Here is a 57,671-nt window from a genome sequence, read left to right as displayed (position 1 = left end):
TCCAGAGTCCCTGAATACAGCCTTTGCCACTCATCTCAATGGCATTGGTTGTTCTGGCGGACACACCTGCAAGGCGCTTCCCTGGCAGCGTGACATACCGAATGGGCTCTGTGGAAAGCCGATTGTCGTGAGTTCCTTGATTAAATTCAACGGACTCATCCGAATGTTCTACCCCAAATGCCACGTTCCGTTCTGAGCCGGATGCATTCCATCTTTTCAAAAAAGGAAGTTGGTTGCGCAGCATTGCCCTTGCTGATTCCTCGTCCATACCTTCCTGATTCAAGATGGCGGTGCACATTTCAATCATGCCCTCCAGCGTAATATCGGGCTGCTCGAACTGGCCTTCTTTATAACAATAGATACAGTATTCGCGGGTTGTAGTACCATCCGTTTCTGTTCCGAATTGAGCAGGGGTAGTAAGTGGCATTCCGCAGCTCTGGCATACTGTGACGTTCATCAGCAATTCCTCCTCGTTATGTACAGCTTGAATATAGTAGAAGTATAACGGGAGGAACTGGACACCTGTCTGTCAGGTTATGGGCGGAGCTTTATAATTTTGCACAATTTGTTCAGCAATTCTATGAATCTCTTCCCGAATATGTAGAGGCTCCAGCACTTCAACATCCGCGCCAAATCCAAGAATGAACCCATACAACCAGTTGTCCTCCGGGAATGCGACTTGGCTGATATAATACCCCTCACCATCCGAAACGACGTTCTCTATGCCAAACCATTCCTCTGCGATGTGACGGATACGAGCATGGAATCTCAGGCTCAGGGCCACTTTATTATCCGGAGTTGCCCACTCTTGCTGCCAGGGCCTGTCCTGCAGGTTGATCGGCTTGCGTTCGAAGCTTCCTTGGGCAAGGACGACATCTCGCATGCGGACCAGCTTGAACATGCGGAAATCGTTTCGTTCGTGACAGAACGCATAGAGGTACCAGGAATGCTTTTTGAGCACAAGAGTATGCGGGTCGGTCGTTCTATGAGTTTGAGTACCTTCTGCACTACAATAGGTAAATGTAATGGGCCGTAGTTGATCCATGCCCTGTTCAATAAGCTGAAGTTTGATTTGCAGCTCTTCGGGATGCGTCCACATCGAATAATCCACAATGAAGCGGCTGGTATTGGCCTGGAAGTCCTCATTTTTGGCTTCAGGTACGATGCTGCTGAGTTTCTCCATCAACAGATCCCGTGCTACATTCGTATGGGAGGTGGAGACACTGCGCAGCGCAGTGACAATGGAGGCCAGATCCTTGTCGGTCAGTACATTTCGGTCAAGACGATAGCCCTCTGCCAGGCCAATACCACCGCTTGCACCCTGATAGGTGACGACAGGAATACCCGCCTGACCCAGGGTGTCTATATCCCTGTAGATGGTGCGGATGGATACTTCAAACGTATCCGCCAGATCCTTGGCCTGCACCCGGCCACGATTGATTAACAGCACAACAATGGCTAATAAACGGTCCAGTTTCATATATTGGATTCCCTTCAATCATTTATAAGTTGGATTCAGATATGTTATATTGTTGAGCATCACATATAGGAGTGGAATAAGCAATGAAGCGTATTACGATTTTGATCGCAGATGATGAAGTTGAGATCGCTGATCTGGTTGCATTGCACTTGCAAAAAGAAGGATATCACATCATCAAGGCATTCGATGGGAAAGCGGCGGTTCAAGCCGTTCAGACACAAGCAATAGATTTGGCCATTTTGGATATTATGATGCCGGGTATGGACGGATATGAGGTGACCCGCAAAATTCGGGAGCAGTATCACCTGCCTATCATTTTTCTGAGTGCCAAAACCTCGGATATGGATAAAATCACCGGGCTCGTGATGGGCGCGGACGATTACATGACAAAACCATTTAACCCGATGGAACTGGTCGCCCGGGTCAATTCCCAACTGCGCCGTTCCCTTCAATTTAGCCAGTCTGTACCGGTCCAGCGCTCCATTCTGGAGAAAGGCGGGCTCATTATCTCGCCAGATCAACATAGCGTTACCCTATACGGCAAGCCAGTAGAGTTAACACCGAAGGAGTTTGACATCCTGTATCTGCTCGCAAGTCATCCCAAACAGGTGTTCAGTGCGGAAAGCATCTTTGAACAAGTGTGGGGAGAGGCTTATTATGAGAGCGGCAATACCGTGATGGTTCATATTCGGACCCTGCGCAAAAAGCTGGGCGAAGATGTGGACAAGAACAAGTTTATCAAAACGATATGGGGTGTGGGGTACACGTTCAATGAATAAACGCAGAAGTTTTCGAACGACCATGATTCTGTTGCTTGGTTTAAGCATGCTGGCATCTGGCGCGATTACCTTTGGGGTATATAAAGTGATGCAATACTATTACACTGGTGTGCGTGCGGAGGATCAGTTAGCAGAATATCGTCATTTTATGAGAAGTATAGGGGATATTTACTTTTTCCTCATCTTGTTCATACCGCTTGCGATCCTGTTTTTCTTCTGGTTTACCAAGCCGTATGTTACCTACTTCAAAAATATTTCCACAGGTATCCGGCAACTCGCGAGTGGTGATTTCCAGCACCGTGTGCAAATTTCGACGAAGGACGAGTTGGGCGCGATTGCAGAGGATATCAATCTGGCGAGTCTTAAACTGAGGGAGGCGGTAGAACGGGGAGATTTTGCGGAGAGCAGCAGGGACCAGCTGGTTGTAAACTTGGCGCATGATTTGCGTACCCCTTTAACATCAGTATTGGGTTATCTGGATCTGTTGATGAAGGATGATCAGCTGACGGAGGAGCAGGTCAGGCACTTTACAGCGATTGCTTTTACCAAGTCTCAACGTCTTGAGAAACTGATCGATGATTTGTTCGAGATTACACGAATGAACTATGGCATGTTGCCGATTGAGAAAAAGAGGCTTGATCTTAGTGAACTGCTAAGGCAGATGAACGAAGAGCTCTACCCTGTTTTTGAAAAGAACCGCCTGGTCACCCGACTGCATATCGATTCCGAGTTAACCATTTCTGGCGATGGTGAGGTGCTTGCACGCGTGTTTGAGAACCTGTTGATTAATGCAGCGCGACACGGTACAGATGGTCTTTATGTGGATATCAACGGACACCGTGATGCAGGACAGGTTATTATTCAGATCATGAATTACGGGGGACATATTCATCCGGATGATCTGCCTCATATTTTCGATATGTACTATACCGGAGATCGTGCGCGGACACCTCAGGAAGGTGGAACAGGTCTGGGCCTGTTTATCGCCAAAAATATTGTGGAGCAGCATGATGGGTCCATTTCGGCCCAAAGTGATATCGTACGGACCGTATTTGAAGTGCGATTGCCTGCATTAGAATGAAGTAAAAGGCTGAATTTAAGAAAAACTTTAGAATTGCCCTGCTTTTTTTTAACTAGTTTTCTCTATCCTTGAATTACGAGGTAAAGGAGGAGCATGGAATGAAAAAGTGGGGATTTTTGATATGTATCATTGTACTGGGATATATCTTTTCCAAGTCACCTGCACTGTTTGAGCAGAAGGAAGAGGCGAATCTGGAAGTTCAGGATACGGGTGAAATTCGTGCAGGATATACCAAAATAATTAACGTGGATATGCAGAATCAAGTACATAAAGGGAATTTATTGCTGGTCAATTCGGAGTATCCCGTGCATGCGGAGGGGATTAGAACCGATATTGTTAATCTGGCTGAACAACAAGAACTGATCCGTGGATACGGATTGCTGGATAATAACATTATGTTGTCAAAGTACGTAGCGCAAGCATTCCAGAAGATGGTTGAAGCTGCTGGGAAAGATGACGTACGATATTTCATCATCAGCAGTGGCTATCGGGACTTTACGAAGCAAGAACAGCTTTATGAGCAAAAGGGATCGGACTATGCGCTTCCCGCAGGTCATAGTGAACATAACCTGGGCTTGTCTATGGATATCGGCTCTACGCTGGCTGCTATGAGTGAAGCACCGGAAGGAGCCTGGCTGGAAAAGAATGCATGGAAATTCGGATTCATCTTGCGTTATCCGAAGGATAAAGTGGACATCACCGGCATCCAATTCGAACCATGGCATTTCCGGTATGTGGGATTGCCGCACAGCGCCATCATGTATCATAATCATCTGGTGCTGGAGCAATATTTGGAGCTGCTACAGCAGAAAAAGAGTATTTCCGCTGAAGTCGGGGACGAGCAGTATCTTATACGTTATTACGATGCATCCAAAGATGAAACCATTAATATACCTGAGCATGGTCAATATGAGATATCGGGAGACAACATGAAGGGAGTTGTCGTGACGGTGGAGGAATAAACAACTAGAAATACATGGAGGTTCATATATGAAACCAAAGGAGTTCAACATGAAGTTGATATGGGTCGCGGCATTGATCGTCTATCTCTATCTGCTAACCAAGCTGATATTATTCAAAGGGCATACGGTGGATTGGGACATTGTGAGGGTTCAACTTATGGCGATCGCGCAACAGCCGGATCTGATTCATACGCGAACCGTTAACCTGACGCCATTTCAGGAAATCTCAAGAGACTGGCATAGCCTGTCGTTACATCGTCCGGGTACCGCAATACATCTGCTGGGCAATGTTATGGCCTTTATCCCACTGGGTATTTTCATTCCAGTGCTGATGGGGAACAAGCTGTTGTCAGGGGCCAAGGTACTCGTACTTTCCTTGCTCTTAAGTTTTGCTTTTGAAGCGACACAGCTATTGACGGGCATGGGCATATTCGACGTGGATGATCTTATGTTGAACACCTTTGGTGGAATGGTTGGTTATGTTCTGTACAGCCTGCTTATCGGTCTGAAACGGATAATCATAGGTGGAGCAGCTCGCACTACCAGAAAAGAGTATAATTCCAATCAGAGTCGCGTGTAAGGAGGGGGAGCATTTGATGATTTTCTTGGCTGCTTTAATGATTGGCACAGGAATTGTATTTATCGTTAGTCCACGTTATGTTACTCATTCTTCGTCGGAGGATGGAACCAACAACAATCAAATTACCTCCAGATGGATTGGGTACTCACTGGTCATAATGTCCTTTCTGTTTGTGGTCATGGCCATACTGCAATCCCTGGATCAAGCATCTCATTACATTGGACATTAAAAGGAAGTGTAGAGGCGTTACATAGCCTTTGGTATATTAATAAGAGAAGCTCCCCATCGCGTGCTGAGTACGTGGTGGGGAGCTTTTATATCTGCCAGATAGGGTGGGTGGAGTAAGTTTGTATAAATGATGACGCAGTTTGCGAGCTGAATCGCTAATGAGGTAGAGTAGAGATGATACATTTTATTAACCCACATCCTTACAAGGAGGACATATATTGTATTCATTGGCTAAACAACTCGCAGGAAGAATGAAAGCGATCATGGACATTGAAAGTGAAATTGCTGAAGCTGAGCGTAATCAGCAAGGTGAAGAATTTGTGCGTGATTTAGAACAGAAAAGATCAGACTTGATAAAAACCTTTACACGCGATGAGTTATTGGTCATAAAAACGGTAATGAATGTTGGACGATCGGAGAGAGGCTATCGGTACCATTTTAACTCTAATGAAATTGAAATCATTCACTTACCGATTGAGTTAACTGGGCCTGAACTGATGCAAAAATACTCATATTACCTCGTACATAAGACCAAACAGGAACTTGCCAATGGCATCGAATATTATACGGCTGTATCGGAACAGCTGAAAGAAGGTATGGAAATATTGAAGCTTTAAACTACTATTCATAGATGAAAGGAGGTATGTAAATTGATAATGAAGATTTCACACTATACGCCAGATGGTTTCTATTATTATGTTCCCGATCAATATGCAGAGCAGATAGAAGAGTGGAGAATTGAATTTTCTGATTTTTTGCAGAGTATAGAGGGGAAACATCCGTTCACAGAATATATTGAATCTATTAATTATGAGGGCAATTTAGAATATGCTGTTTTTGGCCGTAGTTACGGAGGGGATGATTTCATGGACTGGATAAACATGGAAAAATTAAACTGCAGAGGTGTATATCGCATTCCTGCGCCACCTGATGATTCGGAAGTTGGATTGAAGATTGATTTTTAAACATATATCGATTATTAAAAATGGGAAAATCAAAAAAAGCTCCCCGTCACCGTGCAGAGCGCACGTGGCGGGGAGCTTTTTGTACAACTTAACTGCATTAATTATAAATGCGATTAAGATTTTTTCATCATTTGACGCAATACGGTTTGCAGGATACCGCCGTTATGGTAGTAGTCCACGTCCACCATGCTGTCCAGACGAGCGATGACAGGGAAGTCGAACTTGGTGCCGTCCTCACGAGTTACGGTAACCGTCAGTTCTTGTCCTGGTTTCACATCATTGCTCAGACCTGTGATGTCATACGTTTCACGACCGTTCAGACCGAGGCTGGACCAGCCGTGACCTTCCTGGAATTGCAATGGCATTACGCCCATGCCCACCAGGTTACTGCGGTGAATACGCTCGAAGCTTTCTGCGATAACGGCTTTGACGCCAAGCAGGAATGTTCCTTTTGCCGCCCAGTCACGCGAGCTTCCTGTACCATACTCTTTACCTGCGATAACGATCAGGTTCTGTCCTTCGTCCTGATACTTCATGGAAGCATCGTAGATGGACATTTCTTCGTCCGTTGGCAGGTATTTCGTAATACCACCCTCAGTACCTGGAGCTACTTGGTTACGGATACGAATGTTGGCAAACGTACCACGCATCATAACTTCATGGTTACCACGACGGGAGCCGTATGAGTTGAAGTCTTTGCGTTCTACGCCATGTTCTTTCAGGTACAGTCCAGCCGGACTGGATGGTGCGATATTACCCGCTGGCGAGATGTGATCCGTTGTTACGGAGTCAGCAAGCAATGCCATAACACGTGCGGAACGAATATCTGCGATATCAGTCAACTTGTCGCCAAGCTCCTGGAAGAATGGTGGATTCTGAATGTACGTGGAGTTTGGATCCCACTCATACAATTCGCCTTCCGGTACAGGGATCGTATTCCAACGTTCGTTAGCTGTAAATACGTTCTCGTATTTGTTGCGGAACATCTGTGCGTTCAGCGAGCTAGCGATGGTATCCTTGATTTCCTCGGAGCTAGGCCAGAGGTCTTTCAGGAATACAGGCTCGTTGTTGGTATCATAACCGATGGGATCGGTTGCAAAATCAATATTAACGGTACCCGCGAGAGCATACGCCACAACGAGTGGCGGAGAAGCCAGATAGTTGGCTTTGACTTGCGCGTGCACACGACCTTCAAAGTTACGGTTACCGGACAATACAGCCGCTACCGTCAAATCGTTCTCGGAGATTGCTTCGCTTACTTCGTCTGGCAGTGGGCCAGAGTTACCGATGCAAGTTGCGCAACCATAGCCGGCAACGTTGAATCCGAGTTTGTCGAGATATTCGATCAGACCTGCTTTTTCCAGATACTCGGTAACAACGAGGGAACCCGGAGTCAAGCTGCTTTTCACGTAGCCAGGCTTAGTCAGACCACGTTCAACGGCTTTTTTCGCAAGTAGACCCGCTCCGACCATAACGCTAGGGTTGGATGTGTTGGTGCAGCTTGTGATTGCCGCGATAACGACAGCACCAGCAGACAGTTCGCTAGTGGAACCGTTCGGGTGTTTCACAGGTACTTTTTCTGCAATTTTTTCGTCGCTCAGTCCGTAACCGCCTTTGTCGATCGGCGTACGGATGATACTGTTGAAGCTATCCTTCATTTGAGTCAACTCGATGCGATCTTGTGGACGCTTAGGTCCCGCGAGACTTGGTACAACGGATGCCAGGTCAAGTTCGATCACATCTGTAAATTCAGGATCAACCGTATCAGCAGTACGGAACATGTTCTGAGCTTTATAATAAGCTTCAACCAGATCCACCTGTTCGTCGGTACGGCCGGTATTACGCATATAGTTCAGTGTTTCGCTATCAACAGGGAAGAAACCAATTGTTGCGCCGTACTCTGGTGCCATGTTGGCTACCGTTGCACGGTCAGCCAGGCTGATGTTGCTAAGACCCGGTCCGTAGAACTCGACAAATTTACCGACAACGCCTTTTTTACGCAGCATTTGAGTAACTGTGAGTGCCAGATCCGTTGCCGTTGAGCCTTCGCTCAGGCTACCTGTCAATTTGAAACCGATAACGTCCGGTGTTACAAAATAAAGCGGTTGGCCCAGCATACCTGCTTCAGCCTCGATCCCGCCAACACCCCAACCAACAACGCCGAGTCCGTTGATCATGGTGGTGTGGGAGTCCGTTCCTACGAGGGAATCCGGGAATACAACAGTTTCGCCATCAATGGTTTTGGTTGCAGCCACGGAAGCCAAGTACTCCAAGTTAACTTGGTGAACAATCCCTGTGGATGGTGGAACTGCACGGAAGTTGTTGAATGCCGTTTGTGCCCAGCGCAAGAAGCGGTAACGCTCTTCGTTACGCTCGAATTCAACCTTGATGTTGTAGTCGAGTGCATCGTTCGTTCCGAACGCATCAACCATAACGGAGTGGTCGATAACGAGATCGACGGGAACGAGTGGATTGATCTGTTTTGGATCGCCGCCTGCTTTTTTCACGGTATCGCGCATTGCTGCAAGGTCAACGACCACGGGTACACCAGTGAAATCCTGCAGAACGATACGTGCAGGGATAAATGGAATTTCTTTGTTATTGTCACGGCCTTCTGCCCAGCCGGTCAGTTGTTTTACATGTTCTTCGGTAATAGCACGTCCGTCGAATTGACGAATAGCTGCTTCGAGCAGCACTTTAATGGAGAAAGGGAGCTTGGAAAGGTCGCCGTAGCCGCCTTCCTGAAGAGCATCTAAACTGTAGTAGCGATAAGACTTGCCTCCGACCTCAAGACTGCGGGCCGCGGAGAAATGATTCTTGGCTGACATACATGTACCTCCTTAAAATGTGTCGGTGAGATGAAGAAAACGTTCATTTAGGTGAAGAACAGGCCTTCATCGTTCCGTGTCCTTGTTCGTTAGTTTCATTAGGTGAAACGTAATTTCATAATCGTAACTTTAGTTTTAAGTATACCGTTTTCAACTCCGTACGTAAAGGGCTTTTTGCCTGTCCAGCCAAGCCATTGAGAGATTGAATGCGTTCTCAAGTAAAGGGAATGGACGCGATCTCTTCCGTACGCATTATCCCCGATAATAAGTCTTCAAAACAGAACCAGACACATACAACCGAAATTCTCTCATATAAATAAAAAAGAGTTTTCATGCAATGGATCATTCCGGACAGAACTCATGCCAAAGGGGGACACAGGCTTGGAACGCGAATGGAAGAGTGCCTTATATACCTACGTGAACCAGTATAATCGCTGTGAGATCGACTACCGTCCACAGACAAGCGAACGGATTGTCACCGATCCGGAATTTGTGCTGGAACGGGGAGAGCGGATGGCCAGACTGGACCAATGGTACCGCAAGCGGCGGGCGGTGCCTCTTCGCAGTGAGACCAGCGCCAAGCTTGTGCGGACACTTATGGATGGGTCCGATGAATCGGTCGTCGATGTGCAATTGTACAGCAGGCTGTTCTATGAGAAGAATGGTTTGACCCATCGGGAAGACCGGATTGAACGGGAACGCCTGACCTTTCTTAGGCAAGGTGGAGTTTGGACCATTGCACGTGTAGAACGTGAAGTGCCGGAGCGTCGCCCGGTAGGAGAGGGCCGTCCTTTTCAACAAGCTGATTTTGTACAGGCGATGAATCGGCCGCTGCTTAACCGAGAAGTACTGGGACAGGGTAGGAGATCGAAGCAGCAGCTGTATCGCAGGGATCTGGCTGTCGCCTATGCGGACCGGTGGTGGAATGCGGGAAACCCGGCATTTGAGGAATTCGAAGTAGATTGCACCAATTATGTGTCCCAATGTCTCTTTGCAGGGGGAGCACCCATCCACTATACTGGTAAAAGAGAAGCAGGATGGTGGTACAAAGGCTATGTAAATGGCTCTGAAATGTGGAGTTACAGCTGGGCCGTGTCCAATAGTCTGGAGCGTTATTTATCTGGCAGCAGCTGGGGATTGTCAGCAACCGAAGTGGATCGTCCAGAGCAGCTAATGCTTGGAGATGTAGTCCTCTATGACTGGGACGGGGACGGCAGGTTTCAGCACAGTACGGTTGTGACCGCTTTTGATGCGGGGGGCATGCCACTTGTGAACGCACATACAGTCAGCAGCCGCCACCGTTTTTGGGATTACCGGGATTCTTACGCTTGGAACGAGCGGACGGTGTACCGGCTTTTTCACATTGCAGATGAGTTTTGATGGTCAAAGATTTTACGGGATTCGGTGACGTGGACATCCGGTTCCGTGTAAAATAAGTCTAGATAACAGAATAAAAGTGGTGCTGAACATGCAGACATGGCAGCATCATTGCACAGATAATCGGAGGTTACACATGAGTATGGATAAATTAACAGTAGGCGTCGTTTACGGCGGAAAGTCAGGCGAGCATGAGGTGTCGCTGCAAACGGCGTTTGCTGTAACGAACGCATTTGATTATGAGAAGTATGAACTGGTTCCTTTTTATATCTCCAAGCAAGGTACGTGGAAAAAAGGATCCGTCATGCATGCGCCATTCGCGCAGATTGAAGATTTGAAGCTGGAGCAGGCGGCGGGCGGAACACAGGAAGCGCTGAACGCGCTGTTCGGCCGTTTATATGGCGGAGAAGAGGCGATGGACGTCATGTTCCCGCTGCTGCACGGTACGTTTGGTGAGGATGGCACGATTCAAGGGATGTTCGAGATGGCGGATATGCCTTATGTTGGCGCAGGTGTACTCGCTTCGGCAGGCGGCATGGACAAAGTGGTCATGAAGAAACTGTTCGCGCAGGCCGGAATCGACCAATGTGCCTTTACGTATTTTAACGCTACTCAATGGAAACAGACCGAACATGAAATGATCTTGCAGGTGGAAGATCAACTGGGCTATCCGTGTTTCATTAAGCCGGCCAATCTCGGTTCCAGCGTAGGAATCTCGAAGGCGCGTAACCGGGATGAATTGAAGAAAGCAGTGGAGTTCGCTCTCCGTTACGATACCAAGGTAGTCATTGAGGAGTTTGTAGAGGCTCGAGAAGTTGAAGTGAGTGTACTTGGAAATGACGAACCGATGGCTTCTGTACCAGGAGAAATCGTATCTTCCGGTGAATATTATGACTATGCAGCCAAATACATCGATGGACAGTCTCAGATGCTGATCCCTGCTCCGCTCGACCCGGAAGCCGCAGATCGCATTCGTGAGGCCGCATTGCAGGCATTCCGTGCGATTGAAGGCAATGGCATTTCCCGTGCAGACTTCTTCATTCGCAAATCGGATGGGGCATTGCTTATTAATGAAGTAAACACCATGCCTGGTTTCACACCATACAGCATGTACCCGCTCTTGTGGCGTGAAACGGGCGTATCGTATGCCGAACTGCTGGATCGCATGATTGAGCTGGCTTTGGAACGCTACAACCGCAAGCAGGCGCTGAACTATGAGAATGGCGTACAGGCATAGCCTAAGGACGACATTATAAGGAGGGGTATGAATGGGATTTCAGACCGAATTCAATTCCGTGTGCAAGTTCAAGAATGAACAAGAGCTGTTTGAATTGCTTGAATACGGCCGTGGCAAAATGGTCAAACAAGGCTTTCGTGTATTTCCTACCGGACAGAAAGTCATTGCTTACACACCGGATAACGTGGCCGTAGCCATCGTAAAAATCGTAGTCTCCATTGCTGAGATTAACTTCCAGGGTCAAGAAGTGACCGAAGTGGAGATGCAATTGATCCGTAAACTGAACGAGGAAGAATCACGCATTCAGACTGCTCTCGCGGACGAGATGTTCTTTGGTGAACAGGCACAGGGGTAGTTTGTTACATGTGGACCGGGATTGAATGGACGGATTTGTCCAAATCACGATTATGGTCACTCTTTTAGGGTAAAACTTGGTTATATAAAGTGAAGGGAAGACTGCCGGCTTCATATACCGGGAAGGAATCCCGCCCTAATAGAGAGGAAGAAATTCATGCTCGTACGTTTTGGTTATGTGGCGATGTCCGTGCTTGTGGAGAATGCTTCACCTTCCCGGACGATGACTATGTCCAGCTTTAAGAAAATTGATGATAGGGAAGCAGCAATTCGCAAGCTTGAACGGATTGCAGCCGAGAATTTGCATAATACATTACGTTTGCTCAGACACAACAAAGGAAGCCATATTCATGTATATCGTTTCTCTTCCAAATTAATTCCGCTAGCAACGCATGAGGATCTCAGTGATTGGGACCCGTTTCCCGCGCTTAAGCAGGATTTTGCCGCGATTGGCGATTTTGTGAAGGAGAACGAGATGCGTGTGTCTTTCCACCCGGATCATTTTACGGTACTCAGCACACCTCGGGAGGAAGTGCTGCGCAACTCCATGCGCGACCTTCGCCATCATGTACGGATGCTGGATGCCATGGGGCTGAATGCCACTGCCAAGAACAATATACATATTGGTGGTGCATACGGGGACAAGCCTAGTGCAGCGCTGCGTTTTGAAGAAAATTTTCTGAAGCTGGATCGGGATATTCAGGAACGGATGACGCTCGAAAATGATGACAAAACGTTCAATGCTCCCGAGACCCTCTCGGTATGTCAACGTATGGGGCTGCCCATGGTGCTGGATATCCACCATCAATGGGTGAACAATGAAGGCGAACAGCCATGGGATCTCTGGCCGGATATATTGAAGACTTGGGAGTCTTCGCTTGCTCAAGCGGATTCTCCGGCAGACAAGCCGTTGCCGCCCAAAATTCACGTCTCCAGTCCAAAGAGTGAGAAGGACCTGCGTGGTCATGCTGATGGTGTTGAGGTGGAGCCGATGCTCGCTTTTTTACGTCATATTGCAGCAGATACGCCCGCTCTTGATGTGATGATTGAGGCCAAACGCAAGGATGAAGCTCTGGTGCAGTTGATGCAGAAACTAGCATTCTATCACGAAGAGGGTGTGGAATGGGTGGACGAGTCGACGGTAATCATTCATCCGTAGCGCCAAAAGGGGCCTGGGCAACGAGAAACTTTACGACCCTCGGGGCGTATACTTTTAACAAGTATTTTAATTTTTCGTAGATTGATATAGAAAGTAGAGTGAACGCTTTGAATGAGAAGGAAAAAACACCTTATGTCGTGACAAGCAAAAGCTATACTGCCGTCGCCATTAATGCAGCTTCTAAAGCTGGAGAGTGGATCAAGAGCCGTCTCGGAACTGTGGGAGAGCCCGGAACCAAGTATTCGCCGCAGGATCTCGTTACTGAAGTCGATAAAGGTGCGGAACAGATGATCCGACGCCTGATTCTGACGCATTTTCCCCATCATGCCATTCTGGGTGAAGAAGGCGTGGAACCGGGACCGGAAGCATCAGCGAAGGCACTGAAAGAAGCTGAGGAAGAAGAGTTTCTCTGGATTGTGGATCCGGTGGACGGAACGACTAATTTCGTACATGGTTTTCCGTTCTACTCCGTATCCATTGCCTTGGCTCATAACGGTGAGGTGATTGTGGGGGTAATCTACGATCCTTCCCGTGACGAGATGTTTGTTGCGGAAAAAGGAAAAGGCGCTTATGTCCATGGAAACCGGATGCTTGTATCTGGTGAACAGGAACTGGCCCAGAGCCTGATCGCAGTTGGCTTCCCGGCGGATACGACCTACGCGTTGCCGATCAATATGGCCGCTGTTCAAGCACTGGCACCGCAAGTACGCAGTCTGCGTGCAGGTGGTTCTGCTGCCCTGCATTTGGCATATGTTGCAGCGGGGCGCCTCAGCGCTTATACCGAAGTCGGTTTGAAGCCTTGGGATATCGCCGCAGGTGCACTGCTAGTTGAGGAATCCGGCGGCAAGGTTACCGATACCGTGGGGACGCCTTACCAACTGTCGGTGAGCCATGTGGTTGCCAGCAATGGCAAGATTCATGATGCACTGACAGGTGTGCTGAAGGAAGCAAACGCAACCGGTTTGGAGTAAAAATTTACTGAAGGAGCGAACAACAATGGATGAATCCAAAGAACTGGAACGACGTTTGAGTGATATGCTGACTGAAGGGGAGATGGAGGAGTCCGGCGATGCTGACAAACGTGAACGTCAGCTGATTCCTCCCAAGTACGAGGTGCGCATTCAGACAGAACGAGACCCAATTGTTGAAGAAACGTTGAAGTACCGGGACATGGCACGTGAGGTGGACGATCGCTACGATCGATATCTAGATCGGTCTGCCGGGAACAAAACGGAAATGGACACGAATGGTTCTGATTCTGGAGACACGAATAAATCAAAGTCTTAACGAGTGAACATCGTGACTATACTCAACGGATAACAGACTTCCCTAATTAGGGGAGTCTGTTTTTCGTGCGGATATGGGGTGGAGACGACAGCGCCCCTTTAATAATGTTAGAATAGAGTTACACGAACTTCTGTCACCGGAGTGAACAGTGTAATATGTAATTATTTTTTTATTTTATAGATACGGGAAAAAGGAGTGTTCTAAGAATGAAGCGTAAACGCATATGGAGAAGTACCGCCGCGGGATTAACGGCAAGTATGCTAGCAGGGATGCTGATTTTGGCATCATCCGCACAGTCCGCTCATGCTGCGGATAGCAATGCGTTACCCGCAGGAAGCGTAACATCATCATTGCCTGTACAGAAAGATGCGATATCGGTAACCAAGGAATTCCGCCTCGTCACATTGGGGGACTCCATCACCGTAGGATATGAGCCGAACCTGAAAGAACTGCCCTATGGTTATGTAGAACGGTTGCAGGAACAAGGTCTACTTCACGGACGTACTCAGGTGGACAACTATGGTATTGCCGGATTGAAGAGCAGTGGTTTGAAAAACTTTGCAGATGCGATTAAAGAAGGGAAAGCGCTCACTTCCGAAGCCATTCAACCGAGCCTCCCTGATCCAAGAGCGGCACAAGTTGGAGCCAATATTGCTGCCATTCGGGAGAGTGTAGCTGGGGCTAATCTGGTTGCCATCACAATCGGAGGGAACGATGTGTCCGAGTTGCTCGGTTCAGCAGATAAGCTAAGTGATGCGGAACTGGAAGCAAAAGTGAAGGAATTGCTATCTTCCTATACAGCCAATGTTAGCGCTGTTATCAATGATATTCATGAGATTAATCCTAATGCCAAAATCGTAATCGCTGACCAGTACCAACCCATGCCTGAAGTAGCTGGTAAAGCGCTCTATGCGAAACTGATGGAGGCTTCCCAAGGGTTTACTGCGACCATTGATGGAATTGCGACTGAATTTTCCGCTAAAGGAATTGATGTAAAAGTGGCTCATGTCGCCAAGGAGTTTATTGGCGGTGAAGGCACGATGACTCACATGATTAAGGACCGCGATTTCCACCCGAATCAGTTCGGATATGAAGCGATTGCCAAAGTATTCGCAGAAACGATCTGGGGCGATTACACCAAGCTGACGGCTCCTGCTGCAGGCCAACCGATGAATATCATTGTCAGTGGTAAAACGCTGGACACGCCGTACAAACCAATCAACCGCAATGGTAAAAACTTTGTGGCGATCCAGGATATCGTGAATGCCGTTGGCGCAACTACGGTATGGGATAACAAAACCTCAACCGCAACGATTACATACGGAGATCGGAAGGTTGCCGTGAAGATTGGTGCAACGGCCGTTCAGGTGAATGGTGCATCCGTAGCCGTGGATACACCTGCATTCTTGAACAAGGTGGGCACAGAGTCCAAAACATATGTGCCGGTTGCTATGGTAGCCGAGGGTCTTGGCTTTGATGTGCAGTATGTCGCCAAGTTAAAAACCGTTTTTGTAAATCCGTAACGAAATAATTAGCACTCTTATACACTATCGACAAGATATTGAGCAGCCAGATTTCCTTGATCTTTTCAGGGAATCTGGCTGTTTTTGCGTCTATGTTCATACCAGACCAAGGATACACACCTTCGGAAATGACCTAAAATGTTGCATAAATATGACTTGTCATCTGACCATGGATGTGTAAATATGAAAATAACTTACAGTAGATCGAAAACAGTTTCGAATGACAGCACCCTTCGCAAGCCAAAGGAGCGCTTTGGATGAGTAGAATTAAAAACGCTTTCACGACATTGCCGATTCATCACAAAACCATTCTTCTCATCGGATTACTGATGGTGATCAGCTTCACGTTCTATGTATCTGTCCTGGGCTATGTGTTCGGCATTTATGATCGACAAATCTATGAGAAATCCTCACAGGTGCTTAATATGTCTTCGGTGGGCATCGAGAACCAACTGCGTGAGATCTCCAATCTATCCTTCAAGGTCATGTCCGACGAGCCTCTTCAGCAATATCTTCTTCAGTTGGATAAGGCTGAATCGGGGTATGAGAAAAATGGCCTGCGCAAAAAAATTACCAACAGACTGGTGGCATATGCAGGTTCAGAGAAATACGTCTATTCCATGATCTTTATCGATAATGATAATAATATTATGGCAGCTGGAAACCGGGAGGGAATCTCGGAGAAGAAGCAAAGAGAATTGGTTGCTTTGGGACAGCAATATTCGGGCTCTAATGCTTGGTACACAGGCGGGGACCAACAAGCCAGATTACTGTCGGTTAGACAGGTAAAGTCTTTTACCGGTGGAGCATTTACGCTGGAGAAGCTGGGCACCCTGGTTATTCGTGTACGATTGGATCGGATTGTCCAAGACCAGATGCAACACCCGGCAGAGGATTCACAGCTATTAATTACAGATGGCCGGGAAGTAATCTACCCAACAGAGTCGACTGTCAGTAAATCTGAAATCGAGTCTGAACTGAAGCGCACTCAGCCCTATGGGATAGCCATGTTTGAGCAGGGAAGGAATTTTGTCGCTCGTGCGAATTCCCCATATACAGATTGGGTGTATCTGTATATGACGCCCTTTGACCAGATGTTTAAGCAGATCCAGTTTGTTAAACAGCTGGTGACTGTCATTTTTATCATGATATTCCTAGCGGCGCTTATATTCGGAGCCAAGTTTTCCCGCAGTATTACACAGCCTATCGCCCAGTTGATCAAGAAAATGCGCAATATTGAAAAAGGCGATCTGGATAAGCTGGAGGAAGTAGCGTTGGGCAATGTCCCGGTATCTTCACAAAATGAGGTCGGATTGCTGCATCGCACGTTCAAGATGATGGTACAGCGTATACGTGAACTCATTGACGAGAATTATGCGAAGCAACTCGTGATCCGAGAGACTGAATTGAAAGCGCTTCAGGCACAGATTAATCCACATTTTCTATATAACACACTGGAATCGATCAACTGGCTTGCCAAAGTGCAGAAGCAGCATCAAATCTCCGAAATGGTCGAAGCCCTCGGATTTCTGCTGCGAAGCTCAGTGAACATGTCCGAGAAGTGGATTACTTTGGAAAGGGAACTGGACATCGTCCGCAGTTATGTGACGATCCAGCACACGCGATTCGAGGAAAGACTTGATTTTGACATGGACATTGCGCCTGAAGTGGGAACTGCACGCATTCCGAAGTTAACTCTGCAGCCATTGGTGGAGAACGCCATTCATTATGCATTGGAGCCAAGCATAGAACCTTGCCGTATTCGGATTAGGGCGAGAGCAGACGGAGACAACGTTGTAATTGATGTGGAGGACGATGGTCCGGGTATGACTCCCGAATTTCTGGAGCAATTGCAAGAGGGACGCGTACAGACGAGGGGACAGGGGATCGGACTGTCGAACATCAAAGAACGGATCAGGTTGACCTTCGGCGACGAAGGCGAAATGATCATGAGCAGCAATCCCGGATCAGGGACCGTAGTATCGATCAGAATACCTTGGATCAGAGAGGACGATGACGATGTACAAAGTGATGCTCGTAGATGATGAACGTGTCATTCTGGAGGGGATTTCGCAAGTCGTGGATTGGGCTGCAGCGGGAACGGAACTGGTGGATACCGCGAGAAACGGGATTGAAGCGCTGGATAAAATCGGTCATTCCAGACCGGATATTATCATTACGGATATTTCGATGCCGGGCCTGGATGGTCTTGGACTCATTGAAAAAGCATCTGAGGCTTACCCTGGACTCCGCTTTATCATGTTGTCTGGCTACAAAGAGTTCGAATACGCTCGCCGGGCGATGCAATATGGAGTGAAACATTATCTGCTCAAACCGTGTAACGAGAACCAGATTCACGATGCCTTGTCCGAGTTGCTTCAGGAACACCAGGATGCCCAGGTAAAGGAACATGTGGCCGGAGAGATGAAACAGCGTCTGCAGCGGGTGCTGCCACATGTGAAGGAGCAGTTCCTGCTGGAATTTATGACGAACCAAACCTATGGTCCAGTCGATCTGGAGTATTATCAGGAGCTGTTTGACTTGGAGCTGGAGGATAACGAAGTTCGGCTGCTGCTGTTCCGGATTGCAGATGAACATGATTATAGTCATCTATTTGCAATCAAAAACATTGCCAGTGATTTGCTGCCCCATGTTCTATTAAGCACTACCATTGAAGGCAAACTGTTAATTCTGTTGGGGGACTCTGCCGATTCGGTCGGTCTAAAGGAGAGCATCGAGGAAGTGCGGACTGCTTTCACCAGACTATATAAACTGGAAGTTACGGCTGCCCTCAGTGAAGCAGATCGAATGATCCAGTCCCGGCGTTTGTTCCGTGAGGCGCTGCAATGCCTGAACCATCGCTTTTTTATCGGCGAAGGCAAGCTGATTACCAAAAGTGATCTGGAGCTGGCCGGGGAATGTGATGGTGTACATGTTGAACATGATGCAGAGCAGTTATGTCAGTTGATTAAGTCAGGCAATACGGAAGAAGCGGGCGCTGAAGTGGATCGCCTGTTCGAGCTTTTGTCTGGTCAGCAGCTTGAAATCGGGATTACTCGTTCGTATGTGGTGCAGTTGTACTCCGCAATGATTCATGTTTGTCCTCCTGAGGAGGCAACGGAATTTACTCAGCGTATGGCAGAGCTGCCCCATATCGACACATTATCTGGCTTAAAATCCTTTGTTGCCAGCAGCGCAGCCCGGTTAACCTCCGGTTATTACAAAAACCATATTAGCCGTCAGTCATCTGCTGTGGAGAAGATGATGAATATTGTGGATCGCCATTATGGCGAGGCTGATCTCTCGCTTAACGGGGTTGCCCATCAGATGTTATATATGAATCCGGATTATCTCGGCAAAATTTTCAAAAAAGTGACGGGTGAAAACTTCTCCAACTATGTGAATCGTTTGCGCATTGAGCGTGCCTGCGACCATATTCGCAGAGGTGGAGATGTGAAGGTCTTTGAGCTTGCCGAATTGTTTGGCTTCGGAGGGAACTCACAATATTTCAGTCAGGTGTTCAAAAAGTGGACCGGCATGACACCTACTGAATTCCGCAGAACTGGCTTATAACAATTGACTGACGATCATGGAATCGAAATATGAGGGGGACGAACAGCGCCGATAGAGGTGCAGTTGTCCTCCTCTGTTTTTTGAACCAACTAGACGGTTTTGTGTATTCAACTATGGTCCCACATTTGCGAAAATGACAATATAAAGTTCGTGAAAGCGTTATCAGAAAGTGGGAGATAACTCGTTCACACAACCATTTCAACATAAAAGGGGAGATTGGCATGGTGAAAAAGGCAATATTCCTGATGATGGCGGCATTGCTGGTATTAACAACGGCATGCAGCAGCAGCGGAGAATCGGGCGGAACATCTGGGGATGGTTCGGTAACACTTCGTATCGCATGGTGGGGATCAGATGCACGTCATGAATACACACAGAAGGTCATTGACCTGTACAAAACGAAAAACCCGAATGTCAAAATTGACGTGGAATACGCCTCATTTGATGACTACTGGAAAAAGCTCGCTCCACAAGCGGCAGCAAATCAACTGCCGGACATTGTTCAGATGGATATTTCCTACATCAGCCAATATGCAAAGAACGGACAGCTCGAAGATCTGTCCCCGTATCTCGGAAACCAGATTAAAGTAGACGACGTATCCGAGAACGTAATCAGCACAGGCGTTATCAACGACAAACAATATGGAGTACCTGCTGGTGTTAACGTACTGGGTTTCCAATATGATCCGGCTTTGCTCAAAAAAGCGGGTGTGGATGCCATTCCCGAAAATATGACTTGGGAATCGTATGAAGAGCTTGGCAAGCAAACGGCTGCCAAAGGACTCTTTTTGGATGGGGGCGTAGCGCCGGATATCTTCTTCCACTATTTCCTGCGGACCAAAGGACTGTCCCTCTACAATGCTGAAGGAACGGGTCTTGGCTATGATGACGACAAACTATTCGTTGAGTTCTTCGGACTCATGCGGCGGATGATTGAGCAGGGAGCTGCACCTTCACCGGATCTGGTTAACCAGACGAAAGGCATTATTGAGGAATCCGATCTGGTCAAGGAAAAAGGAATTGGCGTATGGCAATGGTCCAACCAGTTTGTGGCCTTGCAGCAGGTAGCTAATCGTCCTTTGGAAATTGCACCAATGCCAGGACCGGATATGGAAAAAGGACTTTATATGCAGCCAAGTATGTACTGGGCTGTAACATCGAACTCGAAAGTGAAGGAAGAAGCGGCCAAATTCATTGATTTCTGGGTGAACGATGTGGAAGCTAACAAACTGATCAAAGGCGAGCGCGGTGTGCCGATTTCAGGCAAAATCAAAGAAGCTATCGCTCCTGAGTTGAGTGATGCAACGAAACAGGTATTTGACTTCGTAGCGTCCATGGAGCCTAAGGCTTCGCCAATGAGCTCACCACCACCGGTAGGTTCGCCGGAAGTCATTGCTTCTCTGGCGGATGTTGTGGAGGAACTGAACTTTGGTAAGGTTACACCGGAACAAGCAGCAGCGACATTCCGCAAAAATGCCGAAGCCGTTCTTGCCAACAATAAATAACAGTTGAATGATCGCTTGCTCATCCCATTACCGGGATGGACGGGAACAGGGCTACTCGCATACCGCGAGGGCCTTTCCCCGTCCAGTAGCTCGAAGCAAGGTCGCGGGAAGCAAGCAGATCAATAAAGGAGGTTTGTTCCGTTGAGGCAATATTCGTCGTTGCGTAGAAACCTAACCGGGTATGCTTTTATTAGTCCTTTTATCATCGGCTTTTTGGGCTTTACGCTTATTCCGATGTTTGTATCCCTATACATGTCGTTTACGAGTTATAACTTGTTCACTTCACCGCGGTGGATCGGGATGGACAACTATACCAAAATGTTCTTTGATGATCCGAAGTACTGGAACTCGGTTAAAGTAACGTTTCTGTATGTGTTCATTGGTGTCCCTCTAAGACTGGTCTTCGCACTTTTCGTAGCCATGATCCTGAATACGGGATCCCGTATGGTCGGAACGTATCGTACCTTGTACTACCTGCCATCTATTATCGGTGGTAGTGTGGCCGTGTCGATTATGTGGCGTAACCTTTTCAGTAATGAAGGTGTCATCAACAGTGCATTAACGGCAATCGGAATTGGGCCAATTAGCTGGTTTGGTGATCCGAATGCGTCTCTGGTTATGCTGATCTCGTTATCTGTTTGGCAGTTTGGATCTTCCATGCTCATCTTCCTGGCTGGTCTGAAAAATATATCTCCCGAGATGTACGAAGCAGCAGGTGTGGATGGTGCCAACCCGGTACGTAAATTTTTTGGTATCACCTTACCGCTACTCAGTCCAATCATTCTGTTCAACCTGATTATGCAAACCATCGGTGCATTTATGACCTTCGTACCTGCATATATCATCTCTAAAGGCGAGGGCGGTCCAATGGACGGTACGATGCTTTACTCGCTGTATCTGTTCCGTCAGGCCTTTATGTTTAACAACATGGGTTATGCTTCGGCCATGGCCTGGATCATGCTTATTATGATCGGTATACTCACAGTCGCGGTGTTCTTGACATCCAAGTTCTGGGTGTTTTATGAATCCGAAGGAGGGAAGTAACGATGGTTTGGAGAAATGTGAAATGGCCCATCTATCACCTGTTCGTTGCAGCTTTGGCCCTCCTGATGCTTTATCCCGTTCTGTGGATGCTTTTCAGCTCATTCAAAGAAAGTCGTACCATCTTCGTAACTGCCGAGTCCTTGTTCCCTACGGAATGGATCTGGAGTAACTACGCGGATGGCTGGAAAGGCGCAGGCGGAAGACCGTTTATGGATTACATCACCAACTCACTCGTTATTGTGGTCATCTCTACGATTGGTGCCGTGTTATCCTCATCGTTGATTGCCTTTGGTTTTGCCAGACTCAACTTCAAAGGACGTAACTTTTGGTTCTCCCTGATGATGTTAACACTTATGTTGCCGCATGACGTTGTACTCGTACCCCAATATATTATCTTCACGAAGCTTGGTTGGTTGAATACCATTCTACCGATAGTTGTACCTACGTTCTTCGGGATGCCGTTCTTCATCTTCTTGATGGTACAGTTCATTCGTACGATTCCGAAAGAGCTGGATGAGGCTGCTACCATTGATGGATGTAACAAGTTCAGACTGTATGTACAGATTATTATGCCACTCATCAAATCATCACTCGCAACGGCTGCGATCTTCTCCTTCTACTGGAGATGGGAGGATCTGCTCGGTCCAGTACTGTATCTCAACTCGCCGGATAAATATACGGTCTCCATGGCACTGAAAATGTTCCTGGACAGTGAGTCTGCCTCCAACTGGGGAGCGATGTTCGCGATGTCCATTGTGAGTCTCGTACCCGTTGTAGCCGTGTTCTTTATTTTCCAAAAACAAATTGTACAGGGCATGAGCACCAGCGGACTGAAAGGATAAACGATATTCACTGGATTCAAACCTGAATTGGATATTGAACAAGGAGGTTGTTCCTATTGAATAAGGCCCAGGGTAGTCAGGCTGTTGCCACGGAGGTAACGGCAGAGGGCGGTGAAGAGGCCGTTACTCACTGGAAGTTCAATTTTGGACCGGACTCTGGCAGTGCAGGTGAGGTTGAGGGTTATTTGAAAGTGTCTGCCAGCACTGCATATGAAGAACAGGGGGAATACGGTTTTGAATCCGGCTCCCTTGTGTATGAGAAACAACGGATAAGTGAAGACGAAGTATCTAATTCCAGTAGGGCAAACAACGGCAAACAAGGGCAGGCCAATGTGTCTGCCCGATTGCGTTCTAGCTTTTGTATTCCGCTCAAGGCATCTTTCATCGTTAATGTACCTGATGGAACCTATCAGGTCTTGTTAATTGCAGGGGATGAATTGGCGGAGACGATCACCAGAGTCAAAGCCGGAGAGGGCAGATTGATGCTGCCAACCATTCGTAAACTTCCTGGGCAATGTGCAGAGGTTCGATTCTCAGTTGTGGTTCGTGGCGGAAAGCTCCGACTATCCTTATCCGGTCCTGCGCCGCGGATTAATGCATTGGAGATCACGCTTGCCAATCAGACGATGACTGTATTTATCGCTGGTGATTCTACCGTGACGGATCAGCCGGAAAGTGGATATCCATACTGTGGCTGGGGCCAGCTGTTGCCTGCACAGTTCAAACATGATGTTGCTGTGGATAACCATGCCCAGTCTGGACGCAGCTCCCGCAGTTTCATCAATGAAGGCAGATTGGATGCCATTCTGGAGAAAATTAAGCCGGAAGACTTTCTGTTTATTCAATTTGGACATAACGATGAGAAGCCGGGCCCTGACCGGGGAACGGAGCCTTTCACAACATATAAGGAATATCTGAAAAAGTATATCGATGCCGCCCGCGAAGCTAAGGCGCGTCCGGTGCTCGTGACACCGGTGCATCGGCGTTACTTCGCTGATGACGGCACATTGACCGACACCCATGGCGATTATATCGTCGCTGTGCGTGAGCTGGCGGAAGAGGAAGGTGTACCGCTGATCGATCTGGCTGATCGAAGCCGTATCCTGTTCGAGCAAGCGGGCGTTGAAGGCAGCAAGGAGGATTTCATGTGGGTGCTGCCGGGTGAGTACGTGAACTTCCCAGCAGGCGTGGAGGATAACACGCATTTTCAGGAGCGCGGTGCCCGTCGCCTCGCCATGCAGGTGGCGGAAGCCGTCCGCGAGCTGCGACTGCAGCCGCTGCAAATGTATTTGAGGTAAGCAGCGGAGGAGGGTGGAATCGGAGCAGAGGGAGCGAAGCGTCCGCCTTTGGAGCGGGATTTCCCCTGCTGAAGGGGAATAAAAAAGAAATCCCGAGCCAACAGAGACCCACAGCCCGATCCGCCCACCGAAGCGCCTGCACCACGAGCAGCCTTTTTATTCAGCGAGTTAACAAAGTGACGAGCATCCCAAAAAGTTGCCCAGCGAACATAGCGAAGGCAATAAGCCTTTAAAAAGCCATGGCGAGCGTTGCAGCGGAGGAGGGCGGAATCGGAGCAGAGGGAGCGAAGCGTCCGCCTTTGGAGCGGGATTTCCCCTGCTGAGGGGGAATAAAAGAAATCCCGAGCCAACAGCGGCCCACAGCCCGATCCGTCCACCGAAGCGCCCGCACCGCGAGCCTTACGCGCGTTTAACTAATTATTGCATTAGCAAAGGAGGAATTATTAATGGCACAGGATCAGACGAACACTTCAGCACATAAAACATCTTCCACTTCGACAGGTCACACCTACTGGGTGATCCCCGATGGTTACATTCCACCGGACAGCTCGGGCTCACTGGAGAGTCACGAGAGCATCTGTGTATTAAATACAGGCACAGTGGATGCACAGCTGCAAATAACGATCTATTTTGAAGATAGGGAACCGCTCGAAGACATCGTGGCTGAGGTGCCTGCGCGAAGAACAAAGCATATTCGGACAGCGTCGTTGAGATCGGGTGAACAACTCATCCCTCCTGGAGTACCCTATGCCATTACCGTCTCCAGCGATGTTCCTGTTATCATACAGTACAGTCGTCTGGATACCACTCAGCCTGAATTGGCACTCATGAGTGTTATGGCGTTTCCACTGGGATAAGACGTTAAGTTAATTATGAAATGAAAAGACGACCCGTAACCTTGCATGGACTGCAGGCTGCTGATCGTCTTTTTGCGTTACTCATCGTATTTATACGTACTGGCATTGAGGATTTTCACATGAACCTCGACCTTACCGAGTTTAAACCCCTCAAGTGGGTTGGCCCGTTTATATACCGCCTGTCTCCATAGGGGGAGATCATGACGATATAGATGTTCCACAAAACCGTAGGAATCAATCTTGCGTGATTTGGTTTTCTCAAACGTATTGCGAATTTCGGACTCAATCTGTTTCTCCGCTTCCTTTTCCATAACATGGGGAGAGCGATGAGAGTTATGATCCTCGATGATGGCGCTTTTAACCGACGTAACCAGGTCGAATGTAACGCCATTTCCTTCTTTCCTCGCCTTAATCGTGGTCTTTGGGTGATTAAGCCTAAGCGTCAGCTCCGGCGTTTTGCTCCCGTTGCTGTATACATACAACGGATATTGAAAGACGCGGTCATAATTGACGTATCGTGTGCCATCAGCATCTTTGCCCGTTAACCTGCCTTGACTTTTACCATTTGAAATGACGTAAAACCCATCCATCCTAATAAGCGGGGGGGCTTTTTCTCCGTTAAACCAGGTCTCGTTCTGATTGGTAATAGAAGGCAAAAGAATAACTGAAGCAGGCTCCCGAAATCCGTCAAGGAGCTGATGAAGCCGGATGGGTTCATAACCGGAATGTTGCTTATACAGCTTCATCGGTTCAAACAGCTCTATGGTCTGGGCGGATTGGTTCAGCAGGGCAGAGGGAGCGAGTACATCTGTAATGTTACGCTCTGTACCGTAGAGCCATGGGGTATATCTCAGTTGGCCTGAATGCAACAGTGTATTAAAGACATCTTCCAGCCGTCCATTCAACACATTTTTGGATAAGACAATCGCTTTTACATGGGTCCATAACGTTTGTTGCTGAGAAGTTTGATATAGATCATCAATAGCCATACTCAGTGTAGAACCCTCACCCCGTCCGATCCAGATATCACTTGCTTGCCTTGAAGTTGGCCCTTCCTGCTTGGCAATACTGGAGAAATCAATGAGTTGGGCGTAAGCAACATATTGGTTGTCTACATAATCTATTCCTACAGCCGTGATAAAGTTAATACTCTGAACCTCTTTGGAATCCCAGCACCCGGTCAGCAGGATAAAGCAGCTTATTAACAAGCTAACTTTAGCCATCCATCTTGTCACGAGCCTTTCCTCCGGCGAGTGGAATCCTGTGTATGGAGTACAGCTGGGCGCTTGGTCCGTTTCATAGAAGGGGGCATGGATACGGCTTGGGTGAAGTCGCCGGGAATATAAGGAGAGACAGGTGACAGGTATGAGACGCCATAACACTCCAAGGATACGAGGTGCACCAGCAGACCCAGTAGTCCAATCATGAAACCGAATAATCCAAGAATGGAAGAAATGACTAGCATCCCAATCCGGACTTGAGCAGTAGCCCCACTAAGCACGGTATTCACCAAGATATAGCTGGAGATTACTGAAATAGCCACCGTGACAATGATCGTGGGGGAAGTAATTCCTGCTCGAATAGCTGCATCTCCGATAATAAGCCCACCTACGACGCTGACGGTTTGTCCCAAGGCTCGTGGGAGTCGGCGGCCGGCTTCATTAAATAGCTCAAACATAAATATCATTAAAAATGCTTCCAGCGTTACTGGCATAGGTAGACCCATCCGTGTACCCGAAATGGTTGCAAGCAGAGGCAAGGGGATCTGCTCCACATTAAAACTAGTCAGGCCGATATAGAAGGCAGGAAAGAAGCAGGCAATCAGTAATCCGGAAATGCGCAAAATTCGCTCAAAAGTAACAATGAAAAAAGGGGTACTCTCGTCTTCCGGCGATTTTAACTGATTAAACAGAGTGGTTGGAGCGATAATGGCTACTGGTGAACCTTCAATGAGAACCGCAAATCGCCCATTTAAAAGGGAGTCCACGACATAATCGGGTCGCTCCGTATTATCCGTGAGTGGGAAGATGCTTCGAATTCCCCCCATAATGGCACGTTCCATAATAGAGGTACCAAGAATGCCATCGATTTCAATTTGGTCGAGATTTTGGCGTGCTTCTTTCAGAATATCCGGGTTAATGATGTCTTTGACGTACAACAGACCAATAGCGGTCTGGGTACGACCACCTTTAACATATTTCTCATAACACATGGAAGAGGTTTTCATTCGTTTGCGAATGAGGCCAATATTCACGGATAACTCCTCAGTGAACCCATCCCGAGGTCCTTTAATCGATGACTCGATCGCCGACTCCTCAGGGGTTCTTCCTGGTATACTCGCGATATCTAGACTGCAGGATTGATCACCATTTCCGAAAATGAGCAGTAATTGTCCGCTGAAAATCAGAAGATTTAAATTCTCTGTATCTGTGAGATCATCCACCGGATTCAATGTTAACCCCAATTCTTTGGGATGTGCTTCTTCTTCATGTAGAGAATGCTGTTCCAGCCGTGGGATAATAAACTGATTGATTTGTTTACCATCGACCAAACCGTCGCAATAGAGCATAATCACCGACATATCGGTTTCATCTTTGGCAGGAAAGCTTTGAATAACAACATCTGCGCAGGGACTGAACTGCTCTTCGAAAGAGGCAAGCAGCGTTTCATGGGACGTGGTGTCAATCGTTTGGTGCTCCATGATGTTTCCTCCTCTGATGGCGTGAACTGATGTATGCAACTGCTGTTGCAACCACCGCTAGTCCGCTCAGATACACGAGATTGAACGGGAATATGTATTGGACAAGCAGTTTTTCGAATGTCATATCATCCAGAGGATACAGCATGGTAAGAATAAAAAAGACGCCAAGAGTGGCACAACATATGATCCTTCTGGAGGCGCTCTTAATATTCCAAATTTCTACTACAATATACATGGCCAGACTAATCCGGGTAAAAGAACCGGCGAGCCACTGATAAATGGAAAAGAAATCAGTCTGGGCAATATATTTGCCCAAGGACGCAATTCGCCATTCTTCAAAGGCGGGATATCGCATTTTGGCAGCTTCAAAAGGGTCAAATTCCACGATCGCCCCAATGAGTGGGCCAAGTGTCAGCCCAAGGATAATGATCGCGAGCATCAGGTACTGCCATACACGTATCCGTTTGGAAAGGTGGGGCTGCAGATACCAGATGAACAGCAACTCAAACATGCCTGCAAGACTGTAGACTGTGCCATGAAGCACGGGATGCCAGCCATGTTCAAGCACAGGCAGCAGACGACTGTAATCCTTGTACTGTGTATTGACGATAGCTACATAGAAGCCAAGCAGCACAACCAGGGGCAGGATCAATCCTGCTGTAAATGCCAGAGAGCGTATTCCTTTATAAGCCGCATAGGCACAGAGAGACATCAGAGCAATGCTTGTAACCAATATGGGCGTCTCCGTCAGGTAATTAGTTTTGGCCCAAGTGGTGGTATCATGCAGAGTGAAGTAGATCACGGATAGAAAAAAGAGGCTGTTTCCCACCCGAAACAGCAGGCCAAGAGGCTTGCCAAGATGGGAAGTCAGCCATTCATGCAAGGTTTGGTGCTGGAGAAAACGAGAGACATAGGCAAGCATTAGAGTGAATAAAAGATAAGGCCCTGCAGACAACAGAACGGATATCCATGCATCTCTTTTTGCCGAAGACAAAAGGGCAGGGATGATCAGGACGTGACTGATCAGGCCGACAGATAACATCATTAACATCATGGCTTGCAAAAAGGAAGGCTGTGTTGGTTTCATGCTGAGGGGACCTCTTTTCCCAATATACTGTTCTCAGCAGTGTTAACGTGATCAAGCCTTCTCATACCGTCAGTCGAAATAACGTATCCCCATCGCTTCACGAACCTCAAGCATCGTCTCACGTGCAGCCTGACGGGCCTGGCGTGTGCCTTCCACGAGGATTTCTTTCACTTCATGTCCACGTTGTTCATAGTAATTTCGCCGTTCACGGAAAGGGGAGAGCAGTTCGTTAATTGCAGTGCCTGCAATCATCTTGCAATCCTTACAACCAATGGTGCCGTCACTACAGCTCGCATGAATCTCAGCGGCCTGATCCTTTCGAAACAGCTGGTGATAGGCAAATACCGGACAAATATCCGGATGTCCCGGGTCAGAACGATGAATGCGGGCAGGATCGGTTTTTGCCCTGGCCAGCTTGGCATACACATCATCAGGATGAGCATTCAACGAGATGGCATTGCCCATGCTTTTGCTCATTTTGCCCACGCCATCCAGTCCGCCCAGCCGTTCTCCGGTCAGAATACGTGGTTCAGGCAGAACTGGCGAATATAATTCATTGAACCGCCGGACCAGTTTCCGCGCTGTTTCGATATGTGGGATCTGGTCTTCCCCCGCCGGAACAAGGGTTGCTTTGCAGAACGCAATATCCGCAGCCTGACTGACAGGATAACCGAGAAATCCGTAATAGAGATCCTTATAGCCACGATCACGCGCTTCGTTTTTAATCGTGGGATTATGCCGAAGACTGTTCACCGTGATAAACATGGAGAATATGACTGTCAGCTCGGCAATTTCCGGAATCATCGACTGGATGAACAGAGTGGCTTTATTGGGATCGATACCTACGGCAAGATAATCGAGTGTCACTTGATGCACGCTGTCTGCAATCAGTCCCGGTTGATCATAGTGGGTCGTAAGCGCCTGTACATCAGCCAGTAAAATATACGTTTTGTACTCATCCTGCAATTGCACCCGACTGCGCAGGCTGCCAACGTAATGGCCGAGATGAAGCTGTCCGGTTGTCCGGTCTCCGGTTAAAATAATGTCTTTGTTCTTGTTCATGGTTCATTCTCCTTTGATGTTGTGATTTTTCGATCCTTAATTGCTGACGCCACCAGCCGTCTTCCACGACCATCACCTCCTTTCAGCCTGCAACAGTTTTGGGTACATACATAAATCAAAAAAGCCTCGTCCTTCATCCTGTTTCCCAGACGGGAACAGAATAGAAGGACGAGGCTTATGCTTCGCGGTGCCACCTTAATTGGCCGCTGGTTGCGGCCCACTTGAGGGATACGGATAAATATATGCAGGAAGCCCACATAATCCTTATCGATATCCTGTCCATGGATAACGGCTGAACATGCCGCCTTGCCTACTGACGATCCGCGCTCCTGAGTACAGGTGGCAGAAAGGGTTCAACTCGGAACTCCGAAGCCCATTTCCACATGACCGATACACCTGCTCACACCATCCGCCGGCTCTCTGAGGTATCCTGTCCTGTGTACTTCTCTTCATCATTGTTGATAACATCCGTTTATAATTTTTCACATTGTATCATGCTTTATCTGGATTGACCAGCTTGCGTTTTCTTCCGCTCATATTGGTGCCAAGTACACCTGCGATGATCAGCAAGGCTCCAACAAAGTGGTATCCATGGACAGGTTCATGCAATATCCAGGCTCCGCCAGCAATCGAAATGAGTGTGGACAAATTACTGAATACACTCATTTTGGAAGCTTCCAGATGAGTCAGGGCATAACTCGCCAGCAGCGTGGAGAACATGGTGGAGAGGACAGCCAGATAGGCCAGTGCTCCTAGGTAAGATGCATCTCCGAGTGGCTTCACATAATCCACCATGGTTCCGCTCGACGCGTGACGAATCAGGGAAGCTGCGTTGAAGACGATAAATCCAACCATCAGGGTCACCCAGGTCAATTCCATCGGTTTATATTTCTGCGCCAAGGGTCTTGCCAATACACCATAACCTGCAAAACACACCGTGGAGAGCAGCAGTAAAGCAATACCTTTAAAGTTGCCTGCCGACATCCCGCTCCCTTTCATCAAGAAAATAAAGATTACACCTGCCACGGACAACAGCAGGAACAGTTTTTGCAAAAGGGATGTACGTTCTTTTAGAAAGATAGAGGCCAACACAAGTGTGAATACGGGGGCCATCGCCTGGATAATCCCTGCTTCCGATGAGTTGGACGAAACTAACCCGAATGCCTGAAAGGCAAAGAACAAAACAGGAGAGAGCAGCCCTAGCGGAATGATACGCCACAGATCACGAAGGGTTAGCTTGATCTTGATCCATCCGAAAATGACAGGGATGCTGACTACGAGTAATGACAAAGCAAAACGGTGTGCCAATACATCAATTGGATGTGCGACACTTACCGTCATTTTAACGAATAAAAAGGATAAACCAATAATGGCTGCATATAAAACAGCTGCTACATATGCATATGTTCTAGTTTGGCTATTGTTCATGGGTTTCCTCCAATAATACGGTTTTTCTTTACTACTACAACGGCGCATATGTTGCTGCGTACGCTGTCTGACCTTATTCAATATACTGCCAGACCAATAGTGGTACAATAGACAAAAACGTTTATTGTACCGGTACACTTAAGGTAATGCTGAAGTCGGAGGAGTGGCAGAATCCAATGAGAAAATACGAAATCATCGCCGAATCACTTAAGCAATGGATTCAGGACCAATTGCGGCAGCAGAATAGTGGACAATGGCAGGACAAAGGAATCAAACTGCCGGCTGTGCGTGTTCTGGCTGAGCAGTATCAATGTAGTGTGAGTACAGCCATACGAGCGTATGAGTGGCTGGAAGAGCGGCATCTGGTCTACGCGGTGCCTCAGTCCGGATATTATGCGGTACAGAATGGAGCCGAAGTGGAGGATGGAGAGTGGCAGGGACCGCTGGATTTTGCCTCCGCAGCTCCTGATCCGCGAGTATTCCCTTATTCCGATTTTCGCCATTGTGTGGATCAGGCAATGGAGAAGAAACAGGCGGATTTGTTTTTGTATGGAACCGAGAGAGGCTTGCCTTCCTTGATTGAATTGTTGCAGAAGCAATTCGCCGATTATCAGGTGTTTGCCCGGAAGGAGCAGTTCTTTATTACTTCAGGGGTGCAGCAAGCTCTAGCTGTGCTGGCGTTAATGCCTTTTCCAAATGGGAAAAAGCAGGTAATGCTGGAACTGCCGGGTTATCATAATATGCCTTCGCTTCTACAAGGACTGAATGTCCCTATTGCAGGTGTCAGGCGCTCTCTGGAGGGCCTGGATTGGGACGCGCTCGAACGACAGTTCCGCGAAGGAGACATCAAATTTTTTTATGTTATGCCACGGTTTCACAATCCGATTGGGACTTCCCTGACGGCAGCTGAGAAGAAAAAATTGATCCGCCTGGCGCAGCGTTATGATGTCTATCTGGTAGAGGATGATTTCTTGGCTGATCTGGAAGAGAACACAAAGCAGGACCCATTATGGTCGTATGATACAGAAGGGCGAGTCATTTATTTGAAAAGTTACTCCAAAATCCTGTTTCCCGGCCTGCGGATTGGCGTGGCTATTCTGCCTGCAAGTCTTACTGCATCGTTTAGTAAATACAAAAAAATGCTCGATATTGACACTGCGGTACTATCCCAGGCAGCACTTGAAGTCTACATCCGTAACGGGATGTTTGCCCACCATGGTAAAGTCATCCGCAGTCGTTATGCTGCCCGGATGAACAAGCTGTATCAACAGCTTAATGCTTACCCGGACTTTGCTCCGTTTGTGAATGCACCACGCACAGGAGGGGAGCATACGGTTCTGCCACTGCCTAAGGATATGCCGCTCAAGGTCTTGCTGTCCCGGTTGGAGCAACGGGGAGTGATTGCCGATACAACAGAACGATATTTTCCGGAGGGTGCACAGGAGGTACATCAGGATAAAATGCTGCGGTTAAACATATCCAATGTACCTAAGCAACGGATCAAGGAAGGGCTGAGGATTATCCGTGAGGAGATAATGAAACTGCAAAAGGCGTCCACACAAGCGGAATAATCGCTTGTGGGACGCCTTTATTTCATGTGATTAATTTAATTTCAGTGACATGCTATGCTGCGACGTGTGAATTGTTAGATAACGGTTTACGCCTGAGCCATAGCTTTGAAGGAAGATTCTGCGGCTTCCAATGTTTCTTGAATATCCTTGTCCGTATGTGCAGTGGTCAGGAACCAGGCTTCATATTTGGAAGGAGCCAGATTAATGCCACGATTCAGCATATGACGGAAGAAGGAAGCGAACAGTTCCCCATCGGTATCCTGGGCTTGATCATAGTTCGTAATCGGATGGTCACAGAAGTGGGTGGAAAAGGCACCACGAATTCGGTTAATGGTTAACGCAATGCCATGACGATCCGCAGAAGCCTGAAGGCCTGTTGTCAGATCAATTGCAAGACGTTCCATCTCGGCATATACACCTTCGCCTTGCAGAACCTCCAGACAAGCGATACCCGCAGAGATAGACGCAGGGTTACCAGCCATCGTTCCGGCTTGATAGGCCGGGCCGAGTGGAGCAACCTGCTCCATAACCTGTTTACGACCGCCGTAAGCACCGATGGGCAGACCGCCGCCGATGATTTTGCCAAGTGCAGTCAGATCCGGTTCGATCTCCGCATGATTGTCGAGTCCCGCGTACGTCTGTGTGGAGCCATAGTGGAAACGGAAGGCTGTAATGACCTCGTCGTAAATAACGAGTGAGCCGTTATCCCGAGTCATGGCACAGAGTCCTTCCAAGAAGCCAGGTTCCGGCATAACCATACCGAAGTTGCCGACAATCGGTTCAACCATGACTGCAGCGACATCATCGCCCCAACGCTCCAGAGCTGCTTTCAGGCTGTCCAGATCGTTGAAAGGTACCGTGATGACTTCATGCGCAATGCTCGTTGGAATACCTGCACTATCCGGAATACCCAGCGTGGAAGGCCCCGAACCTGCTGCCACAAGGACCAGATCGGAGTGACCGTGATAACATCCGGCGAATTTCACGATTTTATTACGTTTGGTGTAGGCGCGGGCAACCCGGATGGTGGTCATGACCGCTTCTGTACCGGAGTTTACAAAACGAACCTTGTCCATTGAAGGAATGGCTTCCTTCAGCATTTTGGCGAGCTTGATCTCAAGTTCCGTAGGCGTACCGTACAGTACACCATTGGCTGCTGCCTCGGTAATCGCTTGGGTAATATGAGGGTGAGCATGTCCTGTAACAATTGGGCCGTAGGCTGCGAGATAATCGATATAACGGTTGTCGTCGACATCCCAGAAATGCGCACCTTGCGCCTTTTTCATAAATACAGGTGCACCGCCACCCACCGCTTTGAATGAGCGGGAGGGACTGTTCACACCTCCTACAATATGTTGAAGTGCTTCTTCGTATAAAAGCTCGGAACGGGAACGTGATGGATTCATAAGATAACTTCCTTTCGTATTAGATAAACCAAACACAGCGAGAGGGCAGCATGTGGGCTGCCCTCTGCGTGTTGCACTTCATTACTGTGCGGGTTGCTTGGAGTTTTGTTCGTCACCACTTGCCGTTTTGTCTTCGGCTCCAGTAGTGCTGCCTTCCTCTTGAGCAGGAGGATGAATGATATCTTGAATATATTGCTTAAGTTTTTCTTCACTGGTTACCGTCAGCACCTCAGCTCCGCCCGGTGTACGCTCTTCCTTGAGCATTTTCATTGGCGGGATTTGCTCGCTGCCGTTCATGCTGCTCTGATATCCGAGTCCGCCCAGCTTCCACATGTCGGAGAGGGTCAGATTGGTATCTACATAAGGATTTACTTCTTCCAGAATGGAAGGCAGTTTGGCAATCGTTGTCGTTGACTGCATTTTCGCTGCTACAGCTTTCAGGAATTCGCGCTGCCGCTCGGAGCGGGCATAATCCGACATGGCGTCATGACGGAAGCGAACGTACATGAGAGCCGTATCGCCATCCAAATGCTGGTAGCCTTTTTTTAGATCAATATCGTATTCATTATTGTCCGCTTTACTTGTATAGTGCATGTCCTTCTCTACGTCAAAATCCACACCGCCAACGGCATCCACCAATTTGATGAATCCTTGGAAATCGGTATACACATAATACTGGACAGGGATACCCAGCAGGTCTCCAGCAGCTTTCATTGCTACGTTGGGACCATGGGTAATAGCAGTATTGATTCGTTCCTTGCCATATCCGTCAATGTTGACGTATGTGTCGCGCAGAATGGAGAATAGATTAATTTTTTTGGTGAGTGGGTCAAGCGAAACGACCATCATGCTGTCAGAACGAGGAACTTCCCCCTTCTCCAGCCCGCGGGCATCAACACCCATAACGAGAATATTAACCGTTTCGGTGCCTTCCCATTTCGGAGGATCCGGTGTACTTACTTTTTCAACATTTTCGATACCGGCAAACGGCGAATCATCGCCTTCCTTTTGCAAGCCATTCAACTGATTGAGAATAGAACCGAAATAAAATGCCGCAGCGCCTCCAACAATAAGCACGAAGGCGGCAAGAGAAATCCAAATGGTTCTCTTCGTCTTTCTGGTCATGCTAGCTCTCCTTTGTATTCAAAATAAATGAAGATGAGTCCAAATTGATTTAGCCCGGGCTTTCCGTACACGACATATCTGTGAGATACAACAGAGGACGCGGCCTCAGACTATTTTTTAAAGCTTGCTGAATTTTGACTGATACTATTATAATTTCTTTTTGGGCTACAAGCAATTTCAACAAAATCCAAGTGAGGTATAATCATGCTGGCGATTGATGTCAAAGATTTACGCAAGTCGTTCAGCGTCCAGAAAAGTCGAGGAGGGCTTAAGGGCGCATTTCAGGATCTGTTTGCACGTCAATACCAGGAGGTCTTGGCTGTAAATGATATTTCATTTCAAATTCCGCAAGGCGAAATATGCGGATATATTGGGGAGAACGGTGCCGGTAAATCAACAACGATTAAGATGTTGACCGGCATTTTGGTGCCTACTTCAGGGCAAATATCGGTTGGTGGATATGTTCCGTATCAGGAACGTGAGAAGTTTGTGCAGAATATTGGTGTCGTATTTGGTCAACGCAGCCAACTCTGGTGGGATATCGGTGTTATTGAGTCCTTCCATCTGCTGCGCAAGGTGTATCGAGTAGGTGAGGTCGATTTCCGCAAACGTCTGGATGAACTGGTTGAGCGGTTACAGCTTCAGGATTTGCTGAACCGTCCTGTTCGTAAGCTCAGTCTTGGACAGCGTATGCGCTGTGAGCTGGTCGCTGCGCTGCTGCACAATCCAGATATTGTTTTCCTGGATGAGCCTACCATTGGTCTGGATATTGTTGTGAAATCGGAAATCCGTGAATTTCTGAAAGACATGAATAAGGAACACGGAACAACCATTTTGCTGACAACCCACGATCTGCAGGACATCGAAGCTTTATGCTCTAGAGTTATTATGCTCGATGCGGGCAATATCATCTATGATGGCGGGTTGGATCATCTGAAATCTCAGTGGGGCAAGGAACGGGAGATCCGGTTCAAGTTTGGCACTGCTCATCCCATGGAACAAATGCTGGAGTGGACTGCTGCGCTCCCTGTTCGCTGGACGGTGGAGAATGAACTGTCCGCATCGGTCTGGATTCCACTTGAACTCAACGTGTCGGATGTGCTGGGACGCGTCGTTGGACAGGCAGATATTACCGATATTCAGATTATTGAGATTAACACGGATGAGATTGTGCGCAGTATTTACCAATCCGGTTCCGCCGAGCGTCCCGAGATTGTGGGCGCAAAGAACGAAGCGGTGGGTGTGTCCTAAGATGAATAGTGCATTCTTTGATTTTATGCGCATCCGGTTCCTGACGATGCTTGCATACCGGGTGAATTATTATTCCGGCATTTTGATATATACGCTGAATATCGGCGTGTATTACTTTACATGGCAAGCCATTTACGGCAGTAGTGGTGAACTGGGCGGTTTTACGGCAGCTCAGATGACGACATATGTGGCTGTATCGTGGATGGCGCGTGCGTTTTATTTTAACAACCTGGACCGGGAAATAGCCGCAGACATTCGGGATGGCTCCATTGCCATTCAATTCATAAGACCGATCAACTATGTCATGGTCAAAATGATGCAGGGTCTGGGCGAAGGTATTTTCCGTTTCCTGCTGCTTATGATTCCTGGAATGCTCATTGCGATTCTGTTGTTCCCGGTTGAACTGCCCACGGCGCCGTCTGCGTGGATTGGCTTTCTGGTCATGCTGTTCTTCAGTTTCCTCATTAACTCCCAGATTAATGTTATTACGGGACTTGCCGCATTTTTTGTGGAAAACAATGAAGGCATGATGCGTATGAAACGCGTCGTGGTTGATCTGTTCTCAGGTCTGATCATTCCAATCAGCCTCTATCCGGGCTGGATGTCCGCAGTGATGAAAGTATTGCCTTTTCAGGCCATTACGTATCTACCCGGTTCGGTTTTCACAGGAAGAGTGGAGGGCACAGGCATCTGGAGCGTACTCGGCATTCAGGTGTTCTGGTTTGTCATACTGCTCATTCCGATGATGCTGATCTGGCGTCAGGCGCGCAAGCGTCTGTTCGTGCAAGGAGGATAACAGAGTGTACTATATGGGTCTGATCTGGGAATATTTAAAAAATTACATGAAAACACGTCTCACGTACCGCGCCGATTTTTGGGTTGAAATCCTTTCGGATTTGCTGTTCCAGGCAACCAATCTGATCTTTATCTTTGTGGTTTTCCGACATACGGATAATTTGGGCGGCTGGAGTGAGAGTGAAGTCCTTTTTGTTTATGGATATTTTATGGTGCCTTACGGCATCTTCAGTTGCTTTATCAATCTGTGGGGGTTCAGTGAACGGTATATTGTCAAAGGCGAGATGGATCGCATATTAACACGACCTGCGCATAATCTGTTCCAGATTTTACTTGAAAATGTGGACCCGCCTGCACTCGTTGGTTCGTTTATCGGTCTGATCATTATGGTCATCAGCGGTGCGGAGATGGGACTTGTGCTGGAGTGGTGGCATATTCCGGCCCTGATTATTCTTACTATTAGTTCAGTGCTAATCTATGCAGGAATCTATATCACCTTGACGTCGTTATCATTTTATTCGGACGCGCCTACAGGTATCCTGCCATTAATGTACAACATTCAGGGATATGGACGTTATCCGGTAACCATCTATAACCGCGCGATTCAGGTCCTGTTAACGTGGGTCATTCCATTTGCCTTCGTGGGCATTTATCCGGCAGCCCTGTTCCTGGAACGATCCGAAATGCATCGTATGGCGATGCTGACACCTGTGATGGGATTGGTGTTTGGCTCCATCGGTCTTCTGCTATGGAATTATGGCGTGAAGAAGTATCGCGGAGCAGGATCATAACAGATATCCATTGAAAGTATAGACGAGATATAGGAGGAAATGAGATGACATTAACCGAAGGCAAGCTGGCACCAGACTTTGAACTTCCGTCCAGTATGGGAGAGACGGTAAAACTCTCCGATTATCGCGGACAGCGGGTGCTGATATATTTTTACCCGAAGGATATGACTTCTTCCTGCACACAGCAGGCATGTGATTTCCGTGATCGTCATGAGGAGTTCAAGGGATTAAATACAGTTATTCTGGGGATTAGTATTGATCCGATGAAGCAGCACGACAAATTCATTGCCAAATACGGCTTACCATTCATCCTGTTATCCGACGAAGAACATCAGGTTGCCGAGCAATACGGCGTATGGCAGCTCAAAAAGATGTATGGCAAGGAATACATGGGGATGGTACGCTCCACGTTTCTTATTGATGAAGAGGGTATACTGCTGAAGTCGTGGTCTAAAGTGCGAGTCAAAGGGCATATTGAAGCAGCACTTGAGGCTTTGCAGCAACTTTAGGAAGGTAAACTCGTCTGTTCTCTATACAACAAAAAAATGTTCATTTCATAATAAAGGCTGTATTCGCGGGTTATACCGTTAATACAGCCTTTTTATGTGGGCAATCGTTCTGGATGGGATTGATTTTTTCTGTTCTTGCCAAAGCGAATGCGATGAACAAGTAAAAGCAACAGAGGAATAATAAAACTGCAAGTAATGTCCCAATCCACCCATGCAGGCATGATGGTTTCGATATAAAAAATGACATTGGGGGAGATCAGGATGGCCAATGCAAACATGAGCAAGGATGAAGGGAGAATGAGTGGTTTGTATGTTTTCAACTGAAACAGCTGAGCTAGTCCGATAACAAAAGCGAACATGTACAGCAGGCTTTTGAAATAGGTCGCAATTAACCAGGCAGTAGCCATGAAGGCTTCAATTCGCTCAAAGAAGTTACCGATATTAATTTTTTGAGACAGGGTGTACGAAATGAAAATATTATGCTGGGTTAGGAAAGGACCCACAACCATAAGGGAAAACAATAGCAATACACACAGGAGCAGACCTCCGCAGAAAGTGGCAAGCAACAAGTCTCGTTTAAGGTGCGGCCCTCGCATTACATAAGGAAGAATCATAGTAAGCACGAGCAGCTCCCCGAAGGCGGTAAAGGATCCGCGAATAACGGTTTCAATCAAATGAACCCGGCTGATGTTAAAGATAGGCTGCAGATGTGAGACATCTATTTTGGGCAGCAAACCCACGAACAGGAGAACCATAAAAACAAAAACAATAGGAGTCAATAGTTCACTGGTTGCTCCCATGGTTTGCAATCCTTTCATTAGGCCCCAGATCAGGGAACACATGAGCATAATCAAAATGACACGGATGGGGGTCTGGAGGTAGATTTGAGTCGTCATGAAGTCTCCAACTTCCCGGATACAGATGGCAGCGCCTATAGCGAAATAGAACAGGTAACCAGCAGACAAGACTGATCCAATCCATGGACCAAGCAATTTCTTGCAAATTTCGATTAAAGATAGTTCAGGGTAGGTTTGTTGTAGTTTGTACAAAATCCAAATGATAAATAGACCGATGGGCTGACTGAGGAAAGAGCATATCCATGCATCCTGTTTACCCAAGGTTGTGACCAACGAAGGATAGATCAGAATCATATCCCCAACCATGACAAGAAAGGTAAGCAGGGCAAATTGCCGAATGGTAATTTTATCTTTAATTATCATGGTCTCCAGCCTCCTTCCTGACATATTAGAACTCCAGCATTGCCTTATCCCGAAGGCTTGTTTTTCCAACCCTTTTTGAACATATGCACCAACAGTAACAGCCCTGGCAATATAATGCTCAATGTGGTATCCCAATCTACCCAATATGGAACGACGGTAATGACGATGAAGGTCAAATTGGGCGAGACCAGATTGGCAAGGCCAAATATAAGCAATGTTGCAGGTAGGATGAGTATCCGATACTGCTTGAGCCTAAATAGTTCGGCGCATCCGAGGATAAATGCGTACATATACACCATCGCTTTAACATACGTGGAGATGAGCCAGGAAGAAGCCATAATGGCTTCAATACGCTCAAAAAAGCCACCAATGCTAATCTTCTGAGATAAAATAAAGGAAGCATAGATGTTGTGCTGTGTAAGGAAAGCACCTAGAACAAGCAGAGAGATGGTAACCAATATAGCCAGCAACAAGTTGCCAAGTCCTGCCGCCATAAGAACATCCCGAGTTCGGTGAGCCTGTTTTAGCGTGTAGGGAATAATCATCATAATGGGGACCAGTTCACCTACGGGATATATGATACTTATGAGAATACCCTGCAGGATGGGAACAACGCCAGTATCTGTAGCAGGCTTTAAATTGCTGGGATCAATCTGAGGTAGTAGACAGAATGCAAGCACGAGAATAAACACGATAAGGATAGGCATCAGCAATTCACTGCTTCTCCCCATCGTCTCCAGACCATGATATAACCCCCAGCCAACTGTAATAACAAACATCAGAATGATGACTCGAATCGGGGTGTACTGAAAGATTTGGGAAGTTAGGAAATCTCCGACCTCTCGGGTGTGCGTAGAGGCACCTATTACAAAAAAGAATAGGTAAAATGCGGATACAAGACTGCCTGGCCAAAATCCCAGAATGCTCCGTGAAATCTGTATCAGATTTTCCTCCGGATACAGACTGCACAGCTTTAAAAACATGAGCGTGAGGGCCATTCCCAACGGAACCCCGACAAGAGCGCATATCCAGGCATCTTGTTTGGCATAGGATGTGATGACCGAGGGATAGATGAGCATCATATCCCCGACCACCATCATAAAAATGAGGATGGACAATTGTCTTGTTCCGATGCGACCCTGTTCAAGCATAATGTCCCCTCCTTTTTTCCTTAAGTTCCAGTCAAGTGTGCCAGAAATTGATTTACAGGTTCATAGATCCATATGATGAGATAAAGTGGGCTTGGGATTTCCCACAGGTTGGCCGCAAAGACACTGAGAATGGTAGCCAAGAGCAGTAAGACACTGTAAACAGCCAATTCTTTCCATTCCTTGCTACGTATGAGCCCCGGCAGATCGAACCACCCAATGACCCCTGCGGTCACAATGACACTAAGTGTAATTAACACCTGTCTCACTCCCTAATTTGATCTTTGAACGAATCATCCAGTGTACCTACACGTTTGATTTGAACATTGACATCGTAATGAACATCCAGATTTTCCAAATAACTATCCCAATCTTTCTCCACCTTTTTGAAGAACTTGGGATCAGCATGGTAGACCTCTTGCCCGAATCCGAAAATATCAACGTGAAACTTGCGCTGTACCGATTTGATGGATTTTTGCATCAGTTCTACAAGCCGTTCCTCACTGTCCTGTTCCAATTCCTTGAGTACTTTCATTGAACCGATTTTGATTCCACATTCAACGGCACCTATGGAAGATACATTTTTGATTTTAATATTGATTAAAGGGTGATCTGCTACGACTTTTGCTTTCCGTTTGGTCGTTGTACGAAGTGTTTTGAAGGTCACATATCCTTCTTTTCGGCAGGGAAGATGGCTGATTGTGGATACCACATTGTTTCGAATGTAGTTATATCCCTTGGATTCATCCTCGGTTAGCCACCCAATCAGCTTGTCTCCCTTGAATACAGACAGTCCTGTTGAGTTGAGGCTAGCAGGAGCCTTAATGGTCGCAATGTTAGCTTGACTTCCACTTTTCTCAGGTTGACCAACAACCTCCACTCCGGTAATTACAGGCTGTATTCCAGGAGCCAAAATGTATTCCATTAACCGATCCCCAGTTACGGTTGTTGTGGGTGACCAAGTCTTGGTGGATACATCCAATGAATTGAACATCTTCTCCGCAGGTAAATTTTCAAGTGGTGTCAGCACATCTAGCACCTTGGAAGCTGTTGTATTTCGTGCAACCATGACGTAATAGTCAGGACGAACCGTAGGCTCGCGCATTAATGCTTCTGTGATATCATAAATGCCCACTTTGCGAGCATACTCTTCGCCAATGACCATCACGCGGATATGTGCCATGAATATACGACGTGGGCTAGATTCCGTTAACTTTTGAATGGCTTCAAACAAGGTAGGCGCAGAAGCCTGATACTGAGTCACAGGCGTTCCTTTACCTCCTCCTGACTTGGAGGATACTTCATTGGGAACAACCACTTGAGCACTAACCTTAATCATATCGCCATCCTTGTCTACACCAAGACCCAGCATGATGCCAAGCTCATTGAGTTCCTGTCGATCCCAGCATCCGGTAAGGAGAGGGAGCAGAACGGCAAAAGATAGAATCAATTGTAGGCATTTGTTCATACACGTTCTCCTTACCGATTATCGCTTCGTTTTTTTGTTAGCTTGTCTGGTTTCGTTCGCAGTTCCGGTAGAGAGCGGACGGGTTTTCATCCGGGTCCAAGGCACGCGGAATATGGTATCTTTGAGATCCTTCCCGATGTAAGGTGCGAACGGGGACATATAAGACACACCAAAAGATCTTAGACTGCATAGATGGGTTACTGTAATCAGTAGAACCATCAGAATTCCGTAGAAACCAAAGGCAGCAGCCAGAATCATCAGGACAAATCGCAGAATCCGCACAGAAATGGAGAGTCCATTTTCCGGAATAACATAACTGGATATCGCTGTAATGGATACGATAATAACCATGGCAGCCGATACAACGCCAGCATCTACTGCGGCCTGACCAATAACAAGGGTACCTACGATGGAAACGGCTTGACCGACGGTCTTTGGAATACGGATGCCGGCTTCCCGCAAAATTTCATAGGTCAGCTCCATCAATATGGCTTCGATGAATGCCGGAAATGGAACACCTTCTCGCTGAGCTGCCAGACTAATAAGCAGGTTGGTGGGCAGCATCTCCTGATGAAAGGTAGTAATGGCAATATAGAAGGATGGAGCGAGCAGCGCAATAAAGAACGCTAGATAACGAATCATTCGAATCAATGAGCTAATATCGGCCCGTTGGTAATAATCTTCGGGGGACTGAAAGAAATGAACAAACAGAGCGGGAACAAGCAGTACGAAAGGAGTACCGTCTACAATGATCGCGACCCGACCTTCAAGCAGTGCGGCACATACGGTGTCTGGTCGCTCACTGTTATAGACCGTAGGGAAGATCGTACCTGTTTTGTCCTGCACGAGCTCCTCGATATATCCACTTTCCAGAATAGCGTCAATATCAATTTCATCAAGCCTTCGCCGCAGTTCTTTTATAACCTCTTGATCGACGATATGCTCCAGATATACCACGGCTACCCTGGTGTTGGTGACTCGGCCAAGCTCCCTTTCTTCAATCCAGAGATGGGGGTCACGAATTCGTTTGCGGATCAAGCCTGTATTCGTTCGCAAATTTTCATTAAAGCCCTCCATGGGACCGCGAACAACCGTTTGGGAGATGGGTTCGCCGACGGCACGGTCTTCCCAGCCCGCTGCTGCGATTTTCAGGCCTTGATTCGATCCTTCAAGCAGCACAACGGCAAAGCCTGCCAAGAGAGCATCAAGGACGTCTTTCATCTCCTCGATTAATATTACGTTGCTGGCCACCAAGACATCATTCTGGAGATAGATCAGATGCTCATTTTCCGCTGAGAAGTCAGGCAGCTCACGGGTTTGTAACAAGGATTCCAGGATGGAATGATTCACAATCTGCACGTCTACCATCCCATCGATGTACAACATGACAGAAGGCCATTTGTGCAAACACTGCAGAGGACGAATCATCAAGTCTTTGCTATTCCCCATCACCTTCTTACAATAATCCGTATTTTCCGTAAGATTCGGAGATATTCTCTGATCCTGGCTGCTCTGCGCTGTTGTACTCATTCCTTCACCCCTTATACACCCTATATTTGCAAATTAGTATGACCTGGATGAATCAGGATTATCACAAAAGTGTTATTGAATATCCCACAAAATAAAAAAAGAACATGAAAAAAAGGAGCCGCGATATGCAGCTCCTTATTAATAACAGAAGGGTTAACCTGGTGTTCCCACATCTAATAGGCACAAAAACCTCTGCGCTAAATGTGTCTGAATTCAACCCTTGATATTATCGATAGATATGTGAATGGTACCGTTTATTTTTGTCTTTGCCGAATAGCGGCAGGCTTGCGCAACGATCGGGCAGCCAACGCTTTTCGATAACGGTACAGAACGGCTGCAATCAGCAACAGTCCGATCCCCGCCACGATGTAAGGTGCATATTGATGAGCAAGCTGGAACACCGCGTTCCATTGGGGGCCGAATATTTTACCGATGCCCAGGAACAGCATGACCCACAACAGTGCGCCTGAATAGGCATAGAGAGCGAATTTACGAAAGGGAACAGCGGCTATACCCGCAAAATATCCGGTGAAATGTCTCACTCCCGGAATGAAATAACCGATGAAGATCAGGGCATTGCCGTACTTGGCAAACCACTTTTGCGTTTTATCCAGCTTGTCCTGTTTCATTAGAAACCATTTTCCATATCGTGTAATGAACGGCAGACCTGCTTTGGCCCCAATAAAATAAGTGATCGTCATGCCAATCGTCGTTCCCAGAAAAGCAAGGATGGCAAGTATTCCGAAGTCCAGATGACCCTTGTAGGACAGAAATCCTGCATAAGCCATAGTCGTTTCTCCCGGGAAGGGAAGGGCGATGAATTCCAGCAATAAGCCAAAAAACAAAACGCTGTATCCGTAGGATCCAAACAGATGCTGGACCTTCTCAAGCAATTCCAATAGACTTCACTCTCCTGCAGACAGGGTGGGAGGAGATACGTACTCTCCAAGGAGTTTTGTTCACGATCCTACCTGTCCATTATGCTACCTAATCCGAAGCGAAGAATCAATCACGAGCCATCCCAAATTGTGAAAAATTATAAAACAAAATCGCGTCTTTTTTCAGCGCGTCCTCCATATAATTCTAACAAATCTGCTGAAGTCTATCAGCAAATTCACTAGAGACGTTGGAGGTTGATTCGAACATGGTAACACCAATACATACAATTTTATCTGGAAAATGGTCTGTGCTTATAATTCGCATTGTGGTACTGCTGTGTGTATTCGCTGCATCTGCAGGCACAACTTACGCTTCTTCTGTATCGGGGTCTGATGCATCCGCCTCCAAAGAAGATAATCCTCAAGAAAAGGTAGTCTATTTGAGTTTTGACGATGGACCGGGTAACCATACCCGTGAAGTATTGGATATTTTGCGCAAGGAGCAGGTTTTGGCTACATTTTTTGTGCTTGGTGAGCAAGCAGAACGTTATCCTGAGATGATCCGTGCGGTTGTGGAAGATGGACATGCTTTGGGCAATCATACGTTTAATCATAATTATGAACAGCTGTACAGTGATTTCAAAGTGTTCTGGAAGCAGATCAAACAGACTGAGGCGATAGTAGAGCGAATTACAGGATTTCGGCCGAATCTGGTCCGGGCACCGGGCGGTACCTATGGACATTTCGACAAGAGTTATTTTGATTTGCTGAAATTGGGCGGATACACCGTTATGGACTGGAACGTAGACAGTGGTGATTCCAAACGAAAGGGTGTTCCGGCCAAAGAGATCTTACGCAATGCGACCAAGGTGCCTGCCGGGGCACGTTCGGTCATTGTATTGATGCATGATGGAGGCGCTCATGCTGAGACGGTAAAAGCACTACCTGGCATTATCAAGTATTACCAGGATCAAGGTTTTCGTTTTGACACGATGAAGGCCTCGGATCAGCCTGTTCAATTCCGCATCGATTCCAATGGTAAATACAAGTCTCGCAAAGCTCCGGGTAAGGAATGGATCGCAGAAAATGTACAGGAGAACAGCAACCTGTGGTTGGCTGGCAAAGAATTGAAGGTGGAAATTGGCTTGGCAGCAGCCACGTTGAAGCAAGGAGAATTTCGCGTGGAAGATCAGCGGATCATGGTGCCTTTGCGGACCTTTATGAAAAAGTTCGGTGGCAGCGCTCGCTGGAATGCAGAGACCCGGACAGCTACAGCCATATGGAAAGACCGAACCATCCATGCAGACAGTATCAGCGGAGACCTGACAACGAAACGTGCAGACCAGATGAATGACAGAACGACAGAGGGAGTCGTGCAGAGCCAGGGAGGAACGATCTGGGTTCCGCTGCGGGAATTGATGGAGCATATGGGAGTAACCGTTGATTCACTAAAGGCGAATGAAAAGGAATGGATGGTTAAAGCCAGCGTTCCTCTGGCAGCAGCTAACAGTATGTATTTGGATAAATTGATCTGAATAAAGTCGTTCGTACAGGACTATTCTCTCTACTTCCGGGCAACACTGAATCATAGATTAGTATGGTTCAGGAATGCCGATGGATGGAAGGAGATTAGAAGAAATGTCTTATATCCGAATGGAACATGAACATGCCGTAGAATTGCTGAATAGAGTTATGAAGCGAGTTGAAAGTGTGATCATTGGCAAAAAACAAGAGATTCGTTATGTGTTAACTGCAATGCTTAGTGGAGGTCATGTACTTCTGGAAGATGTACCGGGTACAGGTAAAACGATGCTGGTTCGCGCCGTCGCTTCTGCGCTGGATTGCTCCATGGGACGAATTCAGTTCACGTCGGACGTGATGCCGGCAGATGTGACGGGCACGTCCATGTATCATCCGCATACGGGAGAATTCAAGTTTCGACCAGGACCCGTCATGTCCAATATTGTTCTGGCTGATGAAATCAATCGAGCTTCCCCTCGTACTCAGTCGGCACTTCTGGAAGCGATGGAGGAACGACGCATTACGGTGGATGGCACAACCTATGCTTTGCCGCGCCCATTCTTTTTGCTGGCGACGCAGAATCCATTGCAGTTTGAGGGCACCTATCGTCTGCCTGAAGCGCAGTTGGATCGTTTTGTCATGAAGATTGGACTGGGGTACCCTGATCCGGAGCAGGAAGTCGAACTGTTAACCCGGATGCAAAGCAGAGAATTGCTTGATGAACTTCGCCCTGTCATGCTTGCTGAAGAAGTTGTAGCCATGCAGCGTGAAGTAAAACATGTACATGTGGATCCTGTTGTCAAACAGTATCTGGTTGCTGTTGCCGTTGCCTCAAGAAGTCACCCAGCGGTAAGACTGGGAATCAGCCCTCGTGGAACATTGGCCTGGATGGCTGCTGCACAATCGTTTGCTTACCTCCAAGGACGCAGTTATGTCATTCCCGATGATGTGAAAGAGATGGCTGTACCGGTCCTTTCCCATCGCGTTCAATTAAAAGCCCAGAACAGAGCCGAAATCTGGGCACAGGCGCAATTGATTCAGGAAGCTCTGTCATCGGTTCCTGTACCTGTACAGATGGCGGCACAGGGAAGGGGACGGCGTCAATGACTGCGCTGGGTCAACGAATGTTGGGTGCTGTCCTGGTCGTGGCTTTTGCCTCTTTATATGTATGGCATGGCGGGAAAGCCGCGCTATTTCTGTCCATTATAGCGGCCTTGATGCTCGCAAGCGCACTGATTATCCATTTTTTCGGTCCGCGCAATATTAACATTCGGCGGCAAATGCATGCGAATCGGGTTGTGGCAGGTGAAAGAACGCGGGTGGCAGTGGAACTGAAATTCGACTGCCCGATTCCACTGTTATGGATCATTCTGTGTGAGAATACACCTGCCGGTGTACATCGTAAATTACTATTTCCGGGAACCCGTCGCCAGTTTACGTATCAATATGAATTATCGGGTTTGCGCAGAGGTGTGTACAGATGGGAATCAGGCAGATTGTACTGGGGTGATGTTTTCGGATGGAATACGGTCTCCGCAGAGACTGTGAATCATACCTCGCTAATTGTTGTTCCCCAAGCTACGGAATGGGGTGAGAGTAATCCTGGAGAATACTCGGCCGTGGGGGAAGATGCCCTGTCTGAGCGAAGAAGCAGTCAGGGGAATCGCAGTCCTGAGTTCCGGGAATATCAGCAAGGAGACCCACTGGGGCGTGTTCATTGGAAAAGCACAGCCAAAACGGGTCGACTTCAGACTTTTTTGCCTGAAACCTCCGATTCTGTCTCGCTGGGTATACTGGTGTATGAAGGTGCATCGGGTTATGAAATGCGGCAGTCAGAGAAGAGGGATATGCCTGCTTTTGAACGTGCGGTCCGTGCAGCTGCTCGTTGGGTTCATACCGCTGAACGGGACAACATTCCTTATCAAGTGTGGACGGAAGGCGGTGGGTCAGGATCTGCTCTTCGGGAGAAATGGAAACAAGAACTACTGCATTCTCCTGAAAACCATGCGTTAGACAAGCTGGCGCAGGCACGAATTGCCACGGCTCAAGTTGTACCTCCTTCGCTTCGCACAGAGATGTTGGATAGAATGGCGATCGGGTCACGAATTGTGGTTCTCACCGGCAGAATGGACGAAGCTCTTGTGGAGTGGGTAATGTGTGCAATTGGGTTGGGATACAGGGTAGAGGTTCAGTTAACGGAGTTCATGGCTGGAGAAGATCCATCACCTATATCGCGAGCGGAATCCCTCAGCAGCAATATGGCTCAGAAGCGAGGAACTCAAGGTGATGCGACTTCTGATACCACTGTAGTTTCAGAAACAGCACAGTCTATTGCAACAGATCGAACCATTCGTGACATTGGCAATGAAAGTCTGGAACAGCTTCGTCAATGTGGGGTACAGATCCATTGGATCACAGACAGCTCTTTACCTTCAATGAGAAAGGCGGAGGTAACGGATGTGGGAGCATAATGGAAACCCTCAAGCGAACTCCACTGTGGCTGACAGAGGGCATACCGCCAGTTTGGGATTAGAGTCTGTGCATTCCATATATAAAGCGGAAACCATGACATCTGGAGTAGATTTGAAGAGTCATGGCCAAAATTCGGAGCCTCTCCTTTACAGAATCGGTCTTTCTGCCATTTTGCTTATATTGTCCATGGAGTGGATTTATCCGGTTACGTCAACGGGTCAGCAGGGCAGTGAACGATTCTTATCCGTGATGGCAGGATTAACGGCGGCCTTGCTGCTCGCGGGGTTGCTTCGTACGGGCTGGATCACGGGAATACTGATTAGACTCTTCATTGCTCTAGCCGCATTATGTTGCATGTATGGAGGTAATGACCTTGCTGGATGGGCAGTTACCTATCCCACCACTCTTGCTGCCGATATGGGTAGTTTCATGAGTACGTGGCGTTTTCACTCGATTAGTGTGGAGACAAGAGGTCTGCTCATGATGTGCGGTTGGAGCATGCTGATGGCTTCCGTGCAGTCCCTTGTACTGCTGCGACGAAGTGTGATGCTTTTTGGCAGTGCAACATTGGTCTATTTGATGCTGCTTGAATCCTTTGCCGGGCTGGATGTATATGCTTCGGTGATACGTTCTGTGCTGTGGATTCTACTCATCCAGGCCATGTTACAGTTGCTTCGCCTTAATGGCGGGGTCACCACACCGATCTTTAAGCAGAGTCCTTATGGCCGTTGGTGCACGGTAACGCTTGCGGTGTCTGCAGGTATGGTACTTTTCTCAGCGATCCCTGGTCAACTTGCTTCCATTCCTCCAGCGGAACGTATATCCCTTGAGCAGATGGGTGAACGGCTGGCCCGCTGGGCAGGCTATACACAGCACGGAAGTATTCCTGCCACAACCGCCGTCACAGGATATAGTACAGCGGATGCACCAATGGGCGCACCTTTGGTGCAGGGAGACACGATCTTTTTTACGGCGAAAAGTCCGGAAGCTACGTATTGGCGGGGCGAGACCCGTTCATATTATAACGGAAGCACCTGGAGTGATCCTGTGCAGAGCTTTGAGACGGCAAGTCCATCTGGATTGGTGCGTACCGATGGTTGGGAGTATCCAGCCTATTGGCAACGTATTCGTCAAACGGTAACGATGAAGCGAGAATGGAGAGGACCCAATCCCCTCTTTACAGGTGGAATGCCAATCAATCTTTCGTTCCAGGATAAGAACAGGGATAATCAGAAGAATAAACGTTTATTACTATCAAATGAAGATTCCGCCACGTTATGGCTGGCGGCTACCTATGACAATCAACCGGTCAAAAGTTATACGGCAGACATCATGATTCCCGTGGCAACATCTGAACAACTACGCCTTCTGGGAAAGAATTCCAACATGAAAGATCCGGCGGCAATTCGCAGAACGTATTTGCAGCTACCAACTACGCTTCCCGGACGTGTGCAGGCTCTTGCGAAGGAAATCATTCAGGGAAGTGAGAGTCGTTATGATGCCGTGCAAGCCGTAAAGTCGTATCTTGCGGACCACGCCGAATATACACTAGATACCCGTATGCCACCACGAGGAACTGATTTTGTGGACGATTTTCTATTCGTTACACGGGAGGGGTATTGCAATCATTTCTCAACAGCTATGATTGTGCTGCTACGTGCAGAGGGTATTCCGGCACGCTGGGTGAAGGGATTCGGGCCCGGGGAAGCGGATGCGGACGTCTCTGGGCAATACATCGTAACCCAAGGAGATGCACACTCCTGGGTAGAAGTGTATTTTCCAGGTGCGGGCTGGATGCCGTTCGAGGCTACGCCAGGCTTCACCATGACGCAGGGTGAAGGCCAAGATGCCGCTGCGCTCAGCGGGCAGCAGCCCGTTGCCGTAACCCCGCCGCAGACGGACGGCGGGGTAGCTCACGCGGGCGCATGGCTGCTCGCCCGCGCACGGGCCATTGCCGCGCACCCATGGCTCGCGGCAGCCCTTGCGGCAGCGGCGCTGCTGTGCGCCGCCGGGGCCATCCGCATGCGGCGGCTTCGCCCCGCGCTGCGGCTAAGGCTGCTGCTGGCGTGGCCGCGCAGCAGCTTTCCGGACCGCGAGCGGCTGCTCAGCGCCGCCGCTCCGGTCTGGACCGCGCTCGCGCGCCGCTACGGCCCACGGCCGCCGGGAATGACGCTGCGTGAATATGCAGCGTCACCCGCCGTGGCCGCGGGCACGGACGGCGCGGACATCGCGCGGTTCGCAGCCGACTGGGAACGGCTGCTGTACGGGCCGGACCGTCCGCTGCGTGCGGACAGTCTGGAGTTCCTGCGCCGGGCACTTCAACTGGCCCGGCGCATGCAGGCGCTGTAACACGAAGTACAGCGCAGCGCCAAACATAGGACGCCTTTCTCGCCCCATAAAGCGAATGAGGCGTCTTTCCGCGATCATACACCGTGAGCTTATGCGGAAGATCTCTTTTATAATGAAAATAGTGCGTCAACCCTTTTTCTTATATTTCCGATCGGAAATATATATAATGGAGGCGAGAATATTCGACTAAATATTGTAATCTCAGGCGTTGAATATGCCATGTTTTGAGATGTCGAAAAAAGGAGTTTCGCCTTTCCTTGACGGTATGTTTTGTCGTTGCGTATAATTAGTTTCATTAATTGAGGGAGGCTCGGTAATGAATAAGCAAAATGAAATAGTGGTTGTCCTTGACTTTGGGGGCCAATACAACCAGTTAATCGCCAGAAGAATCCGGGATCTGGGCGTATACAGCGAGCTTTTGCCGTATAACACACCGGCGGAGAAAATCGCAGAATTATCACCAAAAGGAATCGTATTCTCGGGCGGACCATCTAGCGTTTATGCAGAAAATGCACCACACGTAGATCCGGCCGTTTATGATCTGGGAGTGCCAATCTTCGGAATTTGTTACGGCATGCAGCTTATGGCGCAACAGCTTGATGGTAAAGTGGAGCGTTCCGAGAAGCGTGAGTACGGTAAAGCGGATATCGAGTTTGCACCAGGTTCTGCTCTTGCACAAGGTATCGAAGGTGAACATACGGTATGGATGAGTCATGGTGACCACGTGGTTGCTCTTCCTGCTGGATTCAAACTGGATGCAGGCACGGAAAGTGCGCCAATCGCAGCGATGAGCAACGATGAGCGCAAATTGTATGCTGTTCAGTTCCATCCAGAAGTACGTCACTCTGTTCGCGGTAATGAAATGATCAAAAACTTCCTGTACGAAATCTGTGGTTGCGAAGGCAACTGGAGCATGGAGACGTTTATCGAAGATACGATCAAGGATATCCGTGAAAAAGTGGGCGATGGTAAAGTATTGTGCGCACTTAGCGGCGGTGTAGATTCTTCCGTTGTGGCTGCATTGCTTCACAAAGCCATCGGTGACCAACTGACATGTATGTTTATCGACCATGGTCTGCTGCGCAAAGGCGAAGCGGAGAGCGTAATGGAGACGTTCGTCGGCAAATTCGACATGAAAGTTGTCAAAATTGATGCACAAGAGCGTTTCTTGTCCAAACTGGCAGGCGTGGATGATCCGGAACAAAAACGTAAAATCATCGGTAACGAGTTTATTTACGTATTTGACGAAGAGTCCAAGCAGTTTGATGATTTTGAATTCCTGGCGCAAGGTACACTGTACACGGATATCGTGGAAAGTGGCACAGCGACAGCTCAAACCATCAAATCCCACCACAATGTGGGCGGATTGCCTGAGGACATGAACTTCAAGCTGATCGAACCACTGAGTGCCTTGTTCAAAGACGAAGTGCGTAAAGTCGGCGAAGAGTGCGGTCTGCCAGAAGCAATCGTATGGCGTCAGCCGTTCCCAGGTCCGGGCCTTGCTATCCGTGTACTTGGCGAAGTAACGGAGGACAAGCTCAAAATCGTTCGTGATTCGGACTACATCCTGCGTGAAGAAATTATCAAAGCCGGTCTTGATCGCGAGATCTGGCAATACTTCACAGCCCTGCCTAACATGAAGAGTGTTGGGGTTATGGGTGACGCGCGTACGTATTCCTATACTGTAGGTATCCGTGCTGTAACATCCATCGATGGTATGACAGCTGACTGGGCGCGTATCCCTTGGGACGTATTGGAGAAAATCTCCGTGCGGATCGTTAACGAAGTGGATAACGTAAACCGTATCGTGTATGACGTAACTTCCAAACCACCAGCAACGATTGAGTGGGAATAGAAGTTATCTTTACAGATCTAATAAAAAGGGATCGGAGTTTCCGTCAAAGGAGCTTCGGTCTCTTTTTTCTTTTCATTTTGTGTTTGCACCAGACGTTATTTATAATTTGATCTACGATAATCAATGGACCAACCAATAGATATTACGAAGAAGAAACTCTGTAAGGAGGAATAATAGCGGATGAAGGAAAGAATCGAACTCAACTCGGGATGGACTCGTGAGGAGGTTGTCGCATTTACGGCTCATCCTGAGCTAAAGATTGTTCAATACAGCGAGCACAATATCCCGGATGTGAACCTGATGCAGATATTGAATGAGGAGCTGTTTGCCAACAGACCCGATGTTACTTTTCGCATATATGGCTTTCATTCGCAATCTGGCGACTTGTCTGGTCTAAGATATATGAACCATTTAGAAAAGCTTGTGATTGATTGTAATAGACGCGTTCATGGGATTGAGGGCTTAGGTGAAATGCTAAGGTTAAAAGAATTTGCTTTTGACGTATTTGAAGCGGAATCTCTTGATGTATTAACACTTGTACCTAACACTTTAGAGCAGCTCCACATCGGCAAAACTAAAACAAAGAAAACCAATTTGTCCGTACTTAACCGCTTTACCGAGCTTAAAACGCTGAGTGTGAATGGTCATACAACTAACATCGAAACGATCGGAACATTGTCTTCACTTCGGTCCCTCTATGTTTCGGGAATGCCATTAAAGGAATTGGGATACTTAAAAGATTTAACGGGTTTGTGCGAACTTCATCTCAGTTTTGGTGGAGCAGAGAATCTGGATAGCCTTGCGGAAATGGAATCCTTGCAACTGTTGAAGCTCCTAAGGGTGAAAGGATTATCTGACCTATCCGTATTGCCTGAATTGAAGGGATTGCGCTTATTAGGGATAGAGGACCAGCCGCATCTAACAAGTCTACCGTCTCTTGAAAATCTGACTGAATTACAGCGTGTTTACCTGAACAATGTGAATGTGGAGAATATTGAATGGGCAAAGACTTCCAAAAGCCTGAAAGAGCTCGCTCTTCTGCAAATGAAACATATTACCGCCGAAGATATTGAATCCCTGATTCATGATAAATCCTTGGAAAGAATGATCGTTCATTTGAAAAGTGGCAAACAGCAAAAAGTGGCGAAGCAGGCGATAATGGCAGCAGGCATATGGGATGAGAGCGGATGGTGGTATAACGATGAATCTCTGAATATTTAATTTCATTTTTAAGTTCGTTTCATATTATTTTCATGTCGGGCTTGTACACTAAGTACAGAATACGGCTATATGGCAACTGAAAGGAGAATTGAATGTATGCGTAAAACCGACAATATGAGCAAATGGAAGATGGGCATTGGAAGTGCGTTTCTGATGGTGATGCTGGCAGGATGCGGCTCGGGTATGCAGGACTTGGCTCTTGGTGCGGGAGATTCTTCATTTGTGAATTTAGAGGCAGCAGATTCATCTTCCGATCAAGCACAGAATCAGGAATTGTCTGAGGGATCGACCGATAATACAGGTCAGGAACAACAGCAGGCACAGGACGTGCGTCAGACAGAGATTTAGAATATATGGCATAGGACCTATCATGCAAAAAAATGAACTAGTAACCGTAGCAGACTGCTCTCTATACCTAAGCTTTTTGAATATCCAAATACATGATCTTCATCACATAACCATCTTCTCGGTAACGGTAACCTATGAAGCTACCGCAATCAAAGTGTGCCTGCCACCTTTGATTGCGGTAGCTTTTTGATTTGTGAAACCTCAGTTTAATTTGGGTGGTAAACCGCTGAACTGGTTCATTTTGTTAAATAATACGAACGATTTATATGATAAGTGATAATAATATTCGTTTTTCTCATTGACAAACTAGAGGTAACCCTCCTAAAATAGTGATTGGAAACACACAAATAGCGCATACTACTTCGTATAATCCCGGGGATTGGCCTGGGAGTCTCTACGAGATCACCCTAATGATCTGGCTACGAAGAGGAGAAGGCTGAGCACATGAATTCTACATGATTGCGTCGGGCATGACATCACGCACATTAGAATTTTTTTTGTTCTCCCTAATTGGCACCGTGCCACTCCTCATCAGTTAAAACCCTGGGTGATGCATTCATCTCAGGGGTATTTGTCGTTTTTCAAAAGGCTTCAACATCTCTAAGGGGGAATTATTGAATTATGGATCGTTTCTTTAAATTAAAAGAAAACGGAACGAACGTTAGAACGGAGATTGTTGCGGGTCTTACTACCTTTATGACAATGGCGTACATTCTTTTCGTAAACACGTTGTTCTTGGGATCAGCCGGAGCCGGTATGTCGGACAATGCAGTATTTTTTGCAACAGCCGTGGGTGCTGGTCTGATGACCATCATTATGGGATTGTTCGTTAACATTCCGATCGCCCTTGCACCAGGTATGGGTTTGAACGCTTACTTCATGACCGTGGTTCTGAGTTCCAACGGTGCGATTTCCTGGCAGGCAGCTCTCGGAGCCGTATTTATCTCTGGTATCGTGTTTATTATTTTGACAGTAACCAAAATTCGTCAAATGCTGCTCGTTGCAGTTCCAGACTCATTAAAAATGGCAATCACAGTTGGTATTGGTCTCTTTATTACCATTGTAGGTTTCAAACTGGCTAATCTGGTCGCTGTAACAGTCAATGTTGCACCTGATGCAGATCTGAGCCAACCGATTCCTGGCAGCAGTTTTAATCTGTCTTTGGGTAATTTCATCACTCATCATGATGCGTTACTGGCACTGATTGGACTGCTCATTATTGCTGTACTGATGGTTATGCGCGTCAAAGGTGCACTGCTAATCGGTATCATTGCTACAACGTTGATTGGTATCCCCATGGGCGTTACGAATCTCAGCGGTTTATCCGGTGCAAGCTGGTTGCCTAACTTCAGCGATCTGGCGGTTGGACAACTGGACTTGAAAGGTGCAATTAGCCTTGGATTGTTTGAAATCATCTTCATCTTCACCTTTGTAGAGCTGTTTGACACATTTGGAACAATGGTGGGTACAGCAACACGAATGGGGATTATGAAGGATAAGAAGAAAGGCGAGAAAACAATTGGTAAAGCAATGCTCGTGGATGCAGTGGGTGTAAGTGCAGGGGCTGCACTGGGTACAAGTACAATTACCGCATTCGTTGAAAGTGCCTCAGGCGTCGAAGCTGGTGGACGTACAGGTCTGACCTCTGTAACGACAGGTATCCTGTTCATCCTGGCTTTGTTTATTGCTCCACTTGCATTGGTTGTTCCGTCCGCTGCAACAGCTCCGGCGTTGATCATCGTGGGTGTCTTGATGATGAATCAGGTTCGTAGCATTGAGTGGGATGACTTCCTGCAAGCTTTCCCGGCGTTTCTTACCATCGTATTGATGCCTTTCACTGGAGGAATTGCAAACGGGATTTCTGCAGGGATTGTATCTTATGTAATCCTGGCCGTATTCGGTAACCTGGTTACCGATCGCAAAGTGAAGATACACTGGCTTATGTGGATATTGGCTATCATTGTTATATGTCGGTATGTATTTATAGGTGGGGAATAAAGGTTTGACTGAATGGATTGGGTCAGATACTTATGATGTTTTTATTATTGTACAAATGAAAAGAAGCGGAAGCCTTGGTACATTAACGGGGCTTTCGCTTTTTTGTTTCTTCTATATATGTAGCATGAACTTTGACTTTCTTCTTTCTTCTATATATAAAGGAGGAACATACATGAGTTATGATTTGATGATTTTTTATCCAGCCAAGAGCTCCATTTGATAAAGCGTCGTTTATGAAGATGGTATAGTGAGCATACAAAGTAGTCGAAAGTGGTCGGAGGAGCATTCCTATTCGGGCCTTTCTTTCTATGAATGAGGACGATGATGTATTTGAAGCGATGGAAGGAGCGGGAACAGATAATCGATTAACAGAATACTCGCTTGGAAAAGAAGTGATTTATGCTGCATTCGCATGGTCTGTTGCGTAAGATGCCTGTAAATTGATGCGTGAGTTGACTAAGAAGCATAACGTTGGTTTTCTTTGATGTAAGCGGATCGAATGGTGAGATCATCAGGACCTAATGTGGACACTAAAATAGCAAACTTGAAAAACAGCACGACGAGAATTAAATAGCAGCTGGATATAGCCAGTTTGAAAGACACTCTACTATATATAATAGAAACTAGTGTAGTATGATGAAACTGCAGTTCTCCGAGATTAGAAAGATAATTGCTGATGAGGGATGAGTATCGTATAAGGTATAAATAGGAGTAGAGAGGAAGAAGAGAACCCCTCACAGATAAATTGAAAATAAAGCTTGCATTCGAAATCTGTACATGGTATATTCTAATTCCGGCCAAGAAAACACGAGAAACACGGTGCGGCAAGCGAATGAAATAAGCTTCGAAAGAAACTTAAAAAAAGAGCTTGCAAAGTTGGTTTGGATGTGATAAGATATAAAAGTTGCTGAGGTGAACAACACGCGGCAATGAAACAAGTTTGATCTTTGAAAACTGAACAACGAGTGAGTAACGATC

50 protein-coding genes, 1 pseudogene, 1 riboswitch and 1 other annotated feature (1 of these 53 running past the window's edge) are annotated in these 57,671 nt (G+C 47.4%); of the genes and pseudogenes, 35 read left to right on the top strand and 16 right to left on the bottom strand.

What is annotated here, in order from left to right:
- Both BLS14_RS21780 and BLS14_RS21775 read right to left on the bottom strand, forming a co-directional pair.
- Nucleotides 1-457 carry the 5' portion of a zinc ribbon domain-containing protein gene (locus BLS14_RS21780; RefSeq protein WP_063568042.1) on the bottom strand. The gene continues 362 nt to the left of window position 1, outside the view, so 457 of the gene's 819 nt are visible here — the first part of the coding sequence; the start codon lies at nt 455-457; its stop codon lies beyond the left edge, outside the window.
- A 72-nt stretch (nt 458-529) separates the two neighbouring features.
- Nucleotides 530-1,480 (bottom strand): helix-turn-helix transcriptional regulator, encoded by a 951-nt coding sequence (locus BLS14_RS21775; protein WP_090953931.1) that lies wholly within the window; start codon nt 1,478-1,480, stop codon nt 530-532.
- 83 nt (nt 1,481-1,563) lie between these two features.
- Here BLS14_RS21775 and BLS14_RS21770 point away from each other — a divergent pair, with 83 nt between their 5' ends.
- From BLS14_RS21770 to BLS14_RS21740, 7 genes and pseudogenes are all read left to right on the top strand, one after another.
- The gene (locus BLS14_RS21770; RefSeq protein WP_063568044.1) at nt 1,564-2,259 is read left to right on the top strand and encodes a response regulator transcription factor; all 696 of its coding nucleotides are present in this window, start codon (nt 1,564-1,566) and stop codon (nt 2,257-2,259) included.
- Nucleotides 2,252-3,340, top strand: coding sequence for a HAMP domain-containing sensor histidine kinase (locus BLS14_RS21765; protein WP_063568045.1), 1,089 nt, complete (start codon nt 2,252-2,254; stop codon nt 3,338-3,340). The genes BLS14_RS21770 and BLS14_RS21765 overlap by 8 nt, the downstream gene beginning before the upstream one ends.
- A 98-nt stretch (nt 3,341-3,438) precedes the next feature.
- Nucleotides 3,439-4,099: pseudogene (locus BLS14_RS21760) on the top strand (M15 family metallopeptidase); the annotation flags it as partial.
- Nucleotides 4,100-4,330: 231 nt separating this feature from the next.
- Nucleotides 4,331-4,882 carry a VanZ family protein gene (locus BLS14_RS21755; RefSeq protein ID WP_090953927.1) on the top strand — a complete coding sequence of 184 codons (552 nt, stop codon included), beginning with the start codon at nt 4,331-4,333 and terminating at the stop codon, nt 4,880-4,882.
- Between the two features lie 13 nt (nt 4,883-4,895).
- Nucleotides 4,896-5,111: a hypothetical protein gene (locus BLS14_RS21750; RefSeq protein WP_143021572.1), complete on the top strand. Its 216-nt coding sequence runs from the start codon at nt 4,896-4,898 to the stop codon at nt 5,109-5,111.
- Between the two features lie 217 nt (nt 5,112-5,328).
- On the top strand, nt 5,329-5,727 hold the full coding sequence (locus tag BLS14_RS21745) for a hypothetical protein (protein ID WP_079695734.1): 399 nt from the start codon (nt 5,329-5,331) through the stop codon (nt 5,725-5,727).
- A 33-nt stretch (nt 5,728-5,760) separates the two neighbouring features.
- A complete protein-coding gene (locus BLS14_RS21740) occupies nt 5,761-6,075 on the top strand; it encodes a hypothetical protein (protein ID WP_143021571.1) in 315 nt (104 codons plus the stop codon).
- 113 nt (nt 6,076-6,188) lie between these two features.
- On the opposite strand, the gene acnA is transcribed toward BLS14_RS21740, so the two are convergent.
- Complete coding sequence (acnA, locus tag BLS14_RS21735) at nt 6,189-8,903, bottom strand: aconitate hydratase AcnA (protein ID WP_063568048.1); 2,715 nt, start codon at nt 8,901-8,903, stop codon at nt 6,189-6,191.
- 381 nt (nt 8,904-9,284) lie between these two features.
- Between acnA and BLS14_RS21730 the strand changes: the two genes are divergently transcribed.
- The 15 genes from BLS14_RS21730 (at nt 9,285) to BLS14_RS21665 (ending at nt 24,959) form a co-directional block, all read left to right on the top strand.
- Nucleotides 9,285-10,283: an amidase domain-containing protein gene (locus BLS14_RS21730; protein WP_371121657.1), complete on the top strand. Its 999-nt coding sequence runs from the start codon at nt 9,285-9,287 to the stop codon at nt 10,281-10,283.
- A 133-nt stretch (nt 10,284-10,416) separates the two neighbouring features.
- The gene (locus BLS14_RS21725; protein WP_063568050.1) at nt 10,417-11,517 is read left to right on the top strand and encodes a D-alanine--D-alanine ligase; all 1,101 of its coding nucleotides are present in this window, start codon (nt 10,417-10,419) and stop codon (nt 11,515-11,517) included.
- Nucleotides 11,518-11,548: 31 nt separating this feature from the next.
- The gene (locus tag BLS14_RS21720) at nt 11,549-11,872 is read left to right on the top strand and encodes a hypothetical protein (protein ID WP_053779624.1); all 324 of its coding nucleotides are present in this window, start codon (nt 11,549-11,551) and stop codon (nt 11,870-11,872) included.
- 156 nt (nt 11,873-12,028) lie between these two features.
- Nucleotides 12,029-13,030, top strand: a complete 1,002-nt coding sequence (uvsE, locus tag BLS14_RS21715) for a UV DNA damage repair endonuclease UvsE (RefSeq protein ID WP_090953921.1) — start codon at nt 12,029-12,031, stop codon at nt 13,028-13,030.
- Between the two features lie 107 nt (nt 13,031-13,137).
- The gene (locus BLS14_RS21710) at nt 13,138-14,001 is read left to right on the top strand and encodes an inositol monophosphatase family protein (RefSeq protein ID WP_371121658.1); all 864 of its coding nucleotides are present in this window, start codon (nt 13,138-13,140) and stop codon (nt 13,999-14,001) included.
- Nucleotides 14,002-14,026: 25 nt separating this feature from the next.
- Entirely contained in the window at nt 14,027-14,317 is a 291-nt protein-coding gene (locus BLS14_RS21705; protein ID WP_063568053.1) for a hypothetical protein, read from the top strand.
- Between the two features lie 206 nt (nt 14,318-14,523).
- Entirely contained in the window at nt 14,524-15,840 is a 1,317-nt protein-coding gene (locus BLS14_RS21700) for an SGNH/GDSL hydrolase family protein (RefSeq protein ID WP_064642376.1), read from the top strand.
- A gap of 257 nt (nt 15,841-16,097) precedes the next feature.
- Entirely contained in the window at nt 16,098-17,885 is a 1,788-nt protein-coding gene (locus BLS14_RS21695; protein WP_090953919.1) for a cache domain-containing sensor histidine kinase, read from the top strand.
- On the top strand, nt 17,860-19,413 hold the full coding sequence (locus BLS14_RS21690) for a response regulator transcription factor (RefSeq protein WP_090953917.1): 1,554 nt from the start codon (nt 17,860-17,862) through the stop codon (nt 19,411-19,413). Before BLS14_RS21695 ends, BLS14_RS21690 begins: the two co-directional genes overlap by 26 nt.
- A gap of 221 nt (nt 19,414-19,634) precedes the next feature.
- Nucleotides 19,635-20,918 (top strand): ABC transporter substrate-binding protein, encoded by a 1,284-nt coding sequence (locus BLS14_RS21685; RefSeq protein WP_063568057.1) that lies wholly within the window; start codon nt 19,635-19,637, stop codon nt 20,916-20,918.
- 3 nt (nt 20,919-20,921) lie between these two features.
- Entirely contained in the window at nt 20,922-21,044 is a 123-nt protein-coding gene (locus BLS14_RS33265; RefSeq protein WP_256336632.1) for a hypothetical protein, read from the top strand.
- Nucleotides 21,045-21,059: 15 nt separating this feature from the next.
- Complete coding sequence (locus BLS14_RS21680; RefSeq protein WP_024633027.1) at nt 21,060-21,962, top strand: carbohydrate ABC transporter permease; 903 nt, start codon at nt 21,060-21,062, stop codon at nt 21,960-21,962.
- 2 nt (nt 21,963-21,964) lie between these two features.
- Nucleotides 21,965-22,804: a carbohydrate ABC transporter permease gene (locus tag BLS14_RS21675; protein ID WP_024633028.1), complete on the top strand. Its 840-nt coding sequence runs from the start codon at nt 21,965-21,967 to the stop codon at nt 22,802-22,804.
- A 185-nt stretch (nt 22,805-22,989) separates the two neighbouring features.
- Nucleotides 22,990-24,102 carry a rhamnogalacturonan acetylesterase gene (locus BLS14_RS21670; RefSeq protein WP_090954195.1) on the top strand — a complete coding sequence of 371 codons (1,113 nt, stop codon included), beginning with the start codon at nt 22,990-22,992 and terminating at the stop codon, nt 24,100-24,102.
- A gap of 446 nt (nt 24,103-24,548) precedes the next feature.
- Nucleotides 24,549-24,959, top strand: a complete 411-nt coding sequence (locus BLS14_RS21665; RefSeq protein WP_090953915.1) for a sensory rhodopsin transducer — start codon at nt 24,549-24,551, stop codon at nt 24,957-24,959.
- 77 nt (nt 24,960-25,036) lie between these two features.
- Here BLS14_RS21665 and BLS14_RS21660 read toward each other — a convergent pair whose 3' ends face one another.
- The 5 genes from BLS14_RS21660 to BLS14_RS21640 all read right to left on the bottom strand — a co-directional run bounded on the left by BLS14_RS21660 (nt 25,037) and on the right by BLS14_RS21640 (nt 31,237).
- Nucleotides 25,037-26,194 (bottom strand): Ger(x)C family spore germination protein, encoded by a 1,158-nt coding sequence (locus tag BLS14_RS21660; RefSeq protein ID WP_063568159.1) that lies wholly within the window; start codon nt 26,192-26,194, stop codon nt 25,037-25,039.
- Nucleotides 26,191-27,660, bottom strand: a complete 1,470-nt coding sequence (locus BLS14_RS21655) for a spore germination protein (RefSeq protein ID WP_063568160.1) — start codon at nt 27,658-27,660, stop codon at nt 26,191-26,193. Before BLS14_RS21655 ends, BLS14_RS21660 begins: the two co-directional genes overlap by 4 nt.
- Nucleotides 27,641-28,747: a GerAB/ArcD/ProY family transporter gene (locus tag BLS14_RS21650; protein WP_072734833.1), complete on the bottom strand. Its 1,107-nt coding sequence runs from the start codon at nt 28,745-28,747 to the stop codon at nt 27,641-27,643. Before BLS14_RS21650 ends, BLS14_RS21655 begins: the two co-directional genes overlap by 20 nt.
- Before the next feature lie 69 nt (nt 28,748-28,816).
- The gene (gene trpS / locus BLS14_RS21645; RefSeq protein ID WP_072734832.1) at nt 28,817-29,809 is read right to left on the bottom strand and encodes a tryptophan--tRNA ligase; all 993 of its coding nucleotides are present in this window, start codon (nt 29,807-29,809) and stop codon (nt 28,817-28,819) included.
- A 161-nt stretch (nt 29,810-29,970) separates the two neighbouring features.
- Nucleotides 29,971-30,274, bottom strand: a binding site (T-box leader).
- Between the two features lie 27 nt (nt 30,275-30,301).
- Nucleotides 30,302-31,237 carry a DMT family transporter gene (locus BLS14_RS21640; protein WP_090953914.1) on the bottom strand — a complete coding sequence of 312 codons (936 nt, stop codon included), beginning with the start codon at nt 31,235-31,237 and terminating at the stop codon, nt 30,302-30,304.
- A gap of 176 nt (nt 31,238-31,413) precedes the next feature.
- Between BLS14_RS21640 and BLS14_RS21635 the strand changes: the two genes are divergently transcribed.
- Entirely contained in the window at nt 31,414-32,808 is a 1,395-nt protein-coding gene (locus BLS14_RS21635) for an aminotransferase-like domain-containing protein (RefSeq protein ID WP_090953912.1), read from the top strand.
- Between the two features lie 86 nt (nt 32,809-32,894).
- Here the strand turns inward: BLS14_RS21635 and BLS14_RS21630 are convergent, their stop codons facing one another.
- Entirely contained in the window at nt 32,895-34,214 is a 1,320-nt protein-coding gene (locus BLS14_RS21630; protein ID WP_072734830.1) for a glutamate-1-semialdehyde 2,1-aminomutase, read from the bottom strand.
- 81 nt (nt 34,215-34,295) lie between these two features.
- Nucleotides 34,296-35,339, bottom strand: coding sequence for an LCP family protein (locus BLS14_RS21625; protein WP_090810371.1), 1,044 nt, complete (start codon nt 35,337-35,339; stop codon nt 34,296-34,298).
- Nucleotides 35,340-35,543: 204 nt separating this feature from the next.
- On the opposite strand from BLS14_RS21625, the gene BLS14_RS21620 reads away from it, so the two are divergent.
- The 4 genes from BLS14_RS21620 to bcp are packed head-to-tail and all read left to right on the top strand — an operon-like array spanning nt 35,544 to nt 38,685.
- Nucleotides 35,544-36,590: an ABC transporter ATP-binding protein gene (locus tag BLS14_RS21620; RefSeq protein WP_063568167.1), complete on the top strand. Its 1,047-nt coding sequence runs from the start codon at nt 35,544-35,546 to the stop codon at nt 36,588-36,590.
- A gap of 1 nt (nt 36,591) precedes the next feature.
- Nucleotides 36,592-37,386, top strand: a complete 795-nt coding sequence (locus tag BLS14_RS21615) for an ABC transporter permease (RefSeq protein WP_053779604.1) — start codon at nt 36,592-36,594, stop codon at nt 37,384-37,386.
- A gap of 13 nt (nt 37,387-37,399) precedes the next feature.
- Nucleotides 37,400-38,176 (top strand): ABC transporter permease, encoded by a 777-nt coding sequence (locus tag BLS14_RS21610; protein ID WP_170867911.1) that lies wholly within the window; start codon nt 37,400-37,402, stop codon nt 38,174-38,176.
- Nucleotides 38,177-38,220: 44 nt separating this feature from the next.
- A complete protein-coding gene (gene bcp, locus BLS14_RS21605; protein WP_090953910.1) occupies nt 38,221-38,685 on the top strand; it encodes a thioredoxin-dependent thiol peroxidase in 465 nt (154 codons plus the stop codon).
- A gap of 92 nt (nt 38,686-38,777) precedes the next feature.
- On the opposite strand, the gene BLS14_RS21600 is transcribed toward bcp, so the two are convergent.
- The 6 genes from BLS14_RS21600 to BLS14_RS21575 all read right to left on the bottom strand — a co-directional run bounded on the left by BLS14_RS21600 (nt 38,778) and on the right by BLS14_RS21575 (nt 44,950).
- Nucleotides 38,778-39,905: a GerAB/ArcD/ProY family transporter gene (locus tag BLS14_RS21600; protein ID WP_072734827.1), complete on the bottom strand. Its 1,128-nt coding sequence runs from the start codon at nt 39,903-39,905 to the stop codon at nt 38,778-38,780.
- 44 nt (nt 39,906-39,949) lie between these two features.
- The gene (locus tag BLS14_RS21595; protein ID WP_063568171.1) at nt 39,950-41,056 is read right to left on the bottom strand and encodes a GerAB/ArcD/ProY family transporter; all 1,107 of its coding nucleotides are present in this window, start codon (nt 41,054-41,056) and stop codon (nt 39,950-39,952) included.
- Nucleotides 41,057-41,076: 20 nt separating this feature from the next.
- Nucleotides 41,077-41,313: a hypothetical protein gene (locus tag BLS14_RS21590; protein ID WP_063568172.1), complete on the bottom strand. Its 237-nt coding sequence runs from the start codon at nt 41,311-41,313 to the stop codon at nt 41,077-41,079.
- Nucleotides 41,314-41,318: 5 nt separating this feature from the next.
- A complete protein-coding gene (locus BLS14_RS21585) occupies nt 41,319-42,521 on the bottom strand; it encodes a Ger(x)C family spore germination protein (protein ID WP_063568173.1) in 1,203 nt (400 codons plus the stop codon).
- Between the two features lie 18 nt (nt 42,522-42,539).
- Nucleotides 42,540-44,051 carry a spore germination protein gene (locus BLS14_RS21580; RefSeq protein ID WP_063568174.1) on the bottom strand — a complete coding sequence of 504 codons (1,512 nt, stop codon included), beginning with the start codon at nt 44,049-44,051 and terminating at the stop codon, nt 42,540-42,542.
- Between the two features lie 254 nt (nt 44,052-44,305).
- Nucleotides 44,306-44,950 carry a DedA family protein gene (locus tag BLS14_RS21575; protein WP_063568175.1) on the bottom strand — a complete coding sequence of 215 codons (645 nt, stop codon included), beginning with the start codon at nt 44,948-44,950 and terminating at the stop codon, nt 44,306-44,308.
- A gap of 245 nt (nt 44,951-45,195) precedes the next feature.
- On the opposite strand from BLS14_RS21575, the gene BLS14_RS21570 reads away from it, so the two are divergent.
- The 8 genes from BLS14_RS21570 to BLS14_RS21535 all read left to right on the top strand — a co-directional run bounded on the left by BLS14_RS21570 (nt 45,196) and on the right by BLS14_RS21535 (nt 56,693).
- A complete protein-coding gene (locus BLS14_RS21570; protein WP_090953908.1) occupies nt 45,196-46,464 on the top strand; it encodes a polysaccharide deacetylase family protein in 1,269 nt (422 codons plus the stop codon).
- Between the two features lie 103 nt (nt 46,465-46,567).
- Nucleotides 46,568-47,557 (top strand): AAA family ATPase, encoded by a 990-nt coding sequence (locus BLS14_RS21565; RefSeq protein WP_090953906.1) that lies wholly within the window; start codon nt 46,568-46,570, stop codon nt 47,555-47,557.
- Nucleotides 47,554-48,921: a DUF58 domain-containing protein gene (locus BLS14_RS21560; protein WP_090953904.1), complete on the top strand. Its 1,368-nt coding sequence runs from the start codon at nt 47,554-47,556 to the stop codon at nt 48,919-48,921. Before BLS14_RS21565 ends, BLS14_RS21560 begins: the two co-directional genes overlap by 4 nt.
- Nucleotides 48,908-51,271 carry a DUF4129 domain-containing transglutaminase family protein gene (locus BLS14_RS21555; protein ID WP_090953902.1) on the top strand — a complete coding sequence of 788 codons (2,364 nt, stop codon included), beginning with the start codon at nt 48,908-48,910 and terminating at the stop codon, nt 51,269-51,271. The genes BLS14_RS21560 and BLS14_RS21555 overlap by 14 nt, the downstream gene beginning before the upstream one ends.
- A 316-nt stretch (nt 51,272-51,587) precedes the next feature.
- The gene (gene guaA / locus BLS14_RS21550) at nt 51,588-53,126 is read left to right on the top strand and encodes a glutamine-hydrolyzing GMP synthase (protein ID WP_090953900.1); all 1,539 of its coding nucleotides are present in this window, start codon (nt 51,588-51,590) and stop codon (nt 53,124-53,126) included.
- A gap of 180 nt (nt 53,127-53,306) precedes the next feature.
- The gene (locus tag BLS14_RS21545; RefSeq protein ID WP_090953898.1) at nt 53,307-54,347 is read left to right on the top strand and encodes a leucine-rich repeat domain-containing protein; all 1,041 of its coding nucleotides are present in this window, start codon (nt 53,307-53,309) and stop codon (nt 54,345-54,347) included.
- 96 nt (nt 54,348-54,443) lie between these two features.
- Nucleotides 54,444-54,695 carry a hypothetical protein gene (locus tag BLS14_RS21540; protein WP_072734818.1) on the top strand — a complete coding sequence of 84 codons (252 nt, stop codon included), beginning with the start codon at nt 54,444-54,446 and terminating at the stop codon, nt 54,693-54,695.
- Nucleotides 54,696-55,037: 342 nt separating this feature from the next.
- Nucleotides 55,038-55,137, top strand: a riboswitch (purine riboswitch).
- Nucleotides 55,138-55,316: 179 nt separating this feature from the next.
- Nucleotides 55,317-56,693: an NCS2 family permease gene (locus BLS14_RS21535; protein ID WP_063568417.1), complete on the top strand. Its 1,377-nt coding sequence runs from the start codon at nt 55,317-55,319 to the stop codon at nt 56,691-56,693.
- The last annotated feature ends 978 nt before the right edge of the window (nt 56,694-57,671 follow it).

The organism is Paenibacillus sp. OK060 (assembly GCF_900101205.1).
Taxonomy (GTDB): domain Bacteria; phylum Bacillota; class Bacilli; order Paenibacillales; family Paenibacillaceae; genus Paenibacillus; species Paenibacillus marchantiae.
Note: the sequence above shows the minus strand (reverse complement) of the source record. Positions and strands in the feature narration are given on the sequence as shown.

Bases quoted from the DNA above. Each gene is read 5' to 3' on its own strand.
- BLS14_RS21775 (WP_090953931.1), bottom strand. From the start codon at position 1,480: ATGAAACTGGACCGTTTATTAGCCATTGTTGTGCTGTTAATCAATCGT.
- BLS14_RS21555 (WP_090953902.1), top strand. From the start codon at position 48,908: ATGTGGGAGCATAATGGAAACCCTCAAGCGAACTCCACTGTGGCTGAC.
- BLS14_RS21580 (WP_063568174.1), bottom strand. From the start codon at position 44,051: ATGAGTACAACAGCGCAGAGCAGCCAGGATCAGAGAATATCTCCGAAT.
- BLS14_RS21705 (WP_063568053.1), top strand. From the start codon at position 14,027: ATGGATGAATCCAAAGAACTGGAACGACGTTTGAGTGATATGCTGACT.
- BLS14_RS21690 (WP_090953917.1), top strand. From the start codon at position 17,860: ATGTACAAAGTGATGCTCGTAGATGATGAACGTGTCATTCTGGAGGGG.
- BLS14_RS21720 (WP_053779624.1), top strand. From the start codon at position 11,549: ATGGGATTTCAGACCGAATTCAATTCCGTGTGCAAGTTCAAGAATGAA.
- BLS14_RS21665 (WP_090953915.1), top strand. From the start codon at position 24,549: ATGGCACAGGATCAGACGAACACTTCAGCACATAAAACATCTTCCACT.
- BLS14_RS21560 (WP_090953904.1), top strand. From the start codon at position 47,554: ATGACTGCGCTGGGTCAACGAATGTTGGGTGCTGTCCTGGTCGTGGCT.
- acnA (WP_063568048.1), bottom strand. From the start codon at position 8,903: ATGTCAGCCAAGAATCATTTCTCCGCGGCCCGCAGTCTTGAGGTCGGA.
- bcp (WP_090953910.1), top strand. From the start codon at position 38,221: ATGACATTAACCGAAGGCAAGCTGGCACCAGACTTTGAACTTCCGTCC.
- BLS14_RS21755 (WP_090953927.1), top strand. From the start codon at position 4,331: ATGAAACCAAAGGAGTTCAACATGAAGTTGATATGGGTCGCGGCATTG.
- BLS14_RS21635 (WP_090953912.1), top strand. From the start codon at position 31,414: ATGAGAAAATACGAAATCATCGCCGAATCACTTAAGCAATGGATTCAG.
- BLS14_RS21700 (WP_064642376.1), top strand. From the start codon at position 14,524: ATGAAGCGTAAACGCATATGGAGAAGTACCGCCGCGGGATTAACGGCA.
- BLS14_RS21565 (WP_090953906.1), top strand. From the start codon at position 46,568: ATGTCTTATATCCGAATGGAACATGAACATGCCGTAGAATTGCTGAAT.
- trpS (WP_072734832.1), bottom strand. From the start codon at position 29,809: ATGAACAAGAACAAAGACATTATTTTAACCGGAGACCGGACAACCGGA.
- BLS14_RS21540 (WP_072734818.1), top strand. From the start codon at position 54,444: ATGCGTAAAACCGACAATATGAGCAAATGGAAGATGGGCATTGGAAGT.
- BLS14_RS21625 (WP_090810371.1), bottom strand. From the start codon at position 35,339: ATGACCAGAAAGACGAAGAGAACCATTTGGATTTCTCTTGCCGCCTTC.
- BLS14_RS21570 (WP_090953908.1), top strand. From the start codon at position 45,196: ATGGTAACACCAATACATACAATTTTATCTGGAAAATGGTCTGTGCTT.
- BLS14_RS21675 (WP_024633028.1), top strand. From the start codon at position 21,965: ATGGTTTGGAGAAATGTGAAATGGCCCATCTATCACCTGTTCGTTGCA.
- BLS14_RS21640 (WP_090953914.1), bottom strand. From the start codon at position 31,237: ATGAACAATAGCCAAACTAGAACATATGCATATGTAGCAGCTGTTTTA.
- BLS14_RS21585 (WP_063568173.1), bottom strand. From the start codon at position 42,521: ATGAACAAATGCCTACAATTGATTCTATCTTTTGCCGTTCTGCTCCCT.
- BLS14_RS21610 (WP_170867911.1), top strand. From the start codon at position 37,400: ATGGGTCTGATCTGGGAATATTTAAAAAATTACATGAAAACACGTCTC.
- BLS14_RS21725 (WP_063568050.1), top strand. From the start codon at position 10,417: ATGAGTATGGATAAATTAACAGTAGGCGTCGTTTACGGCGGAAAGTCA.
- BLS14_RS21630 (WP_072734830.1), bottom strand. From the start codon at position 34,214: ATGAATCCATCACGTTCCCGTTCCGAGCTTTTATACGAAGAAGCACTT.
- BLS14_RS21600 (WP_072734827.1), bottom strand. From the start codon at position 39,905: ATGATAATTAAAGATAAAATTACCATTCGGCAATTTGCCCTGCTTACC.
- BLS14_RS21655 (WP_063568160.1), bottom strand. From the start codon at position 27,660: ATGGAGCACCAAACGATTGACACCACGTCCCATGAAACGCTGCTTGCC.
- BLS14_RS21685 (WP_063568057.1), top strand. From the start codon at position 19,635: ATGGTGAAAAAGGCAATATTCCTGATGATGGCGGCATTGCTGGTATTA.
- BLS14_RS21765 (WP_063568045.1), top strand. From the start codon at position 2,252: ATGAATAAACGCAGAAGTTTTCGAACGACCATGATTCTGTTGCTTGGT.
- BLS14_RS21535 (WP_063568417.1), top strand. From the start codon at position 55,317: ATGGATCGTTTCTTTAAATTAAAAGAAAACGGAACGAACGTTAGAACG.
- BLS14_RS21595 (WP_063568171.1), bottom strand. From the start codon at position 41,056: ATGCTTGAACAGGGTCGCATCGGAACAAGACAATTGTCCATCCTCATT.
- BLS14_RS21695 (WP_090953919.1), top strand. From the start codon at position 16,098: ATGAGTAGAATTAAAAACGCTTTCACGACATTGCCGATTCATCACAAA.
- uvsE (WP_090953921.1), top strand. From the start codon at position 12,029: ATGCTCGTACGTTTTGGTTATGTGGCGATGTCCGTGCTTGTGGAGAAT.
- BLS14_RS21650 (WP_072734833.1), bottom strand. From the start codon at position 28,747: ATGAAACCAACACAGCCTTCCTTTTTGCAAGCCATGATGTTAATGATG.
- BLS14_RS21545 (WP_090953898.1), top strand. From the start codon at position 53,307: ATGAAGGAAAGAATCGAACTCAACTCGGGATGGACTCGTGAGGAGGTT.
- BLS14_RS21770 (WP_063568044.1), top strand. From the start codon at position 1,564: ATGAAGCGTATTACGATTTTGATCGCAGATGATGAAGTTGAGATCGCT.
- BLS14_RS21615 (WP_053779604.1), top strand. From the start codon at position 36,592: ATGAATAGTGCATTCTTTGATTTTATGCGCATCCGGTTCCTGACGATG.
- BLS14_RS21620 (WP_063568167.1), top strand. From the start codon at position 35,544: ATGCTGGCGATTGATGTCAAAGATTTACGCAAGTCGTTCAGCGTCCAG.
- guaA (WP_090953900.1), top strand. From the start codon at position 51,588: ATGAATAAGCAAAATGAAATAGTGGTTGTCCTTGACTTTGGGGGCCAA.